Genomic DNA, 57671 nt, shown 5'->3' on the forward strand with positions numbered 1-57671 from the left:
TACGCTGGGGCATTCGGCCAGGCTGGCGGCTTTCACCTTACTGGCTGTGTGCGTGCAAGGGGCCTTTGGTGCCTGGACCGTCACTCACAAGCTGATGCCCATTATTGTCACCACTCACTTGCTGGGTGGCATGAGCGTACTGGCCTTGATGACCTGGCTGGCCGTGCGCGAAAACCCAGGACCGCCAGTCTCACCTGTAACCCGCCGTTGGCGACCCTGGCTGATCGGGGCCTTTATCCTGCTGACGATTCAGATTGGTCTGGGTGGCTGGGTCAGCACCAACTACGCGGCGCTGGCCTGCATGGACTTCCCGCAATGCCACGGTCAATGGATACCGGAGATGGATCTGCACGGCGGGTTCTCGCTGTTTCGCGCGTTGGGCGAGCTGCCTTCCGGTGAGATGATTTCCCAGGCCGCGCTGACCGCCATCCATTGGGTCCATCGCAATATGGCCTTTCTGGTGTTTCTGGTTCTGGGTTCCGTTGCGTGGAAATTACGCGCCGATCCCATCTTGCGTCGCCCCGCGACTTTGGTGCTTTTGCTGCTGCTGGCCCAGCTCATCACGGGGTTAACCACGATCTTTTTCCAATGGCCTCTTTTGATTGCCGTCCTGCATAATGGGGGAGCTGCCGGTCTCGTTTTATGCTGCGTCACCCTGTTGGTACGGCTTTCCCGCAAGTCGACTGTCCCCCAAGGAATACAGTATGACAAACACCGCTACCCTGGCTCCCGCCTCGCTCCTGCGCCAGTATCTGGTACTGACTAAACCCAGAGTCACCCAGCTGGCTGTTTTCTGTGCCGTTATCGGCATGTTTCTGGCTGCTCCCGGCCTGCCCGATCCGGGCACCGTGGTCGCGGGTACGCTGGGCATATGGATGCTGGCGGCTGCCGCCTTTGCCATCAACTGCCTGATCGAAAGCCAGATTGATGCCCGCATGTTGCGCACCGCTCGACGCGGTACGGCACGCGGCACCATTACCCCGCCGCAAGTGCTGGCCATGTCCGGTTTGTTGGGCGGCATGGGCATGCTGGTGCTGTATTACTGGGTGAACCCGCTGACCATGTGGCTGACCTTGGCCACCTTCATTGGTTATGCGGTGATCTATACCGTGATTCTCAAACCCCTGACCCCACAAAACATCGTCATCGGCGGTTTGTCCGGTGCCATGCCACCTGCTTTGGGCTGGGCCGCCATTGCCAACGCCGTACCGGCTGAGGCCTGGTTGCTGGTGCTGATCATCTTCATCTGGACGCCGCCGCACTTCTGGGCCCTGGCGCTCTACCGTCAACACGACTACCAGCGCTCCGGCCTGCCCATGCTACCCGTCACCCACGGCAAGACCTTTACGACGCTGCATGTGCTGCTCTACAGCTACATCCTGATGGCCTCCAGCCTGCTGCCCTTTATCATCCGCATGAGCGGGCCGTTGTACCTGGCTGCGGCGATCTTGCTGGGCGCACGCTTCATTCAATACGCCCACCAACTGCACCGCAACTACAGCGATGAACTGTCTCGCAAGCTGTTCCGCTTTTCCATTATTTATCTGGCGGTCTTGTTTGGGGCATTGCTGCTGGATCACTGGGTGCGCTTGATCTGATCACGCCCAATAAAAAAGCGAGCCGTGATCGGCTCGCTTTTTTTTATGCCTGTCCCTCGGGGGGCTGCGCCTGTCGTACCCAGTCCGGGGGTAAAGGCGGGCCGACAAAACTTTCTGCCTCGCTCAAGGCATGAGCCAAACCAAACAGCGGTGGCAGTTCCTCATGTTGGCGTTGGCCGGACTCGAACTCCTGCCACACTTGATACGCGCGTTGGCGCTGTCGCACCACGGCCTCGATCTTTTCACTGAAGATGGGATCTTTGCCGCGCAAGGTATCGAAATCACGCTCAGTCAGCATCAGCAAGCGGCTATAGCCCAGGGAGCGCACTTCACCAACGTGGTCGCTATGTTCCACGACATTGACTTCACCAATCGTTTGCCCTGTCCCCAGTTCCACCAGGCTACCATCAGGCAAAGTCAGCTCCAGCGCCCCGGACGCCACAAAGAACATGACACGCATGCCACCATAACGAAGATGAATTTTCTGGTCTGGCAGCGCCAGACGTGGGCGTAAACGTCGCGCCAGCTCCTTCTTGGCTTGCTCGGAAATGCCATCGAACATGGGTACCTGGGCAATCAGTTCCATGGCGCTCATGGTCATGTCCAGCGTGGGACGCTCGTCCAGATAACGCCAGCGTTGTGTGATCTGCTTGACCAGATCAGCGTACATCTCGCTGGTAATCAGAGAGTGGGACAACATGGTGCGGTAGTGGGCGCGTTCTTGCGAAGCGGCGACGCGCGCCAAATAGGACTCTTGCAGCCACTGCGCGAACACCGGGTATTGCAGCGTCAAGGAATGCAAAGCGTCTTCCAGTTGAGACAGACGCAACTTGTGAGCCTGCACAATCGTGCCCGTAGCCTGTTGTCCCAGTAAAGGAGCCAGCTCGGTTTCGGCAAAGCGTATCAGACGCTGGGCCACCGAGCGCTTGGCGATCAGGTTCGAGAAACGCTTGTCCAGTTCCCGCACCAGCCAGCCTTGCAGGCCAAACAGATAGTGCAAGCGCAAAGCAGACCGGAAACCTCGAGAATAGCGCAAATCATTGGCAATGGCGGCCTCGAAACCGGCCAAGCCAGCCAGACGCACCGTATCATTCATGCGTTCGGCGCGGCTCAACAAGGACTCGGCTGTCTTCCAATCCACAATCTGCGATTTCAGCAGTTCGTAAAACAGCTCCACCTCGCGGGCCGACAGAATCGCCATCCCCATTTTTACTTTCTGTGCTTCGGTCAGGCTTTGGATCTGGCCGGATGCCACACCGGCCTGACTGGCATCGAACACCGTACACAGGCGCTCGATGACCTGTGGCTTGATCTGCTCTTGCCGACCCAGTTCTTCGGTCTTGTCGCGCAGCTCTTCCAAGGCCAGACTCACCGCCTGATCGCGCAAGTGGCGCTCCAGCGGGGTCAGCTGATTCAGGCCTAAACGACGAATCAAGGGGCGTAAACTGATCCCGTTCACAAACAGGGTCAGCAACACAAAGCCCGTGGTGGCCACCCCAATGAACTGGCGCACATCATGCGGAATGGCGTGCTGTTCCGTAACCGCCAGGGCCAGTGCCAGGGAAACAGCGCCACGCAGGCCGCCCCACAGAATCACCACCCGATAGGGGCGACTGACTCGGGTGCCAAAGCGGGTGCGCCCCAGCAAGGGCAGAACGGCAAACACCATAACGGCCCGTGCCAGCAAGGTCACCACAAACAGCAAGGCCACCAGGCCGATCTGCATCCAGGTGATTTCAGCCATCAGGCGTGGAATCAGCATGGCGGCAAACAAGAAGATCAGGGAGTTGGCCAGAAAACCCATCTGAGTCCAGGAGCTGCTCAAAAGCTCGAAGGTCGCAGGCGACATGCGAGTGCGGCCTGTCGAGCCCACCACCAGGCCGGAAATGACCGTGGCGACCACACCGGATACGCCCAGATAGTGCTCGGACACAAAAAAGGCCAGGTACGCCAAGGCAATGGTCAGCGTGACTTCAGCAGCCGGCCAACCGCGCAAGAGCACGAACAGGCCGCTAGCCAGACGACCCATCAAGAAACCCGCGACACCACCGCCCAGAAAACTGAACAGGAAGCTGCCCAACACCTTGCTGCCACTTAATTCCCCACCCCCCGTCAGGACTGCCAACAGCACGGAGTACAAGGCAATGGAAGCCGCATCGTTAAACAGAGCCTCGCCTTCCACCAAGGTAGACAAGCGTTTGGGTGCGCCCACTTCACGGAAAATGCCCACCACGGCCACAGGGTCCGTCGTGGCCACAATCGCGCCCAACATCAAACAGACCACCAGACCATAAGACGAAGCCGCGTTCAAGGCGTAGCCAACGGCAAAGGTACAGACCACTACGGCCACGATGGCCATCATCAAGATGGCGCCGATATCGTCGAGCAGGCGGCGCAAGTTCATGGCCAGCGAAGTCTCGAACAGCAGGATGGGCAGGAAAGCGTAGAGAAAGGTCTCGGAGGAGATGTCAAAGGCCTGCAAGGTATCCAGGAAGTCGGACACCATCTTGGGCGCCCAGGCATGCAGGTGTAGCAAAATGCCCAGCGCAAAGCCGATCAAGGCCAGAAGTACGGAGTACGGCAGTCGCAAGCGTCCAGCCAAAGGCGGCATAAAGGCAACCAGCCCCAGCAGGCCTGCCAACCCAAAAACAAACTGCCCAATCTGCATCGCGACATCCTTTGTCATCGGCATTGAGTCGATCGGCATGTACATACGCATTCAGGCATGGGCAGGCCAGATCGGCACGGAAAATCCCCCCGCTTTCCGCATGAATCAGAATAGCGCCTTTTTCCGGACACACAGCCGCCGAATTATCTTTTTCTCGCAAAATTTACGTTTTTTGGCCTATGGACCCGCATTCAGAAACACAAATGGACGGTGATACGGCGGCAAGCCAAAATCTGCGCCAGCGCAAGTTCACGTCTGACATAACTCGTTATACTTTCGCATCATGAATTTCCCGCGCACCTTCCTCGCTGCGACTCACTGGCCCCATCGTCTGGGCCTGTGCTTGTTGTTGCTGACTGTGGTGCTGCGCGGCATGGTCCCTGCGGGCTATATGCCCAAGCAGACAGATCAGGGGTATGCGCTGGCCTTCTGTCTACCTTCAGGACAAAGCCTTCCCCCTGAAATGATTCAGCACTGGGCGGCCTTGTTAGGAGAGGACACCACGTCCCATTCGGACGAGGCTACCACCAGCGCCACCTGTCCGTTCTGCGTCATGCTGCAAGCCGCATTGACGCCCGCGCCGATTGCTATCGTCACGCCTTTGAGCCTGGGCCAGTTCCGGCCCTTGCTGCTTCCCCCTCTTAGCCCCGCTCTGGCGCAGGCCTTTATTCGTGGCCCGCCTGTGGGGCAACGCGCCCCACCCTCTCTTCTTCCTGCCTGATTCCCCGCGTTCGGCTCTGCCGCCACGCCTTTTCTCCTTTGTTGCCATCGCCCAAGCGGGTTTGCCGCTGGACGACGGCTGCTCTTCGGAATTTAGTCATGAAGAAATTAATAAACCCCGGCCTGATCAGCGCCGGTGTGCTGGCCTGCGTGCCTTCTATTGCCCTGGCCCAATCCACCGTTATTGAACAACTCAGCCCTATCGTAGTGACCGGAGTGGCTCCTGAATCCCCTTTGCAGTTCAGCACCAACCCCAAACTGCCCCGCCTGCCCTTGCCTGCCAGCGACGGCACGGACTACTTGAAAACCATTCCTGGCTTTGCGGCCATTCGTAATGGCGGCAGCAACGGGGACCCGGTGCTGCGCGGCATGTTTGGCTCGCGTCTGAATGTGCTGACCAATGGCAGCTCCATGCCCGGTGCCTGCCCGTCACGCATGGATGCGCCGACCTCCTACATTTCGCCCCAATCCTTTGATGAACTGACCATCATCAAGGGCCCTCAAAGCGTGCGCTGGGGCCCGGGTGCTTCTGCCGGAACGGTACGCTTCGAGCGCAAAGCGCCCGGCTTTACCGAGAACGACGCCACGCTGGACGCCAGTATTCTGGGCGGTTCGGCTGGCCGTCACGCAGGCAATGTGGACTTTGCGGCTGGCAATGCCTCTTACTATGCCCGCCTGACTGCCAATCAAGATCGCGCTCAGGACTACAAGGACGGTGATGGCGAACGTGTGCCCTCGCGCTGGAAGAAATGGAATACGGACGTCGCCATTGGCCTGACGCCGGATGCCGATACCTTGCTGGAGCTCAGTGCAGGCACAGGCGACGGCTATGCCCGCTATGCTGGTCGTGGCATGGATGGCACAAAATTCAAGCGTGAAACCTTGGGTCTGCGTTTCAAGAAGGATATGCACGAAGGCGTGCTGCGCAATGTAGAGGCCCAGCTCTACTACAACTACGCCGATCACGTGATGGACAACTACGGGCTGCGCACCTTCAAACCGGGAGGAGGCATGTCCATGCCTATGGCCTCCAATGTGGACCGCCTGACCTGGGGTGGCCGTCTAAGCATGGACTGGGCCTTGAGCGAGGACCTGACCTTGACCACAGGTGCCGATTTGATGCGCAGCCGCCATCGCAAACGCAGTGGCATGGGCATGCAGGACTACCGCGATCAGGATTGGGTGAAAGATGCCGAGTTCGACAATATTGGTCTGTTCACCGAAGCCCGTTGGGACCTGAACGACGCCAGCCGTTTGATTGGTGGCGCACGTCTGGATTGGGCCAGTGCCCGCGACCTGCGACCCAGCCTGGGTAGTGGCATGATGAGCAAGCCCAACCCCGGTGCGAACGAGCGCCGTAGAGAAACCCTGCCCAGTGCCTTCCTGCGTATCGAGCATGATCTGGATTCCCTGCCCTTGAGCCTGTACGCCGGTATTGGTCATGTGCAGCGCATGCCGGACTACTGGGAGCTGATTTCCCCGGCCAGCGGCCCGCAAGGCAGCGCCAGTGCCTTCCTGGGCATTCAGCCTGAAAAGACCACACAGCTGGATTTTGGTGCTCAGTACAAGGATGAAACGGTCTCGGCCTGGGCCTCTGCCTATATTGGCCAGATCCAGGATTACATCCTGTTCGACTACCTGCCCGGTGGCATGATGGGCATGAAAACCCAGGCCAGAAACGTCAAGGCCCGCATCATGGGTGGCGAATTGGGTGCGGACTGGAAAGCGACGCCCAACTGGACTTTGGGCGGCAGCCTGGCCTACGCCTGGGGCCGTAACAGTACGGATGGCCGAGCCCTGCCGCAAATGCCCCCGCTCGATCTGCGCCTGACAGCGGATTATGTGCAAGGCCCCTGGTCTGCCGGCGGTGTCTGGCGCATTGTAGCCAAGCAAAATCGCTATTCGCAGGGACAAGGGAATGTGGTGGGTTACGACTTCGGGCCTACAGGTGGTTTCAGTACCTTGTCGCTGTATGGCGGCTACAAGATCAACCGCAATCTGTCCCTGACTGCCGGTGTGGATAATGTGTTCGACAAGACTTACGGCGAACACCTGAATCTGGCCGGGAACAGTGGTTTTGGTTTTGGCGCAGCAAGCCGCTTTAATGATCCTGGCCGCACCGTCTGGCTGCGTGCCGCGTTGACCTTCTGATCGATTTTGCCTGCCGGGTCGGGCTGACTCGGCAGGCAAAACAGCTGAAAAATCAGGACAAAAAAAAGGGACACCTAGCTGGTGTCCCGTAAACATCCGCTTCAAAAGGGAGGGGAAGAGGAGAAGCCGAAGCGGATGCGCAAATGCCGAATTGCATAGGTGGCAAAAATCAGCAAATGTATTGTTTAGTCCGCGAAAATCAGCTTAAGTTCTTCGGATTCCCCCGAAAAGTTGTAACTCTTTAAAACGACTCAAGCCGCAGGCGCCAAGGCGACGCGCAGCTTCTTGAACGCCGCCACTTCGATCTGACGGATACGCTCTGCCGACACGCCGAATTCGGCGGCCAGATCGTGCAAGGTGGCACCGCCATCGTCCTGCAACCAGCGGGCGCGCACAATGCGCTGCGAACGCTCGTCCAGCGTGTCGATCGCTTCTTCCAGGCCGCTGCCTTCCAGCATATCCTGGGCACGACGCTCCAGCACGCGTGTGGGTTCCTCGTGTCCTTCATCGGACAGGTAGGAGATAGGCGCGAAATTGTCATCGTCGTCGTTGGCCGGGGCTTCCAGGGCCATATCGTGACCGGACAGACGCACTTCCATCTCGCTGACGTCCTGAGGACGCACATCGAGTTCACGTGCAATCGCGTCTACCTGGGCCGTATCCAGCGTTTGACCGTCCGGACGCATGCGGCGCAGATTGAAAAACAGTTTGCGTTGGGCCTTGGTGGTGGCCACTTTCACCATGCGCCAGTTGCGCACGACATATTCGTGGATCTCGGCCTTGATCCAGTGCACGGCAAAGGACACCAGACGTACACCGCGATCGGGGTCAAAGCGTTTGACGGCCTTCATCAGGCCCACGTTACCTTCCTGAATCAGGTCGGCATGCGGCAAGCCGTAACCCAGGTACTGGCGGGCAATGGAGACCACCAGACGCAGGTGCGACAAAATCAGTTCACGCGCAGCATCCAGGTCATCCTGGTCGCGCAGGCGCTGACCCAGCTCGGTTTCGCGTTCGGCGCTGAGCATGGGCAGGCGGTTAACAGCAGAAATATACGCTTCGATCGTCCCCAGTGCGCCTGGATTAGACACGGCGGCGACGAGTTCATTACCAGACGTCAGGGCCAAAGCGTTCGCTTGTTGTGTCATGGAAAATCCTTCAAAAGTCAGCCGGCGAGAGCACTAAACAAGGCTCTCAAACCGCAGAAAACGTATTTCAACAATCATTGAGTTTAGCACTCGATGGTCTGGAGTGCTAAAAATTTCGAGTACAGGAATAAGAGCGTCGCAGCAAGAAAAAGTTCACTACTTGAGGGAAAACTGCGGCAAATCGGTGGGCAGGACGTCACAAACAGGCAAAAAACCGTGGCTGCCTGAGAGTAACGCTTTAACGCCCACCTGAAAATAACAAAGTGCGACCTTGTTTATCCAGCGATCACAGTCGCTCGGCGTGGAAATTCAGATGGTCCTGAATGAAGGTCGAGATGAAATAGTAGCCGTGGTCATAGCCGTCGTGACGGCGCAGGGTCAAAGGCTGTTTGGCCTGCTCGCACGCCTGCTCGAATACTTCCGGATACAGTTGTTCGGCCAGAAAGGCATCGCTCAAGCCCTGGTCCACCAAGATACCGGCAGGATACGGCGTACTGGTCTTGGCCATCAGGGCACTGGCGTCGTGTTGTTCCCAAGCCTGGCGATCCTGACCCAAATAGGCACCAAAGGCCTTTTCGCCCCAAGGGCAGCGGGTCGGCGCCGCAATGGGCGCAAAGGCCGACACGGAGCGGTACTTGCCAGGGTGGCGCAAAGCCAGCGTCAAGGCACCGTGCCCGCCCATGGAGTGACCAAAGATACCGACACGGCGGGCGTCGCCGGGCAAGATGGTCGTGACCAGATCAAACAGCTCCTGGGTCACATAGCTTTCCATGCGGTAATTCTTGCTCCAGCCGGGCTCAGTGGCATCCAGATAGAAACCGGCACCGGTTCCCAGATCCCAGCCATCGTCCTCCCCGTCCACGCCAGCACCACGCGGGCTGGTATCAGGAGTGACCAGCATGATGCCGTGCTCGGCAGCGTAACGCTGGGCACCGGCCTTGATCATGAAGGTTTCTTCCGTGCAGGTCAGGCCGGCCAGAAAAAACAGCACAGGCACACGGCCTTGCCCGATAGCCTCTGCCAGGCTGGCAGCCCCTTTCTGAGCGCTGGCCTGTAGTTGCGGCGGCATGTACACAGAAAAACGCATGGGCAGGCCAATTGTCTGCGAAGCGTGTTGGTAGTAGCGCTGCCAACCATTAAAACAGCGGTGTTCGTTGAGCAGTTCCAGTGTCTGAGTCATAGCCCCCTCGTGTTCTCAATTGCAGATCCGGCCCAAAGCCCGTGGCACGCCCAAGGGCAGCATACGAGCTCTGAAACCGGGATAAAGAGTGCAGGCGACTGCCTGCGCCCTTCTCAAGCGACGTCTATCAGTACATCACCACCGAACGGATGGATTTACCGGCATTCATCAGGTCAAAGCCTTCGTTGATGCGCTCCAGCGGCAAGGTGTGGGTGATCAGATCGTCGATATTGATCTTGCCATCCATGTACCAGTCCACAATGGTCGGGACGTCGGTACGGCCACGAGCGCCACCAAAGGCAGAGCCCTTCCATTCGCGACCTGTGACCAGCTGGAACGGTCGGGTGGAGATTTCGGCACCGGCTTCGGCCACACCAATAATGATGGACTGGCCCCAGCCGCGGTGGCAGCACTCCAGTGCCTGACGCATCACCTTGGTGTTGCCGATACATTCGAAGGAGTAATCCGCGCCGCCGTCAGTCAGTTGAATAATGTGGTCGACCACGTTTTCAACCTCATTGGGGTTCACGAAATCGGTCATGCCAAACTGGCGAGCCATGGCTTCGCGCTCGGGGTTGATGTCCACTCCGATGATCTTGCCAGCGCCGACCATCTTGGCGCCCTGGATCACGTTCAGGCCAATACCGCCCAAACCGAACACCACCACGTTAGCGCCCGCTTCCACCTTGGCGGTGAACAGCACAGCGCCCAAACCGGTAGTCACGCCACAGCCGATGTAGCACACCTTGTCGAAAGGTGCGTCGTTACGAATCTTGGCCAAGGCAATTTCCGGCACCACGATGTGGTTAGCGAAAGTCGATGTGCCCATGTAGTGGTGCACTGGCTTGCCGCCAATGGAGAAACGCGAGGTGCCATCGGGCATCAGGCCCTTGCCCTGAGTCGAACGGATCGCGGTACACAGGTTGGTCTTGCGCGACAGGCAGGATTTGCACTGGCGGCACTCGGGCGTGTACAGAGGGATCACGTGATCGCCGGGACGCAGGCTAGTCACGCCAGCACCTACATCCAGCACCACGCCTGCACCTTCATGGCCCAGAATCGCTGGGAACAAACCTTCTGGATCAGCACCGGACAAGGTGTAGTAATCGGTATGGCAAATGCCCGTCGCCTTGATTTCGACCAGCACTTCGCCCGCTTTGGGACCTGCCAGATCGACCTCTTCAATCGTTAGCGGAGCGCCCGCTTTCCAGGCAACAGCTGCACGTGTTTTCATGTGGTCCACCCTCCGGGTAAAAGTAATTATGGTTACGGCAAACTCGGTCCTTCGGGACCAAACTCTTAAAGTATAGAGAGTATTTTATAAGGCGCTGCCCGGCTGGCGGCACCTTGTATGGGTAAAGACCCGTACAAATCACCTGGCAGGCATCAATACAAGGACGATTTACCCGTCAGCAACACGCCCAGGCGCAACATGCCATAAGCCAGATAATCGCCCAGTCGACTGAACAAACCCAGCCGCTGATACTGCTCCGGGTAGACGCGCGCTGCATTATGCTCGATCTCGTACTCCAGCTTGGCCTGCAGGTCCTGGGTGAAAGGCACATCCTGAATCAGCACATTAGCCTCGCGCGCCAACAGCAGACTGAACGGGTCCAGATTGGACGAGCCCACCATGGAGTAATCGTCGATAACGGCGACTTTAGCGTGTAAATAGCTGGCCTTGTACTCGTACAGTTCGATGCCATGATCCAGCAACTTCCCGTACATGAATCTACAGGCCCGATATTGCAGGAAGTATTCGGCATGGCCTTGCAGCAACAAACGCACCCGCACGCCTCGTTCCGCCGTCTGTTCGATACGGCGACGCAAGGTACGGCCCGGAAAGAAATAGGCATTGGCCAGCACCACCTGCTCCTGCGCTTTGCCGAGCAAGTACAGATACGCCTGCTCAATCTGCTGCCGATGGCGCACATTGTCCCGCAGCAGCAAGCAGGCCCGTACTCCTTCAAAAACCTGCCCGGCCTGCTCCGCCTTCTTGCGCGCCTGACGCCGCTTGCGCCATTCACGCCACAGGGTAAAGCGCTGGGTGAAGCTGTCCCAATCCTTGCGTCTGCGCCAGGCCATGCGCAGCCATAAAGCCTGCTGAGCACGCACCATATCGTCGACAATGGGCCCTTCGCAGCGTACAGCAAAATCAAAGCGCGGCCTGCCCTGTCCATTGATCAGGGGCACCTCATCAAAGTCGTCCAGAATATTGATGCCCCCCACAAATCCAATGCGCTCATCGACCACCAGCATTTTCCGGTGCAGTCTGCGCAAACGTCGCAAGGACAAGCGCGGTTCGCGCCACCCTTGGGGTTTGGGGCGATAGATCCGGTAGCGGGCACGCATGGCCTTCAACTGTTCGGCAATCTGCAAGGCATGCACATCACTGCCAAAGCCATCAATCACCACACGTACGCGTACACCCCGCTCACAGGCTCGTCGCAAGGCGTCCAGAACGCTGTGACCGCTGTCATCCAGGTTGAAGATATAGGTTTCCAGATGCAGACGCTTTTTCGCCTGATCGATAGCTTCGCAAATGGCCGGAAAGAACTCCTGGCCGTTTTGCAGCAAGGTGATTTGATTACCTTCGTGCCATAGTGGATCGCGCTTCAGACTCGGCATGCTTGCTAGGCCTATGCGTTAAGAAACCACTGAACGCCCCTTTACGGCAGCTCCAGCTCGGTCAGGATGGGGGCATGGTCGGACAACTGTTTCCAGGGGTCTCCCACCAGTACACGGGCATTACGCACTGCAAAACCACGCTGGTAGACGCGATCCAGACGTAGCCAGGGAAATGCCGCGGGGAAGGTACGAGGCGGTGGCGTCATGCGTGCGGCACCGTTCACGCCCAGCTGAATGCCTTGATCCGGCACGACCAGCCCGCTTTTGCGCATGGTACGCAGCCATTTGATGGGCTGACGCAGTCGGAAACGGTTATCGGCCTGACCACGAGGCGAGAACGAAAATACCTCGTACAGATTCAGCTGCTGCACAAAGATGGGTGCCAGGCGGTTATTCCAGTCGTTGAAGTCGCCTGCAATCAGCAAGGGCTCGTCCGCAGGGACAATGCGCTTGATGCGATCGAGCAAGGCCTGAACCTGACGAACTCGGCCGCTGTTGAACAATCCCAGGTGCACCACAATGCAATGCACCGGACGGCCATCGACATCAATGACGGCATGAAGCAAACCGCGCTGCTCCATACGATGGTCGGAAATGTCCTGGTTTTCGTACTGCAGAATGGGAAAGCGCGACAGCAAGGCGTTGCCGTGGTCCGTATGAGGGCGAACCACGTTGCAGCCGTAAGCCGTATTCATGCGCAAGGCAGCGGCCAGGGATTCGTGCTGGGCGTCCAGACTGCCTTGCAGCTGGTTACGCCCCTGCACTTCCTGCAAGAACAACAAGTCGGGAGACAGGCCGTAAAGTCCCAGGCGCAGATCCGCCAAAGACTCCCGTTTGCCCGAAGCCGAGCGGCCTTTGTGAATGTTGTAGCTAACTACCCGAATCACTGACACGCCGTCCCCCGTTCTGACTTACTTGTTTTCAACAGCCCGCAGACGAATATGCAACTCGCGCAGCTGCTGCTCGTCCACAGCCGATGGGGCCTGGGTGAGCAGACACTGAGCACGCTGTGTCTTGGGGAAAGCAATCACGTCACGGATCGAATCGGCACCGGCCATCAGGGTGACCAGACGATCCAGACCCATAGCCAGACCACCGTGTGGAGGTGCGCCGTATTGCAGCGCATCCAGCAGGAAGCCGAACTTCAGTTGTGCTTCTTCAGGGCCGATCTTCAAGGCATTGAACACTTTGCTTTGAACGTCAGCACGGTGGATACGGACCGAGCCGCCACCCACTTCCCAACCGTTCAGCACCATGTCGTAAGCCTTGGCAAAGGCCTTGCCGGGATCTGTTTCCAGCAGGTCTTCGTGGCCGTCTTTGGGGCTGGTGAAGGGGTGGTGAGCTGCAAAGTAGCGGTTTTCGCCCTCGTCGTATTCGAACATGGGGAAGTCCACCACCCACAGGGGTTTCCAACCTTCTTCAACCAGACCGTTCGCCTTACCGAATTCGCTGTGACCGATCTTGATACGCAGGGCACCAATCGCATCGTTCACGATCTTGGCCTTGTCAGCGCCAAAGAAGATCAGGTCGCCGTTCTGGGCGCCTGTGCGCTCCATCACCTGTTTCAGAACCTCAACATTGATGTTCTTGACGATAGGCGACTGCAGACCTTCAGGGATCGAGGTCACATCGTTGACCTTGATGTAAGCCAGCCCCTTGGCACCGTAGATGCCGACGAACTTGGTGTATGCGTCGATTTCGCTACGTGGCATGGCGCCACCACCAGGAATGCGCAGAGCAACCACGCGGCAGGAGGGGTCGTTGGCCGGTGCGGAGAAGACCTTGAAGTCCACTTCACGCATCAGGTCAGCCACGTCCACGAACTCCAGCTTGACGCGCAGGTCAGGCTTGTCCGAACCGTAGCGCTGCATGGCCTCAGTCCAGCTCATGGTGGGGAACTTGGGCAGTTCCACGTTTTGCACAGTGCGGAAAATGTGCGTGACCATGCCTTCAAAAATATCGCGAATCTGCTCTTCGTTCAGGAAAGAGGTTTCGCAGTCGATCTGGGTAAATTCAGGCTGGCGGTCAGCACGCAAGTCTTCGTCGCGGAAGCACTTGGTGATCTGGTAGTAACGGTCAAAGCCCGACACCATCAGCATCTGCTTGAACAGCTGGGGCGACTGGGGCAATGCAAAGAATTCGCCTGCGTTCACACGCGAGGGAACCAGGTAGTCGCGAGCGCCTTCAGGGGTGCTCTTGGTCAACATGGGGGTTTCAATATCAATGAAACCCAGGTCGTCCAGGTAGCGACGGGATTGCATGGCCACTTTGTAGCGCAGCATCAGGTTGTTCTGCATCTGCGGACGGCGCAAATCCAGCACACGGTGCGTCAGACGCGTGGTTTCGGACAGATTGTCATCATCCAGCTGGAAAGCAGGCGTGACCGAAGCGTTCAGGATTTCGATTTCGTCGCAAACGATTTCAATCTCGCCCGAACGCAGATCAGGATTGACCGTGCCTTCAGGACGAGCCTGAACGCGGCCGGTAATGCGCAGGCAGTACTCATTACGGATACGTTCGGCCACTTCAAAGGCCTGAACGTTGTCAGGGTTGACGACAACCTGCGCCAGACCCTCACGGTCGCGCAGATCAATGAAAATCACACCCCCGTGGTCGCGGCGACGATGTACCCAGCCAAACAAATTGACCGTCTGGCCCAGGTATTCTTTGGAAACCTCGCCGGTATAACACGTACGCATCTAGGATGACTCCGAAATAGTAAAAACTGCAAATTGGAAAATTCAGGTTCCAGCCAAGGGGGGTGTCCCTTTGGGACCCTCCGGCTGGTCAGAAACAGGGGGCAAAGCGATCGGCTCGGTAGGGCTGACCACTCCCATGGATACGATGTATTTAAGCGCCGCATCCACTGTCATGTCGAGCTTGTGTACATCCGCCCGAGGCATCATCAGGAAAAAACCGGAAGTCGGGTTGGGCGTGGTGGGCACGTAGACGCTGACAAAGTCCTCTCCCAGAATCTGCGCCACTTGTCCGCCCGGCGTGCCGGTCAAAAAGGCAATGGTCCAGGAACCGGCCCTGGGATACTGCACCAGAACGGCCTCGCGAAACGCCTGACCATCGGGTGCCAACACCGTATCACTGACTTGTTTGACGGAATTATAAATGGAACGCACCAAAGGAATACGCCCAAGTAGCAATTCCCAACGATCCACAACGGCACGGCCCAGGTAATTGGCCGCCAGCAAACCCGTACCAAACAAGACAGCCAGCACCAGCACAATTCTAAAGCCGGGAATCCGCAGGCCGAACAGGGCCTGCGAAGACAGAAACTCCGGCACTACGCTCTCCAGCGTTTCGATCAGCAAGGTCAGCACCCAGACGGTGATGACCAAGGGCACCCAGATGAGCAGGCCAGTGACGAAATAACGCTTGAAGGGGCGCATAAGAAATGGTGTTAGCTGGACGATGAGGAAGAAGGTGTCGTCGCAGGCGCGGGTGTGGACGTAGCGCCACTGTCCGCGGGCTTGCTGCCACCCTGGTTACGAAAATCCGTTACATACCAGCCCGTACCCTTGAGCTGGAATCCGGCCGCCGTTACCTGTTTGGTAAAGGTAGGCTGGTTACATTCTGGACAAACCTCCAAAACGGGGTCCGACATTTTTTGCAGCACATCTTTTTCGTATTGGCACGAGCTGCATTTATACGCATAGATAGGCACGACTCACCCTAACAAAAAGCCGAAACAAACTTCGAGATACAAATAAGTAGGGTCGAAACCAGCAAATTCAAGCCGGAGACCCGCTCAATCAGCAACCGCAAAGGGTTCCCAGGGGCGCTTCTGCCGTGATTTTAGCCCTTTTGGCGTTCAATCGCACTGAACTTCGCCCCGGCCAGACAGGCCGCCCCTGGCGGCCATCCGGTTCAGATCAAAAACAGGCAGGCTGCGACCAGGGTTGGCACCATGGCACTGAGCAGCAAACGCAGAGGCGAGATCGCACCATCCGGGAAGCTGCCTTTCAGAATGGAGAAGCCGGCGGGGTTGGGCGCGTTGGCAATCACGGTCAGACCACCGCCCGTAACCGCACCGGCCACCAGCATATAGCGCCAGATATCCGAGGTGCCTTCCACCAGAGAGCCCAGATAGGTCAGTGCCGCGTTATCCGTTACTGCCGTCAAGGCCGTCGCCCCCCAGAACAGCACGGTGGGCGACAAGCCGCCCAGCAGATCCTGCAGCCACCACTTCTGCAGACCGCCCAGGACCACCAGACCGGCCAGGAAGAAACCGACCATCAGGCCTTCACGCACCAGCAAGGGGTTCTGGTAATGCTTGTAGGAGTGGGCATAGCCAATAAACAGCATCAGCAGAGCCATGAACACAATGGGGTGATGCGCGCCCAGCACAATCGCCACCAGGAAAGCCACGTGAATGGCCATGACGGTAATGGGCACCGGGCGCTGCGCTTGTTTTGTTTCAGGCATACCCTGCCCCATTTCCATCAAGGCTTTACGGCAAACCAGGGTGACCAGGGTGGCATTGATCAGGACGGCCATCACAGCACGCCAACCAAAATGCGTCGCCATAAAGGCGGTGTCCCAGCCAAAGGTACTGGCCACCATCAAGACCGGAGGGGCTGCATAGGCAGTCAGCACGCCACCAATAGAGACGTTCACAAACAGCACGCCCACGGTCAAATACTTGAAACCGGCATGGCCTTGATGACGGAAATAGGCTTTGTGCAACAGCAGCGCCGCCAACGTCATGGCAGCGGGCTCGGTAATCAGGGAACCGGCCAGAGGCACTACCGACATAGTGATGAAGTAGGTGGAGATCTTGTCAGACACGGGCACAGCACGCGCCAGCACCGCCACCGTCTTGTTCACCAGTTCCAGAATCGGGCGGCTGGCGGCAACCACCATGATCGCGAACACGAACATGGGTTCGGTGAAGTTGCGGGTTTCCAGATACTCGATAGCGGACTGCAAATCCACAAAAACGGCCATATAGGCCACCAGCACACAGGCCCAGACGCCAAACACGGCCTCGACCTCGGACAACATGTGCCACAGCCCTGAGTGGCTGCCGCCTTTATTGGCCAGGCGGGCAAATACCGGAACCGAGAAGGTGTGGACGATGGCAATGGCAAATAGCGCCGTTGCGACATACTCAAGAGGAGAGGCCATTCTTCAAACCTTTAAAGCTTTACGTAAATTGCTTGAACACGGATCAAGCCAGGCTGATCGTGCCAGCCAAAGCGGCCACCACCAGCAACACACCAACCCAGATGTTGGCACGGAAAAGGCGCAGGCCTCGTTCGGGATAGCGCACGTCAAACTGCCGCATCTGCCACAGCAGATGAATGCCGATGACGGCCATCACCATGTAATACAAAATCCGCTCGTTCAGCAGAAAACCGCCCACCAGCCAGCAGGCCATGGCGGCGATGTAAAAACCGCTGATCCAGGTTTTGCCTGCCTCGCGGAAACGCAGAGCCGTGGAGTGCAGGCCCAGCTTGGTATCGTCAGCCATGTCGATATAGGCATAGATGGAGTCGTAGCCCACCTGCCACAAAATCGCGCCCACCCACATCAGGATGGCGCCAAAAGGCACCATGTTCTGCGTATCGGACCAGGCCATCAACATGCCCCAGTTAAAGCAGATACCCAGAACCACTTGCGGCCAGTAGGTAAAGCGCTTGCACAGGGGGTAAATCATCACGATCGGGAACAGGGCCAGTGCCAGCCAACGGCTGTACTCATTGATAGCCAGCAGCAGCAAGGCACACACGGCCATCTGCGCCAGCACGAAGATCACCGCCTGACGCATGGTGATCTGGCCGCTGGTCAAGGGCCGGAAACGGGTACGTTCAACCTGATGGTCGAAGTTACGGTCCGCCATATCGTTAAAGCAGCAGCCAATACCGCGCATCAACAAGGCGCCCAGAGAAAAGATCACCAAACGCCACAGGGTAGGAATACCGTCCGCTGCCTGCACCAGAGCGGCCAGAGCGGGCAAGAGGGTCAGCCAGGTGCCCACAGGCCGATCCAGCCTACACAAACGGGCATACGGCCCCCAGGATGCTGGCAAATAGCGAGCCACCCAGTCATTGTTGGGGCGCATATCGGACAGATCAGGACGCGGGGAAGATTCCGAAGCGGATGGAGATGTCATAGAGGTAAAACCTAAATCCAGGCCTCAAGCCATAGACTGAAAACAGGCATACCCTCTGGCAGAGGGTATGCGGTGGATTCCAGGAATCTGTTCATGCTCTGGGAGCAAGCAAAACGCAATGGCCGGCGCTGAAAACCACAGCGCTGGCCGGGCCAGCGCATGAAAAGACGCAGACCCATCAGTCTGCGTCCCTTGCCTGCCAAACGGCGATCAGGCTTCCTTGATGAGTTTACCCAAGATGGCGATGCCTTCGCGAATTTTTTCCTCGGGCACGGTGGCAAAGCTCAGGCGCAGGGTGTTGCGTTTGACGTCCTTGCCGGCGTAGAAAGGTTCGCCCGGAACAAAGGCCACCAGGTTCTCAATGGCCTTTTGCAGCAGGGCCGTCGCATCCACGTGCTCGGGCAAGGTCACCCAAATGAACATGCCGCCTTCGGGACGGGTCCATTGGGCCGTCGTCGGGAAGTTCTTGTCCATGGCGTCCAGCATGATGGCACACTGCTTCTGGTAAATATCGCGCACTTTGGGCAGGTGCTTTTCCAGGAAACCGTTATGTACGGCTTCGTAAACAGCCATTTGCGTCAGTGTGGAGGTGTGCAAGTCCGTGGCCTGCTTGATCTGCACCAGTTTGTCGATGATCTTGGCGGGAGCCACGATGTAGCCCAGACGCAAACCAGGAGCCAGCACTTTGGAGAAGGTACCCAGGCGTATCACGGTAGCACCGGCTTTGCGGCCCAAGGACAGCAGGCTGGGCAGACGCTCGCCGGCGTAACGCAGTTCACCGTAGGGATCGTCCTCGACGATCGGGATATGCGCAGCCGCACATCGCTCCACCAGGTCCTGACGACGCTCCAGAGGCAGGCGCAGGCCGGTGGGGTTCTGGAAGTTGGGCAATGCGTACAGCAAACGGGCGCCCATGGCTTCAGGAGCCGACACGTACTCGGGGATCATGCCCTGGCCATCGGTAGGAATAGCCACGAAAGAAGGGTTGTACACAGACAGAGCCTGCAAAGCGCCCAGATAAGTAGGCGACTCCACCAGCACCTTGCTGCCTTCATCAATGAACAGCTTGCCCAGCATGTCCAGGGCTTGCTGCGAACCGTTCACCAGCAGGATTTCGTCGGCGTCCACAGGGGCGCCTTCGGCGCTCATTTGCTCTGCCAGCCATTGGCGCAGGGGCAGATAGCCTTCCGTCGTGGTGTATTGCAGTGCCACACGGCCCTGCTCGCTCAGTACCTTGTTGAACGCGCTTTGCATTTCCTCGACAGGAAAGCCGACTGGAGTGGGCAGACCGCCCGCAAAGGAAATAATCTCGGGACGCGCAGTGACCTTGAGAATTTCACGAATTGCGGAGCCACTCAGTTTCTGGGCACGTTGGGAAAAGGTAAAAGACTGCGAGAGGGTATCCATGATTCGGGGAAGTCCTGAAGAAGAACGATTAAATACTTCATATGCAAACTTTCCAGCTTGCAATAAATAACGCAGGATGCCGAAAAAACCAGGCATCCTGCACCTTTGAATGAATTATGACTCGGGTTTATTAGCGTATACCTTGCCACCAAGCGGCTTGCAGCGCAAGTAGCTCAAGGGTTTGTGCTCGGGATTTACCCTGAAAAAACAGCCTGCCCCTCCAGACGATCGTCGCGCTTTGTCTATACTCAGCTATTGTATATACAATTAAAAATCCGTCCGGAGCCATGCCACCATGAGCCAGCCCCACCCTGCCACTTTGCTTCGCTTGCTAAACATCAGCAGCCTGCCCGCGCAGCCCTGGAAAAACGGTGGCGGCACCACGCGCGAGGTGCTTTGCCATCCCGAACATGCCGGCTATGAGCACTTTGACTGGCGCATCAGCCTGGCCCAGGTCCAGACCTCCGGCGATTTTTCCCGCTTTCCCGGCATAGACCGACACATCATGTTGATCGAGGGCGACAACATGCAGCTGATTCACGAGCAAGATATCCATGTGCTGCATCCATTCCAGCCCTACGCCTTCGCTGGCGAGGACAAGATGGCCTGTTTGTTACCACTCGGTCCGACACAGGACTTGAACCTGATGCTGCGTCGGGGCCGAGCCCAAGGCAGCTTGCACGCATGGCAAGGACGAAACGACTCCATGAAATTGGCCGCTGGTACGCATTTTCTGTACGCACCGCAAGGCGGCTACCAACTCCGGGCCGACACACACAGCTGGACCCTGGGCGCCGGGCAAGCCCTGACAGGCAGCACACCCGCCCCCTTGTCCCTGCAACTGCAGGCCGACCCTGCTGATGCCCCGCTGGTCTACGCCTATATCGCTCCCACGGAATGAAATGATGAGCTACACACTTTGGACCGATTTACGCTTGGCCCCCACAGCCGATCCCGAGTACGTCATCGAAGATGCCTGCCTGGTTGTACAGGCGGACCGTATCGCCTGGATGGGCCCACGTCATGACCTGCCTGCGCAGTGGCAAGACGCCACTCAAGAACACAAGCTGGGAAACCGCTGGGTCACCCCCGGGCTGATCGACTGCCACACCCATCTGGTCTACGGCGACAACCGCGCCCAGGAATTTGCCTTGCGGCTGGCAGGGGCCTCCTATGAAGAAATCGCCCGTCAGGGTGGCGGCATTGTGTCCTCCGTCAAAGCGACGCGCTCCCTGAGCGAGGACCAACTGCTGGCCCAAGCCCTGCGCCGACTGGATGCCTTGCTGGACGAAGGCGTCACCGCGATTGAAATCAAATCCGGCTACGGTCTGAATCTGGAGAGCGAGCGCAAAATGCTGCGTATCGCCCGCCGTCTGGGCGAGCTGCGCCCGGTCACGGTGCGCACCACCTTTTTAGGTGCCCATGCCCTGCCCCCTGAATTTGCCGGGCAAACCGATGCCTATCTGGATTTGGTCTGCGATCAAATGCTGCCCACTCTGGCACAAGAAGGACTGATCGACGCGGTTGACGTCTTTTGCGAGCGTATTGCCTTCGACCTGAAGCAGTCCGAACGTGTTTTGAAAGCGGCCCAAGCACTGGGCCTGCCCGTCAAGATGCACGCCGAGCAGCTCTCCAATCTGGGCGGCACGGAAATGGCGACCCGCTACCAGGCCCTGTCCACCGACCATCTGGAATACCTGGATGAAGCAGGCGTCATCGCCATGAAAAAAGCGGGAACCGTGGCCGTGCTACTGCCCGGAGCCTACTACTTTCTGCGCGAAACCCAGTTACCCCCGATTGAACTGCTGCGCAAACACGGCGTGCCGATGGCCCTGTCCACTGACAGCAACCCCGGCACGTCCCCCTGTGCATCCCTATTACTGATGCTGAACATGGGCAGCACGCTTTTCAGGCTGACTGTCCCCGAAGCCCTGGCAGGAGTCACCCGCCATGCTGCTCAGGCCTTGGGTGCCCCTGACATCAGTGGTGAACTCAGCATCGGATCCCGCGCCGACTTTGTCGCCTGGGACATAGACTCCCTGCCCGAACTGGCCTACTGGCTGGGCCTGCCACGCTGCGCCCTGGTCGTATACCAAGGCACAATCAGCCGTGACCTGCGTAAGGAATCGCCATGAGCATCCCCCGAAAACATGAAGCGCTCTGGGCCCCTTGGGCCTATCTGGACGGCCAGTGGCAAGCGAATGTACTGCTGCGCTGGGACCAGGACGGCACACTGACAGACGTTCTGCCCGAAGCCAGTCAGCAGGCTATAGACGCGGCGGGCTTCGTCCACACAGCGCAAGGTGCCGTACTGCCGGGCATGCCCAATCTGCATTCACATGCTTTTCAAAGTGCCATGGCCGGGCTGACTGAATTCCGGGGGCAAGGCCAGGACAGCTTCTGGAGCTGGCGCGACCTGATGTACCGCTTCGCTGCCCGTCTGGAGCCCGAGCACATGCAGGCCATTGCCCAATGGCTCTATATACAGATGTTGAAAGCGGGCTACACCAGCGTGTGCGAGTTCCATTACCTGCATCACCAGCGCGACGGCCAGAATTACGCACCCATAGGCCTGCTGGCCCAAGGCGTCATGGAAGCGGCCAGCGCCAGCGGTCTGGCCATTACCATGCTGCCCGTGCTGTACCAGTACAGCGATTTCGGCAGCAAGGCGCCGCGTCAGGATCAACAGCGCTTTCTGAATAGCCCTACACAGTTGCTGTACCTGCTGGAATCCTTGCACAACAGCCACCCCTTGAATGCTGACCGGCGTTACGGTGTTGCGCCCCACTCCCTGCGCGCTGCCAACGTTGGTTCTATCAGTACCTTAATCGACGGCCTGCACAGCCTGCCCTCACGCCACCCGATTCACATTCACATTGCCGAACAGATGGCCGAAGTACTGGCCTGCCGAGACATCAAAGGCAGCAGTCCGGTGGCCTATCTCTATGACAACTTCAATGTGGACGAACGCTGGTGCCTGGTCCACGCCACTCATATTGACGAGCAGGAGCGCAAGCAAATTGCCCGCAGCGGTGCCGTAGCAGGTTTGTGTCCAAGCACCGAGGCGAATCTGGGTGATGGCCTGTTCCCTGCCGCCGCCTTTCTGGCGGAGCAAGGACGAATGGGCATAGGTTCAGACAGCCACATCTGCGTAGACTGGCGCGCCGAACTGCGCTTGCTGGAATATGGTCAACGATTGATCAGCCAGCAACGCAATGTGCTGACTTCGTCCCAACAACCTTTCGTCGCGGACTACTTGTTTGGCACCTGCGCACGTGGTGGCGCACAGGCGTCCGGGCGAGCCAGCGGGCAATTAAGCCCCGGTCATCAGGCAGATTTAATGGTGATTGACCTGGAGCACCCCAGTCTGGCGGGGCTGGATAAGCAGCATTGGCTGTCGGCTCTGGTCTTTTCCGAACGCGCCCACGCCAACCCGATTCGTGATGTATTCGTCAGTGGTAAGGCCTGTGTGACAGAGGGCCATCATCCTCAGGAAGAGGCGGCATTTGCGGCTTATAAAAAAACATTGAGCAGTCTACTGAACAAGGCTTAGGTACAAAAAAATCAAATGATGGCCTGTAAGCCCTTGTCAGCAATGATATTCAGCAGCTTGAGTGCCGGGCCAGTGGGATGGGTTTCACCTTGCTCCCACTTGCGTATGGTCGATGCCGTAGTATGCAAATAAAGCGCAAATATCGGCTGGCTGAACTTCAAGCCTTCTCGCAGCCGCTTGATGTCGGCCGCATCGAACTCCCGAACTGGCGGTGGACAAATTGCGTCAAACTCGCGCATCGTCACCTTGCCGATCGCTCCTGCCTCCTGGAGCGCCTCCAGGTCGCCGCGTAGCGATTCGATGATCTTGCTCACAATGCACCTCCAATAACACGTCAGCCTGCAATGCATTCAACAAGGCTTCAGGCGACAAGCCCAGGAACACCTTCCCTACAAATTGCAGCGCTTTCTTCTCATCCGGCGTGATGTTCCCCTTGTCGCTCTTGGAGAACCCATGCAGGAACACATAACGGCTACCTATTCTGGCCGAAAGCAAGCTGCGATAGCCGCCGCTTTTGCCACCACCAGGGCGAGCTACCCGCTTCTTGTATAAGGCGCCACCCAAGTCCACATCGATCAGACCGCTTTCCATCTCCTGAACTGCCTTGCACAAGGCAATATCAGGCAGCTTCTCGGCCGCCTGCCATCGCGCAAAGTCTTTGCGCTTGAGAACGCGCGTCATATCGACCTCCAAACTATACCCGTATCGGGCACACTTATCAATCTCTCGTCGTGGAGCAGCCAATTCGCCATCCGCTCGCCCATCCCACGCGGGCTTATCCTCCTTGTGAACATAGCGCATGCACATCGCCACAGCCATGTGACTTGTGAGCTTTATATCCATCTTGATTGGCACGCCTCAGTTGGCAATACAGGCCGTCGCTCGATAACAGATACCGTGCCTGCCTACGTAGGGGACGCAGCAGCCGTCGTGTTCACCGTGGACTTATGTCAGCAGGGCGTAGTCCAGAGAAATGCAATGCTGGGTCGCCGTGAAGCAAAAAAATCCCTGGCGTGGGGACCCATGCCAGGGACAAGTTCGTGGAGACAAAAACAATCAGCAGTACTTCATGAAAACTAGAAAAGATCAGCCGCCGTCGCCGCCAGGCTCTCATCCAGCACCAAGGCTTTCAGGGCCTCGATATCGGGAGCCAAGTAACGGTCCTGATCGTAAAAAGGCACGGCCTGACGAATCGCATCCTGCACCTTCTTCAAGCGCTCGGAAGTCAGCAAAGGCGCATGAAAATCAATGCCTTGTGCCGCGCACAGCAATTCAATTGCCACAATCGCGGCCGTGTTCTGTGCCATGTCTTCCAGACGGCGCGCTGCAAAGGTTGCCATGCTGACGTGGTCTTCCTGATTAGCCGAAGTAGGCAGACTATCCACACTGGCAGGATGTGCCAGCGACTTGTTTTCCGAAGCCAGGGCCGCTGCGGTCACATGGGCAATCATGAAGCCCGAATTCAAACCCGCAGAAGGCACCAGGAACGGTGGCAAACCAGAGATGCTGGCATCAATCAACAAAGCGACTCGACGCTCTGCCAAGGCACCAATTTCAGCAATAGCCAGAGCCAAGCCATCGGCAGCAAACGCCACCGGCTCGGCGTGGAAATTACCTCCGGAAATCACCTGATCCGGCTCGCCATTCTTGCCGGGAAACACCAGCGGGTTATCCGTGACAGCATTGGCTTCCGTCAACAGGCTGCGTTCGTTCTGTGTGATCAGATCCTGAATCGCACCCATGACCTGGGGCTGACAGCGCAAGCTGTAGGGGTCCTGCACCTTGTTGTCATTGTCGCGATGCGACTGACGAATCTGGCTGCCAGCCAGCAGCTCCCGGTACAGGCGAGCCGCATAAATTTGCCCCGGCTGTCCACGGACCTCATGGATGCGCGCATCAAAAGGCGCGTCACTGCCTTTGGCGGCGTCCACGCTCAAGGCACCGGCCAGAATCGCATTGCGGAACAAGGTCTGGGTGCGGAACAGGCCGTTCAGGGCCAGGGCCGTAGATACTTGCGTACCATTGATCAGCGCCAGCCCTTCCTTGGCAGCCAGCACAATGGGAGTGATACCCGCCTTGGCCAAAGCCTGCTGGGCTGGCATCCATTCGCCCTGCCACTTGGCCTGCCCTTCCCCGATCAGCGTCAAGGTCATGTGCGACAAGGGCGCCAGATCACCCGATGCCCCCACCGAACCCTTGGACGGGATGAAAGGCACCACGCCCGCATTCAGAATATCCAGCAAGGTCGTAACCACATGCGAACGTATGCCCGAAAAGCCGCGCGCCAAGCTGGCAATTTTCATGGCCATGATCAAGCGGGCCACTGCATCGGACACCGGCTCGCCCACCCCCACGGAGTGCGACAGAATCAGGTTCTTTTGCAGTTGCTCCAGATCATGGTCGGGAATGCGTTGCTGGGCCAGCTTGCCAAAGCCGGTATTGATGCCATAAGCCGGAGTACCTTCCCGGATGATCTTGGCCACAATGGCCGAGGACGCATCCATGGCCCCGATCGCCTCTGGTGGCAGAGTCAGAACAGTCGGTTCCTGCCAGATTTGGCGCAGTTGTGCCAAAGTCAGTGCGCCGGGAGAAAGCTCGATACTCTTGCTCATTTATCTGTCCTGTTTTTCTTACTTGATCATGGGCAATGTCAGCCCGAAATTCTTGGCCGTTTGAATCGCCAGCTCGTAGCCGGCATCCGCATGACGCATCACACCACTGGCGCAATCGTTAATCAAGACCCGCTCCAGACGGGCCGCAGCCTGCTCACTACCGTCAGCCACAATCACCATGCCAGCATGCTGGCTGTAGCCCATGCCCACCCCGCCCCCGTGGTGCAGCGAAACCCAGCTGGCCCCGCCGGCGGTATTCAACAAGGCATTCAACAAAGGCCAGTCCGACACGGCATCCGTGCCATCACGCATGCTTTCAGTTTCGCGGTTGGGGCTGGCCACCGAGCCTGTATCCAAGTGGTCGCGGCCAATCACAATGGGCGCTTTCAGCTCGCCCTTACGCACCATTTCGTTAAAGGCCAGACCAGCGCGGTGACGCTCGCCCAGTCCCAGCCAGCAAATGCGTGCCGGCAAGCCCTGGAAAGCAATGCGTTCCTGCGCCATGTCCAGCCAGCGATGCACGTGCTGATTGTCGGGGAACAGCTCTTTGATTTTTTGATCGGTTTTGTAGATGTCCTCCGGGTCGCCTGACAAGGCCACCCAACGGAACGGGCCTTTGCCCTCGCAAAACAAGGGGCGAATGTAGGCAGGCACAAAGCCAGGGAAATCGAAGGCATTGGCCACGCCTTCATCAAACGCAACTTGGCGAATGTTATTGCCGTAGTCCACAACCGGAATACCCATTTTCTGGAAATCCAGCATGGCTTGTACATGAACTGTGCAAGACTTGGCAGCCGCTTGTTGAATGCGGACGTGTTGGGCCGGATCTTTCTGCGCCGCCTGCCACTGTTCCACCGTCCAGCCTGACGGCAAATAGCCATTGAGCAGATCGTGGGCAGAGGTCTGGTCCGTCACCAGATCAGGTTTCAAACCACCCGCTTGGGCACGTCGCACCAGTTCGGGCAGTACATCGGCAGCATTACCCAGCAAGCCAATCGACACCGCTTCCTTGGCGACCGTGTGTTGGGCAATCAACTCCAGCGCATGATCCAGATCCCGCGCCTGTTTATCCAGATAACGGGTCTGCAAACGGAAGTCGATACTGCTTTGCTTGCATTCAATCGTCAGCGATACAGCCCCGGCAAAGGTCGCCGCCAAAGGCTGTGCGCCGCCCATGCCGCCCAGACCAGCAGTCAGAATCCAGCGCCCGGCCAGCGAACCACCAAAATGCTGACGACCTGCTTCAGCAAAAGTCTCGTACGTGCCTTGCACAATGCCCTGGCTACCAATGTAGATCCAGCTACCCGCCGTCATCTGCCCATACATGAACAAACCGGCCTGATCCAGCTCGTGAAACTTCTCCCAGGTAGCCCATTTGGGCACCAGATTCGAGTTGGCCAGCAGCACACGCGGCGCATCGCTATGAGTACGGAATACACCCACCGGCTTGCCGGACTGAATCAGCAAGGTCTGGTCATCCTCCAACTGGCGCAAGCTGGCCAGAATCTGGTCATAGCACTCCCAGTTCCGGGCTGCACGCCCGATGCCGCCGTACACCACCAGATGCTGGGGGTTCTCGGCCACAGCCGGGTCCAGATTGTTCTGAATCATGCGGTACGCAGCTTCCGCCACCCAGTTCTTGCAGCTGAGCTGGGTACCCGTAGGGGCATGAATCTGTCGCTCAGGATCGAAACGGGGATCGTGGCTGGCCGCCAAAGTGTGATGATCAGGCATGGTGATGTCCTCCATCTGAGGTGTCTCTGGATACGCGCTGGTTCTATCTGGCAGGCTGTTTCCACACCCGAAGGGCAGGTTCTGGCGCCGACAAAACAACGGTTTTCTTGTAAGCTCATGCCAATGTATAGTCATTTTTCCAAGTTGTCTATACATATAAAAAAGAGCCTTGCATAAGCCCGTGAATGCGAGCATGGGAAGGCATCACTCGCGGCCTGGTGCACGACCTCAGATCTGGCCTGCGCGAGACTCTTTTGAGTGTGAACACGTCCTACAGGAAAGCATAAAAATGGATGTCCCCCAGACGAGTCATTCGTCAACTGAACCAAGCATGCCCGCCTACCTGCAAATCAAGAATTTTGTGCTGGAGAAAATCCAGTCCGGCCAATGGCGTGAAGGTGATCTGATCCCCACTGAACTGGCTTTATGCGAACAATTTGGCGTGTCGCGCATGACGGTCAACCGCGCGCTGCGGGAGTTGACGAATGATGAGCTGCTGGTCCGCATCAAAGGCTCGGGCACCTACGTCGCGCAGCCCAAATTCCAGTCCACCCTGATCGAGATACGCAGCATCGCGCAAGACATACGGGAGCGCGGCCACCAACACAGTTGCCAAGTGCTGAGCATGGAGCGGCTGCAGGCCAGCCCGGCTCAAGCGCGGCTATATGACATTGCACCGGGCGCAGCGCTGTTTCATTCCATTATTGTTCATGCCGAAAACGGCTTGCCTATCCAGTACGAAGATCGTCTGGTGGACGCGCAAATGGCGCCGGATTACATGGAGCAGGACTGGAGCCAGATCACGCCTAATGAGTACTTGGTGCGCGTTGCCCCCTTGCCAACCGGCTTTTACAGCATTGAAGTGCTGGTGCCGCCCGCCGGAATCGCGCAGGCCCTGCACATGAAAGAGCAGCAACCCTGTCTGGTGATGGACCGCCGCACTTTTTCCAGCGAGCAGTTCACAACGCACGCCAGACTGTGGCATCCAGGGGATCGCTACAAATTCACCGGCAAGATGTAGGCCGTAAATCTGCTCTGCCTAGAGTTTGACTCCCAAACGCATCGATCAGGCGCACAGGCTTCTGGCCTCCTGAGTCATACACCATCGCCATTTTCTTGTCGCATTGACCTGGCACGACCAACCCTTGAGCTGATCACTTGCCAACCACACCGGAACGAGCCTGCTCATGCTGGCGATAGCGGGTCAACGACAAGCCTGTATGGCGCTTGAAGTACCGGCACAGATAAGAGGGATCCTCAAAATTCAGCTGATCAGCAATCTGCCCGATCGCCAGCTGGCTGTAGGAAAGCAACGCCTTGATCTCCAGAACCACTTGCCTGTCGATCAAGGCCTTGGGACTGTCGTTAAAAAACTGTTTGCTCAGCTGGGACAGATAAAACGGGGTGATGTTGAGCGCATCGGCATAAAACTTCACCTCTCTGTGCTGCCGGCATTGCTGGCCAACCAGTTCCCAAAACCGCCAGCTGATCATTTCCTGGCGGCTGAACGGCTGGCCGCCCTGATACTCGGACGGAATCTGCTCGGCAATATGTAGAAAGAAATTCTGCAGCTGATTACGCAGCATGATGTACTGATACAGCGTGCTGGTCTGCACAATCTCGTGCAGTTGCAGCAACCAGGCCGCCAGTAAAGCTCGATCTTTCTGTGGAGGCACACACAGCGGATTGTCGTGCAGGAACACGAACAAGGAATTAGGCAGCTGATAAGCCACTTCTGACGCCAGGTTCTTGGGCATCAGCAGAAAAAACACCTTGAAACCGCGTGAGCGCCGTCTCAGCAAGGTAATCGTATCTTCGGCCAGCACCAGCACATCATGGGCCCGTACGACCTGATCCTTGAAATTCAAGCTGACCAAAGCACGCCCCGACAGGCAGATCATCAAGGCCATATAGGCATGACCGAAAGACAAAGGCATTCCCACGCCTTCGGCCAGCGTGGTCTGGCCTGTCAGCCAGCTATCTTTGGCGCTGAATAGTTGTGGAATCTGATGCATGGTGTTCCTCTGCCCTTCATGGCCCGGCAACCGACAGGACTTGCTAAAAGTACCGAAACTACCAAGGTCCTGCTCTGTTCGCCAAACCAGCCAGCTTCTATTCTGTTTTCTGCTGAATGGTGAGTAAAGAACATGACACTTCAAACAGAAAGACTTATTTTACGCCCCTGGCAGGACACCGATGCCAAGGACTTGTACGAATACGCCAAAGACGAGCGAGTTGGCCCGATTGCAGGTTGGCCGGTGCATACCAGCGTTGAGGAAAGTGCCGAAATTATCCGCACAGTTTTCAATATGCCCGAAGTGTATGCCGTCGAGCACAAAGTTAATGGCCGAGCTGTCGGTTGCATCGGCGTCCTGATCGGCAAGAACAGCAACTTCGAGATCGGCGAAGAAGAAGGCGAAATTGCCTATTGGATTGGCGTGCCCTACTGGGGCCAGGGCTTGATCCCCGAGGCCATGCGCGAAGTGATGCGACACGCTTTTGAAACGCTGAAGCTGAAAGCACTTTGGTGCGGCTACTTTGCCAACAATGCCCAATCGCAGATTGCGCAAAGCAAGTGTGGCTTTCGCCATCATCACACCGAGGAAAACAGGTACAACCCGTTCCTGCAGGACTACCGGACTGAGCACATCAGCCGCATTACTGCTGAAGAATGGTTGTCCTTGCCCAAACAACAGGCCTGAACACCCGTCGTAACCCACACCCACGCCGCCGCTCTGGGTGTAGAACGGCCCCCAAAACCTGGATACCTGTCCCAGGCGTTTGGGGCCCGTTCACCTTGGGCATCGCGTGCAGCGCACGCGGTGTCTTCTAGGCCGTTTGCAAAGCGTGCTTGGGCTGTCGCAACAAGACAAAGAGCAGACCGGCAATCAAGGCCGCCAGGCCTGCCAGTGCATGCAGCACCGTCAAAAATGAAGCGGCATAACTGGCAGTCAATTGCGCTTCCAAACCAGGCAGCTGTTGCGCGGCCAACTGCAATTCACCCAAAGCCGCCCGACTGGCCGCTTCCAGAACCGCTGCTTGTGTAAAAGCAGTGCTGTCCACACTCAGGTGATGCTGAATCAAGGTAGCCAGCAGCACGCTGACCACGGCAATGGCCACACCATCCGCAGAGATTCGCACCGTATTGAAGATACCCGTCGCCATTCCGACCCGATCCGGGCTGACCACACTGACCGCCATCCCGTCCATCAAGCCCCAGGGCAAACCGATACCCACGCCGATCAGCAATAAAGGCAGATGCAGGGCTGGACCGCCACCTGCCTCAAAGCCTTCAGCCAGAGTCCACAAACCCACGGCCACCAGAAGCAAACCCAGGCTGGACAAGGTGCCTGCCGATAGCCAGCGAGTCAGCAAGGCCGCCACAAAAGGCACGATCAACAAGGGCGCAGCCAGCCAAACCATCATCTGCCCGGCCTCCAATGCACCGTAACCATCAATACCCATAAAGCGACCGGGCAACAACACAATCAGCACGATGAACAGGAATGCAGGGGCTGCAGCCAAAGCCTGCACACCCACAAAGCCGGGGTCACGAAAGAAACTCAAATCAATCATGGGCTGCGCAACGCGGCGCTCTATGCAGACAAAGCCCACAAAGGCGACAACAGAGGCCAGCAGGGTGGACAGCACCCAGCTATCGGACCAGCCCCGTTCCGGGATCAGCAACATGCCATAAGTAAACAGGCCCAAAGCCAGCGTAAAGCTGATGGCACCCGGCCAGTCCAATGTACCCTGCGAGCCGCCCTGACTGGGCTTGGTACTGATCAGAACCAGCAACAAACCGACCACGCCAATAGCCCCGGTCGCGTAGAACACGCCTTGCCATTGCAGCGCCTCCACAATCCAGCCGAAAAACCAGGGACCAAAAGACAGCCCCAGCCCGAAAGACGTGCCTAACAAGCTGAACGCCCGCGCCCGTGCACGCCCTTCAAACAAGGGAGCCAGGGAGGACATGGCAGCGGCAAAAGCGGCGGCACCGCCCAGGCCCTGCATCATACGCAAAATATCAACCCAGAAAACGGAGGGCATGAAAGGAATGGCAATGGTAAAGGCGCAAAACCACAGCATGCCAATCAGCCAGATGCGGCGCTGGCCGTAAATGTCCGTCAGGCTGCCTGACACCATCATGGCACCGCCGTAACTCAGGATGTACGCGTTCATGATCCAGCTCAGCTGGGCGGCACTACCACCTAACTCTGCACTGATGGCCGACAGCACCACTGCCGGGCCGGTGAAGCACAAGGGGATCAATAAAGCCGTTAAACAGGCTGACAATAATTGCAGCCGACGCATGGCCGGCGATGAAGAAGAGGAAAGCATGGTTCTCATTGACTGCTAAAGCGTGCGTGCCCAACAGAAATGGACACGGCGTGAAATACCCGCATGATCGGGGTCGATTTCAGGAGCTTAAGCGTCACCCCATCAAAGAAAAATACACTACAGTTATTAATACTTAGGAAATAAATTCTTAAATAGAGTCGGCACCATGATGGAAAACCTGAGCAATATCGGCCTGTTCGTACGCGTGGCGGAACGCCTGAGCTTTTCGGCCGTGGCCCGCGAATCCGGCCTGTCGCCCTCCACAGTAGGTAAGTCCATCGCCCGTCTGGAAGAACGGCTGAAAGTGCGTCTGTTTCACCGCAGCACCCGCACTCTGGCCCTGACTGCCGACGGCAAGGTTTTTCTGGAGCGCTGCAGACGCATATTGAGTGAAATCGAAGCAGCAGAACTGGAAATGTCCCAAGCCAGTGAAATGCCGCGTGGCACCTTGCGAATCAGCTTGCCGCGCTACAGCGGCCTGTTTCAGCAGGCCATCAGCCACTTCATGCAGCGTTATCCGGCCGTGGAACTGGATCTGGACTTTTCTGACCGTCTGGTCGATGTGATTGGCGAAGGTTTTGATGCTGCCATCCGTGCCAGCGCCTTGAGTGATTCAGGCCTGATGCGCCGCCGTCTGTGCACGTTCCGTCGTGTCCTGGCTGCCTCCCCCGAATATCTACAAGAGCATGGTCGCCCCTTGCACGCCAAAGATCTGCAACACCATGCCTGCCTGCACTACCGCTTCCCCAATACCGGGCGGCTGGAACAATGGCCAATTTCCGAAACTCAGGACGTACCCGAGCTGCCCCGCACACTGGTTTGCAATAGCGTGGAAATGCGGGTGCATCTGAGCTTGCAAGGGCAAGGCATCGCTTGCCTGCCAGATTTCACCGTGGGCGAGCATTTAAGCAGCGGACGGCTGCAAACCATTCTGGATGAATGCACCCATAACACCGTGCCACTGTGGATTGTCTGGCCTGCCAGCCGCAACCTGTCGCCCAAGCTGCGCGCCTTTATTGATTGCATGAGCGAGGCGGTTTTCCAGGCCTAGCCAAACACATACTGCTAGTGCCTCCTGCTCAGTCCCCGGTCAGCTCGGAAGCGGCATCCTGGGACTGGCTGACGCACAAAAAGAGTAGGCCACCCATGACAGAGGCCCCAACAAATGACATCTCCTTAAGCCACCTGCTTGATCAGCAAGGCCGCAAGGTACATGCCCAAACCAAAAACCGCGTGTGTCAGCACGCTGCGCAAGCGGTTGGTCCAAGGCGTGGGGGTACGCGAGGCCGCCACTCCGGCTCCCATGGCGGGCTGCATGACAAAAAAGGGCATCAAGACCGTAGCCATGCCCACCATGACAGCGGGCAACCAGCGGGGATCTTGCAACCACTCAGTGCCGTAAACCGCAAGCAACAAAAAGGCGAAAACAATGCCCACAGCATAGTGAATGAACCAGCCACAGGCAGACTCTCCCGCAATCGGCTCAGCCTTGCCGATACTGCTGTGTGCGATCTGGCCACGCAGCAAATGCCCGGCCCAGCGCCCCACCATGGCGTAGTTCAGCGTGGCAACGCCCATCGCCCTTTGAATCAGGCCCCAGATATCCATGAAAATAGTGGCTCCGACTCCGATCAGAATCACATGCACCCATTCATTGATCGACAACATTGGCAATCCTTTCCGTTGATAAGCACCTTGTTTTTGAGTAATCATAGAAGTTGAAGTCAACTTCAAGTCAACAGGTACAAGATGGATATTTCAGAAGTTGCCAAGCAAACCGGCTTACCCTCCTCCACCGTGCGTTACTATGAGAAAGAAGGCCTGATCCGTGCAGTCAGCGCCCCCGGAGAACGGCGTCGTTTTACGCCCCAAGTGCTGGATCAACTGGCCTTGATTGCCTTGGGGCAAGCGGGCGGTTTGTCGCTGGAAGAAATACGGGCCATGCTGCCTCCCGATGGTTCTGCGCAGGTGGACAGGCAATTGCTGCTATCCAAGGCCGATCAACTGGATGCCACCATCAAGCGCCTGAAAGCCATGAGCGAAGGTTTGCGCCACGCCGCGCACTGCTCTGCCGCCAACCATACGCAGTGCCCGACATTCCAGCGTTTGCTGAAAGCCGCCGCCATCCGGGTGAAGAAGAACAAGACCAGCGGCTCCAGAGAAGCGATGTCGCGTCTTGCCAAAACGATGTCGGGCATAAAAACAACCACCACAAGCTGACGCTTCAAGGCTGTAAGAACCTCCCCCTATAATGAGCAGTTGTCGCAGCCAGGCCAGGCCAGCCGCCACCTTAAAGTATCCAATCCGCGACACACCAACAAACGATTATGAGAGGAGCCGTCTGCATGACGAGCACTAAGTCAGCAACTGAGTAAGCCGCAACAAGCTCTGGTCTTGTTGCGGCGTTCTGTACTTCCAATCCCGCTGATTGATAACAAACAGACGCCGCCCGATTTCTTTTTCGAGTGGTAATTTTGTTATGTCTTCCTCACGCTCTTCCTGGGCTTATACGCTGCCGGCTGCCCTGCTGCTGATGGCGCCCTTTGACATCCTCGCCTCCCTGGGGATGGATATTTACCTGCCCGTCGTCCCGGCCATGCCGGGACTTCTAGGTACGACCCCAGCCATCATCCAGCTGACCCTTAGCCTTTACATGCTGCTATTGGGTGCGGGGCAACTGATCTTTGGCCCCCTTTCGGATCGCATAGGCCGACGACCTGTTTTGCTGACAGGGGCCGCCCTGTTCGTGTTGGCCTCAACCGCCGCTGCCTTGTCCAGTTCCGCCTGGGCTTTTGTTGGTTTTCGGGTGCTGCAGGCACTGGGGGCTTCGGCCACCCTTGTGGCCCTGTTTGCCACAGTGCGCGATGTGTATGCAGACCGCCCCGAAGGGGTAGTGATCTATAGCCTGTTCAGCTCCATCCTGGCATTCGTACCCGCCTTGGGGCCTATTGCAGGTGCTCTGATTGCCCGCATGGGAGGATGGCAAGCCATCTTCCTGAGTTTGGCAGCGATGGGGCTCATAGCCTGGATCCATGCGCTGTGCAGATGGCAGGAGACCCGACCTCCCAAACCGCTGCATTCCCAGCAGCGCGCACTGGCCGTCTTCAAGAGTCCGGCCTTCTGGGTCTATACCCTGGGCTTCTCCACCGGGATGGGGACATTTTTTGTTTACTTCTCGACCGCGCCCCGAGTCTTGATCGGACAAGCTGGCTATTCAGAAGTGAATTTCAGCCTGGCCTTTGCCAGTGTTGCCCTGGTGATGATTGCCACCACCCGCCTGTCCAAAACCTTTGTGGCTCGCTGGGGAACGGCCGGGAGCCTGAGACGCGGTATGGGTTTGATCGCCCTAGCCGCCCTGTTGCTGGCAGCAGGACAACTCCTGCTGGAACCCTCCTTTAGCAGCTTTATCCTGCCCATGTGGCTAGCCGCCATGGGCATTGTGATGACGGTATCCGTCACCGCCAATGGCGCCTTGGCCCAGTTCAATGATGTAGCCGGTTCCGCCGTGGCGATCTACTTTTGCGTAGAAAGCCTGATTGTTAGCGTGTTCGGTACCGTAGCTGTGACCTTGCTGGGCGGGGATACGGCATGGCCACTGGTGGTCTTTGGGCTGGGAATGAGCAGTGTGGTTTTGCTTGCATTGATGTTGCTGGAGGCAAGGCCCAAACGCGAGGTTTAAGGTTAAAAAAGGAAGGCTTTCGATAAGCCTTCCCTTCATTTAGATCACCCGTCGTCACTGTTCATGAATAATGTCAGGAGCGAGCTACGGCGGACGACAATGCAATCAGACGTACTCAATTCTGTGTGTCGCCAGCCATCCCCAAACTCAAGTCATACGTCACCCACGCTGTTGCCTGAGTCAAACCATCGTATAGCCTGCGCGCCTATACATTGTCCTGCGCCGTAATCCAGCGCAGGAACGGCCAGCCCGCTTTGCCTACTCCCTGGTGACCTTGCCCGATGCGACACAAAAAGCAGAGGTCCGTGCCTTTAGTGATTGGATAAGCGAGCAAGCCCAGCTATAGCAAGGTAACCAGCCTATGTAGGACCACCACTTCAACAGTCCTCATGTCCACACCCCCTGCTCCAGACATCGACAATTCGCCTGACTTCCAACAAGGAAGCATATGATTTTTTTGAAAAAAAACCCCGTCCCAAAAGGACGGGGCAAACCTCAACAAGCAATTGAAAAACTCTTAAGGTAATTCCACGGCCACCGGTCCACGGGGACGGGAACAGCACAACAAGACTTTGCCCTCTGGCACAGGGTCCAGCGGCTCTTCAAAATAGTCGACCTCGCCCGATACCAGAGTGCACATGCAGGTATTGCACAGACCCGCCCGGCAATTGAAGTCCGGACTCAAGCCCGTTTCTTCCGCCAGATCCAGCAAGGAGGGGCAGTCCTCATGCCATTGGGCCTGGCGGCCATCGGGCAGGAATGTCACCGTCTGCGCCGCATCTTCCGCTGCTGTCGCGGCTCCCCTTACTGCTTCTACAGGCGAATCCAGCTCCAACACATTCGCATCGACACGACTGGAGGGGGCAGGCTGGACCTGATCCTGAACCGCACTGGCTGCAACATCATCCGCCAAGGTGTTTTCCAGCACCGTCGCCGGGCCAAAAAACTCGTAGTGAATGCGCTCACGTGCCACACCCAAACTACGCAGCACACCATAATTGCTCTGCATGAAGGCACTGGGCCCACACAGGTAAAACTCGTAATCATCCAGTGGCAGCCAACGCTGCAACTGCTCACGTGTAATCAGTCCCGCCACATGGTGCAAACCGGCTTGCTCATCATGTTCAGTCGGGTTGCGATAGCAGAAGTAAAGCTGCACGCCTTCGCGTTGTGCCACCAGCTCACGCATCTCATCGGCAAAGGCATGCACCGCGCTGTTATCGCATGCATGAATCACATACACCTTACGCTGGCTGCGTTTAAGTAGACGATGCAGCATGGCCAGCAAAGGGGTCTGGCCCACGCCACCGCTTAGCAACACCACAGGCCGCTGGCTGCTCTCGTCCAGCACGAACTCGCCCATAGGGCCGGCCGCATTCAACACATCACCTGGCTGCACGTGTTGATGCAGCCAGGTGGAAGCCACACCATCGGCCACGTTCAAGCCTGCCGGAGCCTGCTCGTGTTTGACGGAGATACGCAAACGATCCGTGCAGTCTGGGTCCCCCGACACGCTGTAATTACGCAGCACAGTTTGCCCGTCAATCTCCAGACGGAACACCAGATACTGGCCTGGCTGATAAGGTGGCACAACACCGTCCACTGGCTCCAGCACAAACGAAGTAATCACGTCGCTTTCGCGCAGCTTTTCCAGTACCCGATAGTCCCGAAAACGTCGGTTGGCTGCGGCTTCGGTGGGCACAGGTGATGCAGTCGTATTCATCGCACTCAAGCCGTTGTTGTCTCGCTGGCGACAGCTTGTTCAGCCTGGATCATCTGGCTGATCTTGCGACGGAAGCGCAAGGGACCAGAATCCAAGGGCAAGTCCAAAGCGGCAGGACGCTCTTTCAGGGCTTTATGCACTTCTTCCAGAACCACTTTGTCTTCCAGGAAAGCGTGGCGCACGTCTTCGTTGAAAATCTTGGAGATGGCCTCGTCATCCGGGCTGAAATTGCGCAGCTGGAACCAGAAGTAGCGGGTGTGTTCTTCGTCGATAGGCGTCAGGAAGTTATAGGAGTCCATCAGGAAAACGTCCTGGTGGTACTCGCTGGGCTCCTCGGTAGCCGCACCGGCGGGCAGGAAGATGGCCTTGATCACGGCCAGCGACGGGAAACGCACTTCGTATTGCTGCTTGCGGTCGCAATTGCCTTCAAATTTCACAAACTGCTTGTAAAACGGCGCAACTTCCACATTTTTGGACCAGCGCGAGACCGTCACGCCATTGTCCTCAACCTTCACCGTCAAGGGCAGGCCGATGATGTCGGGGCTACCAAACGAGCTTTGGTGTACCCAGGACACGTGCGAAGGGTCCAGCAAATTGTCCGTGACGTACAGGTAATTGCAGTCCAGTTCCATGGCGTCGCCACGGTTCACACCCCATTCGGGATTCTCCCACTCTGGGATGTCGATCAGTTTGGACGGATCAGCCAACTCAGGATCACCCATCCAGACCCAGACCAGGCCAAAACGCTCCGTACAGGGGTAGCTGCGCACCACCGCGCTTCTAGGGATTTGCGCCACACCGGGTGCCTTGGTACAGGAGCCGCTGCAATCAAACGTCAGGCCGTGGTAGCCACATTCCACCTGGTCGCCAATCAAGCGGCCTTTGGACAAAGGCAGGCGACGGTGTGGACAGGAATCTTCCAAGGCCACGGGCTGGCCGTCTTCGCGGCGATACAGCACCAGGTTTTCGCTAAGCATACGCACAGGCTGCAAGCTGCGACCGAGCTGTGTAGCCAATGCGCCTACATACCAGGCATTGCGTACAAACATGATTTACCCCCAACTCTAAATGCGGTGCATGATGGCTGAACGAGCCCATTCATGTTCTCTTGTTTGTCATGATAGTCGCAATCAAATTCAGCCTACTATCCATATCGTTTAGAATTTCTAAAGTTAAATTACTTTTCTGGACGGGGTCTGATCATCATGGATACCTTGCCTCCCTTACGTGCATTGCAAGTCTTTGAGACGCTGGGCCATAGCCAAAGCCTGCAAGAAGCCGCCCGTCGTCTGAAAATTACTCCCGGTGCCATCAGCCAGCAATTACGTTTGCTGGAAGACTCGCTGGGCTGCAGCCTGACTTACAAAGAAGGCAAACGCTTGCGACTGACAGCGGCGGGGGTGCGCTTTCATGAAATCTGTACACAGGCATTTGAGCTATTGCGCGACGGCCAGCAAGAAATGGAGCGGTCGCGCAACACCAGCCTGCTTTCGATCAGCGCTTTGCCGTCCATGCTTAAAACCTGGATGGCTCCGCTGGCATTTCAATGGCAGGAGCAGTACGACCCGGAGCTGACACTGCATCTGAAAGGCAGCCATGCCGAGCCGGATCTGGAAGCCGAGCAAATCGACTTTCGGATTACCTACGGTCAGGCCGCCGCCCGCCCCCGCAGCTTTACCGAGCTTTATACAGACCGTGTCGTGCCCGCTTGCAGCCCGGCCCTGCTCCAGGGGCAAGCCGCCTTGCGACATCCTCGTGATCTATTGAACTATCCCTTGCTGTCCTCGGACTGGCAGCCACGCTTTACCTCGCCGCCATCCTGGCGCGACTGGTTTGAGTCTTTGGATATAGACATAGGCGATACGCCCCTGGACCGCTTCCGGGTTTTTTCCCTGTCGCACATGGCGCTGGAGTCTGCAGTGGCCGGTCAGGGTTTTGTATTGGCGCAATGCTCGATGATAGAAAAGGAAGTACGCAGCGGGCAGCTAATCCTGCCCTTCTCCCATTCCTTGCCTCTGCCCTGGCCCTATGTGCTGACCCGACGGGCGGGTGCATTTGAGTCACCTCATAGCCAGGATTTCCATCGCTATTTGTTGAACCGGGCGCGGCAGCAGGAGCAGATCAATCAGGAACTGCTGCTGCAAGCATTAGCCTGAGCAATGTCGCAGCACGACGAAACACGGCTGGATTGCCGATAGACCTTGCTCGCCTGGCCGTGGCTAAGCACTAAACCATTGAGTGCTTCAGCTATATAAGCGCAGGGCTGTTCGATGGCTTAGCTCTACACCGTTCCACTTTTCAGTTCAGGCTCAAGCACCCAGCCAGGTGAGCAAAACAAGTCGAGCGCCTGGATCAGACAAGTACGCATAAGCGCTTTCTACCACGCAATCCACGCAGTTGCGGATGCATTTCCAGCATCAACAAAAAAGTGTGTTTACCGCCCCAGAAGGGGCCATAAACACGCTCTTTAATCCTGCTGGAAAGACGTCAGTGTCTTAGGCCACCACAGCAGCCAGCGACTCCGCGAAGTAATCCACGTTGGACTGGTTCAGACCTGGCACGCTGATGCGGCCCGACTCCAGCACGTACACGCCAAAATCGTCACGCAGTTTCTGGATCTGCTCTTTGGTCAGGCCGGTGTAGCAGAACATGCCTTGCTGTTTGACGAAGTAGCTGCTGTCGTATTGGGGAGCCAGCTCTTTCAGACGATCGTGCACACGCTGACGCATGGCAGCGATACGCTGACGCATGGTTTCCACATCTGCCGTCCACTCGGCCAGCAAGGACTCATCGGACAAGATGGTGGCAATGGCCTGACCACCGTGCGATGGCGGGTTGGAGTAGATGCGACGCACCACGACCTTGAGCTGACCCAGAACACGATCGGCTTCATCCGCGCTCTGGCACACCACCGACAAGCCACCGCAGCGCTCGGAGTAGTAGGAGAAGTTTTTGGAGAAGGAGTTGGCCAGCAAGAACGTCAGGCCAGCATCGACCATGGCGCGCACGGCGAAAGCGTCTTCGTCCAGGCTACGGCCAAAACCCTGGTAAGCCATGTCCAGGAAAGGGATCAGCTTGCGCTGTTGCAGCACAGGGATCAGTTGCAGCCACTGCTCGTCGCTCAGATCAGCCCCGGTGGGGTTATGACAGCAGGGGTGCAGCAAGACAATGCTGTGCTCGGGCAGGACGGAAATGTCTTCCATCAGGCCGGTGAAATCCAGACCGCGCGTGGCTGGATCGTAATAACGGTAGGTGTGGGTAGGAATGCCCGATCCACGGAAGATGGAGTGGTGATTATCCCAGGCTGGATCGCTGATCCACATTTCACTATTGGGGTAGGCTTCGTGCAGGAAGTCGCCACCCACTTTCAAGGCCCCCGAACCGCCCAATGTCTGAATGGTCGCAACACGACCTTCTTGCAGCACTTTGCTGTCGGCGCCAAAAACCAGTTTTTGCACGGCGCTGCGGTAGGAAGCCAAACCTTCAATAGGCAGATAGCCACGGGGCTGGCCCTTGGCCGCCCATTGTTCTTCAGCCCGGCGAGCCACATCCAGCAAAGGCAGACGGCCTTGGTCGTCGTAATACAAACCAATGGTCAGGTTGACCTTGCGATCGCGCGGATCGGCGTGAAATGCCTCGTTCAAACGGAAAATCGGATCGCCACCATAGGCCTGCAAATGCTCAAACATGCTTGTTCCTTGAAAAATTACGGTTGTGGGCCGCCCGGGCTGATCGCCGGTCTATTCAAATAACCATTGACCTTATACCTTGGGCCTACTTTAGCCAATATCCTGGGGCTCTTTTTGCAGCACATGAGCACGCGAGCGATGCGTGAATGCGTCATCAGACTTGTCCCCCCTTGGCTCGGCACGGCACCTGTTCTTGTCTAGTCGGTGCAGGCTGTCAAACGCCAGCGTCACCTTGAAGTCTGTTCACATTTTCAGCAAACCGAAGCCTCAAGAACGTGAACGCGGTGTACCAGCCTGTCTGCCTGGGCCTTGCCAGCAAAGAATATACATGGCTTTCTGAGGATACAGAACCGTGCACTTGCATTCATTGTGCTTTCGGTCCTCCCGCACTCCCCAGCTGTCACCGCATTGTCATATGCAGATCCCGTTCAAGACCGTTAACATGGGACTTTCACCGTTTCAACAGGAGTCCGCCGTGTCCGTATCGCCGCTGCCCAGTTCCCTATCCTGCCCTTTAGAAGGGGCCAGCAACTTCCGTGATATTGGCGGCTATGCCACAGACTCCGGCTCCTTTCGTAAAGGTCGCGTCTACCGTTCGGACCATTTGGCGGATTTAAGCAGCCAGGACCTGGACACCCTGCAAGAGCTGGGTATTGCCTGCTCACTGGATTTCCGGGGTGCACATGAGCGCAAACGCTCTCCCTACCAGTACAGTTTTCTGACCAGTCATGCGCTGACCGTCGAACCCACCGTATTGCCTGATTTTCTGGACATGCTTGCCAAAGGCGAAGTGGACGTCAAAGCTGCCTACGGCACCATGAACAAGACCTACACGGAATTCGTGACTGGTCATGCCGCTACGTTTGGACGGGTCTTTGACCAGTTGCTGGAAACCGATACCCCTGTCGTCATGCACTGCACGGCGGGGAAAGATCGCACCGGCTTTGCCGTCGCCCTACTGCACCGCGCCACTGGCGTACACCCTGATGATGTGATGCACGACTATCTGCTGACCAATCAGTTCTTCCGCCGCCCCAATCTGCCCGATAACCGTGGCATCAGCGAGGAAGTGCTGGATATTCTCTGGGGCGTCCAGCCCGAGTTTCTGGAAACCGCCTTCAAGACGATTGATGAAACGCATGGCAATCTGGAGAACTTCCTCCAGAACGCCTTGAAGCTCAGCCCCGCTCGACGCGAAGCCTTGCTGGAACGCTACACCGCTTAAACCACGCCTACGGAGGTCGCTGGTAGTTCCCAGTGACCTTCCAGGCTCAGGGCCGGTCCCATCACATTGCGCCAGGTCGGCAAATCATGCATTTGCGTGAACAAAGGCATGCAATAGCGTGGCTGCACCATGTCCACCAGCCAGCGTAAATCCGTCAAACGCGGATGCACATTCCAGCACAAGGTATGCGTGCCACGTGGTGCATGGGGAGCCACATAGCCGGTATGAATCAACAAGCGCTCGCCAGACTGGGCATTGGGGTCCGCAACCCGCGCCTGGTGCTCGCGAATCAACTCCCCTGCCTTGCCCTGACAGCCGTCCGGCTCACCGGCCAGCAGCAGGTGCGCTTGCGGATCAAACGTAGCCGCACGCGGCATCAACTCACGCAAGGATTGCTGCACACCCGGCAACAACAAGTCACTGCTTTGGCTGATCATGCGGGTCAGGTTTTCGTAGCAGGACGCGTCCATGCTCCAGTCCTCAAAACCTTGCTGCTGGCGCCACAAGGCAATCTCTATCGCCCGACCTGACGGCGGCACGGGCAACAAGGCAGGATGCGACTCCAGCAAAGACTCCAGAATGCTCCAGGCCACGTGATGAGACTGATCGTACAAACCGTAAGATGCATCCAGCAAAGCCAGATACGCAGGTGGTGGCAAATCGAAGGGGAACAACAGGGATTCGCAGGAAAAGTCCCCGCTATAAAACAGGCCGCCGCCCACATCCAGATGCAACCAGACACCACCCAAAGCATGGCCGGACAAGCCGGTACGCACGGCAATATCGCCGATATAGGTCGTGCCACGGGTTGGCAGCTCACGCCAGATCCGCCCAGCAGGCAGGCTGCGCGCCGTAGAGGCCGTGGCATATATAGGTATGTGTTCAGGCAGCTTGGACAAGGAGCCAATATGATCCTGATGATCGTGCGTCACCAGAATGGCGTCTACCTCCAGCCCTTGATACCAGTCGCACACCTGTCCAGGATACAGAGGCCCGCCGGCATCCAGCAGCAATCGCAAGCCACATGCCTGCACTAGAATGGCGGCTGGCGCTTTGCCACCATAGCCGCTTAACACCGTCACCAGGGTCTGGTTCATGCTCCGTCCCCTACAAGGCATTCAGGCCAGTACATCGCCAAGCCACACCCGGCATCCTGCTTTGCGGCACGGCACAACACCGGGCACAAAAGCAAAGCATCAATAAGCGCAATGGGCCGCAGCGCACGCTGCCGGACAGAAAAAGGCATCAACTTAAAGAACCAGAGTCACCGAAGTGCCCTGCCTTAAAAAGACTACGACAGGCTCAGGTTAAACAAGTGTTCTTTCAGCCCTGTTACAGTTTTATGGCAGTTCGATGGCAGTCACCACGCCTGGAGAAAACAGACAAAATAAAAAAAGAGCGCCAACATCAGCGCTCCTAAAGTGGGGGAACTACAAACAGGAACTCAGACAATCAAAGGCGTGAGAAACACAGCCAGTACCACTGCCGTCAACAAGCGCATCACAATGCCCAGAACGGCGGCCAGCATGACTTCTTTTTCATTCAGATCCGAGCATTCAGCCCAGACCACCGGAATCTGTCCAAAGACAGCCGATAAGGGCAAACCGGACGACGCCAGTACAAATGAACCCACTACCAGAGATGGATCCAGTGTGGAAGCCATCGCCTGCAACTTGCCCATTGCCAAAGTGGGGCTGACCAGCATCGCCAGCACGCCCGTTTCAGGGTGAATATTCAGCGCAAGCAAACCGCGCTCAAGCACATCACTGATAGGTGCCCAAATGCCGATATGTTCAAGCAAACCAATGACACAGAACACCAGGGCCACAGCCGGGATCAGGACCAGTAGCAACAATTCCACCCCTTCGCGGGCGGCCTTGAACAGCATGGGCGCAAAATCGATATTCGGTGTGAAACGGGGGGCTGCCAACAGATCCACCGAGCGAACATTGCGGTAAACCAGCCGCGACAGCAATAAGGGAGACAGCAACAAGGGGCCGAAGATCGCAATCAGCACCACGGCAAAAACATTCACTCCGGCAAAGGTCAAAGCCATCATGCCCAGCATGAATGTCGAGAACGACTGCTGAGACTGCACCATCGTGGCTACCGCAATCTTTTGCTCGTCCTTGGTTGCACCAGCCTGCCGCAACAAAGGCCCCGAAATACGACCAGCGGCGTTGATATCGCCAAAAATGTTGTACACGCTGGGAATAATGACGGCCGGATTGATTCCAATGGCCCGCATCGCCGGCATGAACACTCGCATCATGGCATCGGTAAAACCCAAACGCTCCAGCAAGCGTCCAATGATGACGCTGATAATGACAGCCACCCCAACCTGCCCGGTCAAAAATACATCCACCACCACGGGCTTGACCTTGTTGAGCACCGTATCAAACGCGCCCGACAAGGTAGCGGGAAAGAAAAACAGCGTCAGCATGGCGAGCAGCAGCAAGCCCAGGCCCACCGCCTCGATACGCTCCATGGGCCGACGGCCCGCAGGCGCTACATGCACTACTTTGTCTATTTCTATTGTTTTGTTATCCATGTCTCTCTCCGTTCAGGAAGCTGGACCTACTGGAAGCTCAACACGTTCTTGCCCATCAAATGAGCCGTCGAAAAATGCTGGGCGTATTCACGCAGGCGGGCCCCGCCCACCTGGTGCACAGGCGTGGACGTCACCCGATCACGGAACATGACCACCTCGACGCCATCGAGCAAGGCACTCAAGGCATAGGCCAAGGGCAGGCCATTCTCCAGGATCTCCAGCACGTGGCTATTGCCCACCAGGAAATTCAGACCCAATTCACGAGCACATTCGATAAGCGCATGACCGTCGTAGACCCGGCTGATAGAGGCCAGCACCGTGTCAACGCCCGGGTTCTCGGCCACCGCCTGACGCAGATGGTCGGGGCTGAATCCCGTATGCGGAAAAATGTGCAAAATACGACCGACGCGACTGTTGCGCTCCCCTAGCCGAATCGCACCACGCGTCAAGGTGCTGGTCTCCAGAATGTGTTCATTGCCCTTGATGCGGCGTTCGGCCTGCAAGACCTGATCCTCCAGATCCAGCCCCATGAAGCCGTCAAGCCGATCCAGCATGTCGCCCAAAGTGCTCACCCCATCCAATGGTTCGCCCACGAACATCACATTGCCATGAATGCCTCCATAGGCAATATCGCTTTTCGCTACTTTGTGGCCATGCAGATACGCGATGCCCGGATGCAGACCATGAAACGCCTCATGACATTCCAGGGCAGCCACCCCATACAGGTCCAGGTAATCCTTCAGGGTCACGCCCCCGCAACTGGCGGCATCGGCAATCGGATGATGCGCAACAATGGCGTCCACCCCGGTTGCGCCCGCCAGCTCAATGCTCAATTCGGACATGGTCATGCACACCGCCACCTTGCGCACTTCCTTGTTAGGGTCCCCATGAATCAGCCCTGGAATTTCCAGTACTTCCTTGCCGTAAATTCCAGAGGACTTCCAGATCACGAAGGGATGGTGGCCGCATTTGACCTCATCCATACAGGACACCATGCGTCCCCCCGTAATTACGTTCAATGCATCCAGCAAATCGGCTACATAGGCCATGATTTTGTCTCCAAATAAAAAGCCGGCCTCGGGCCCTGGGAAATCCCAGAGTCCGAGGCCGGCGGTATGCGAGCACTTCCTGTCGGCAACTTCCCCAAGCGGACCTGTCAGGGCCTGAGCTTGGCTCCAAAGCAAATTGCACATCCGGCAATCCACTCCGGACGGAAGGACAACAAGACTGTCTACCAGTCAGCTTCTTTTTATCGGTTCGGAATTCAGGGCAACGGTTCTCACCAATGCCACTGCATTCACACTCCTTTTTGCAACAACACCATGGTGGAAGACAATTGCGCCGCGGCGTCGTAGTCCTTGAATATGGCCACCACATCCAGGCCATACTCATCCACCAAAACCTGCTTCATCTCCTTTTTGAAGGCCTTGATCAGATACAGATCCGCCAGATCAGCAATATGTGTATTTTCACGGCTCAACGTCTGCAAGGCAGGCTGGCGTTTATGAACCGCCAACATGCTGATCCGATCCTCCAGCACATCAATCTTCAGCGTCACGACACCTGATGCAAAAATACTGCTGTTGATGCGGTTGTAGTCCCGGGTCAGTGCCTGCTTGAATTCGCCTAAAGAAGAAAAGCCTGCCATCCCCATTGCCTACCCCCAACATGCTTGAATTATTGTCGTTTTCAGTGTGCAGCAAGCGCCTCCTGCGCTGTCTTGCCAAGCTGATGGCGGCGATACGCCAACCCAGCGACGGCAATATCTTCAATCGCCACACCCACTGATTTATACACGCAAATTCCCTGTGCGTCGTAGCCTTGTCCCCGGTCTAATTGCAACCAATCGCTTAACTCGCACAACTTGTCCGAAACGCCGCAATCGGACGCGGCCAGAATCAGGTCCCCCGCCTCCGCAAGAGTCTGCTCACCCCACTCCACCACAATCTTGCCTGCCCGCTGCAGGCAGGCATCATCCAATTCCCGCGCTGTTGGCAAACTGGAGCCAACGGCGGCGACAAAGCAGCCTGGCTTCAGGCTGCGTCCATCAAACAGGGGGTCGCGACTGCGGCTGGCCGTGACCAGAATATCCGCCTGTGCGGCGATCTCTTCCGCTCGGGCGGCTCGCACAGGCACACCACACTCCAGCTCCAGCTGGTGGCAGCGCTTCTCATCGACATTCGGGCTCCACACCAGCACACGTTGCAAATCAAAGGTCTGGCAAAACTGCAGGGCATGCGCCATCCCCTGGGCACCCAGACCCAGCACTCCCAAGGTTTGCGAATGGGGATTGGCGCCACGCTGTGCTGCCAGTACCGAGCAGGCTGCAGTACGCCACTGCGTGATGGCGCCAGCATCCAAGGTGGCCAAAGCCTGTCCGCTCAGTGCATCAAACAGCACAATGACAAAATTGAATGCGCCATGCACGGTCGTATAAATCTTGGCACCCGCCACTTGCTGGCCTGGGATGACCGCGCCCAAGGTCGACAAACGGGTATCGCCCACCTGCGTGCGTACACGACGCTGCTGGGCCGCCTGGCCCTGCCCAAACTCGATGAAAGCCTGCTCCAGCACCTCCTGTACGGCAGGCGCATCAAGCAGCTCGTGTAGTTGCTGATCGGTCAAATGCAGCATGGCCGCTCCTTTTACCAGCTCACCGTAACATCACCACGAACAAAGGTCTGGCACGCCATACGAAAACCCTCTGCCAGATCCTGCTCGGACAAATGCTTGTGTTCCTTGGCCTTGACCTCATCCGTATTGCTCAGCCCTTCCGTAATTCGGCATTTGCAGGTGCCGCAGATCCCGCCCCCGCACTTGAACGGGATGCCACCGCGCTCACGGATGGAAACCCGCAGCAAGTTACTGTTCTCGGCGGCAGACACCACCAAATCATTATTCGACGCAAATGTAATCTGAACCATATTCTGCTACCTCAGGATTGCTGCTGTGCCGGGGTCTGTGCCCCTGCCTGGTGTCCGTCAAGCTCACACTGACGCAATTCGGCTTGTATGCTGCCAAAGTGCGTCAATCCGGCCAGTTCTTCATAAGCCTGTTCGACTGTTGCAAACTTTTCCATTTGCCGGGTAGGGATGTCATTGACCGTGCCATTTGGCGTCTCTTCCACAATGCGAACGCGCGAGCCTTCCTGAATACGCGCAATGACAAACACCGCCTTGAAACGACCCTGAAAATGGTATTCATAGGCCGCCACCATCTCCACGCCCACGCCCGGTTCCGTGCGGTATTCCCCTGGCTTGCTGGTCAGCACCACATACATCACTGCACCTCCTGTGTTTCAGCTTGCTCCAGAACGATGTCCTGATTAATCCATAGCTGACAGGCCAGCCGCCAGCCCTGATCCAGTCGCTCGCCCAATTGTTTTTTCTCTTTCCAGTTGGCCGCTGGCAAATGCTCGCCCCCCTCCAGAACACGGCAGGCACACTTAGCGCACTTGCCCATGCCACAACCGTAGGTCAAATGCGGAAAGGGAAATTGCTTGATACCCGCCCGGACCACCAGATTGGTGTTCTCCTGCACCTCACCCACATGCGTCTGGCCGTTTTTATGAAAAGTAATGGTTGGCATGAAACCTCCTGCTGGCTGCCGATAATGCGACCGGATTGCGAGCCCTGACCGCCTGAAAAAACCAAGAACGGTATACCAAGATAAAAACCGCAACCTTCAAGCAACAGTTTTTCTTGTTTTTAGACACAAATATCCGTCAATTTGAGTAGAAACCCCTATTGCGGTATACTTAATTCAATTCAAACCCATTAACGAGATCATCATGAAAACCCCCGTCGAACTTCGCTATCTGCAGCGTCCCGTCGGCGAGCAGTTGCTGCCACACTTGGCCCAGCGCAAGCATCTGCGCCGTCGTATCCCTCTCATCAATCTGCCTTCGCTGACTGAACTGTTTGGCGGCCGCAAGAAGCGCGACCCCGAAGCCGGTCAGGACCAACTCCCACACCGAGCCTAGACAAGAGAAGGCTCTGCCGAGCTGGGATCAGACTGAAAGTTGAAGGCGTCGGCATACATGAACTGCTCATTGGCGCCATGCTCCTTGAACAAACCACGGGCCTGCTCAATCATCACGGGCGAGCCACACAAGTAAATGGCATGCTCTGACAGGTCAGGTTCATCCCGGCACACCTGTTGCTGCACATAGCCGCGCGCGCCTTGCCAACTCTCGTCAGCATGGGAGAGCACAGGGACAAAACGGAACTCGCACAAGCGCTCAGCCCAAGATTCAATCTCCTGGGCCAGATACAGGTCTTCGGGCCGATTCATTCCCCAATACAGGCTGACAGGCGGGCAATCATCCTTGTCCAGCAAGGACTCCAGAATCGCCTTGATGGGGGCAATGCCAGTTCCGGTTGCCACCATGACCATGGGTCGCCAGTCGCGCTCACGCCAATAGAACACGCCCAAGGGCAGTTCCAGCAGCAGCTCGTCGCCGGCTTTCAGGGTCGGCAAACATACCTGGGTGAAACGCCCACCCTCCACTTCCCGCACATGCAATTCAATGCGCCCCTGTGCGGCATCGGCATTGGCCATGGAAAAACTGCGTGCATGCCCGTCCTCGAACAAGATGTTCAGATACTGACCTGGACGGAACGACACTTGCACGTCCTGCGGCAACTGTAAAATCAGACGCCAGATCCCCTGACATGCCCTTTCCACGCTGTGAACCTGCGCCCGGACTTGCCGGGTTTCAGGCAAGTCATCTCGATGTGCGGCCAGACTGATCTCAATATCGGCATCGAGCCGTGCCTGGCAGGCGGCGGCATGGCCCTGCTCGTGTTCCTCGTCGGCAATGCTCATGGGCAGGCAGTCATCCTCATAACAAACCTTCCCACGGGTGACCTGAATGCGGCAGGTCCCGCAGCCACCAAACTCGCAGTCGCTATAAATGCGCACGCCTTGGCGCTGGGCGGCCTGCAAGATGGTCTCTTGCGGTTCTACCCAAAACTGCTCGCCGGTTTCCTTGATATCGACACGATGGGCCATGACCCGTCCTCCTGATGCCACTATTTCTTGATGTCCGCCTGAACCAGCACGTCCAGACCCTCTGCCTTCAAGGCCTCGGCCAAGGCCTGCAAGCCAGCAACACCGGCTGCCGTATCCTGCTCGCCGTTACCACCGCTCAGGCCTATGCCACCAATGACTTCGCCGTTGACCACGATGGGGTAGCCGCCTACAAAAGCAGCAAAGCGACCTTCAAAGCTCAACTGAATCCCGAAGGCTTCGTTACCCGGCAAGGCGGGGCCATTAGGCGGCGTGGTGAACAAATGGGTGGAGCGCTTGTGGCCTGCAGCGGTAAACGCCTTGTTCCAGGCAATCTGGGCGCCGGTAATACGTGCCCCATCCATGCGCTCCATCACGATGGGGTAGCCCCCTTCGTCAACCACGCAAACGGTCTCCAGCACGCCAATCTCCTTGGATTTGGCAATCGCCGCGTCCACCATCAAGCGCGCTTCGCGCTGTTCGAGACGTAGGATCTTTTTCATATGTCTTCTCAGTATTTCGGGTTAATAAAATTCAGATACCGCGATACACGGTCTTGATCTGGGTATAGAACTCCAGGCCCGCCCGGCCCGACTCGCGGAAGGTGGAGGTGCTGGACTGTTTCAGTCCACCAAAGGGAGCATTGATCAAGTTGCCGGTTGTGGTGCGATTGATCTTGACTGTCCCGGCTTCAATGTCGTTGGCAAAGCGATGCGCATAGTCGGCACTGCGCGTCACAATGGCGGCCGACAAGCCGTATTCGGTGTCATTGGCCATGGCCAGCGCCTGCTCGTAGGAATCGATTTCCAGCAAGGCAATCACCGGGCCAAAAATCTCTTCGCGGGCAATACGCATCTGCTGGGTCACGTCTGTGAACAAAGCCGGACGCATGAACAGGCCCCGTGCGTAGTCACCGTCAGTCAAACGTTCGCCGCCCAGTAAATGGGTGGCTTCCTGCTTGCCGATGGCCACATATTCCAGAATGCTTTCCAACTGGCTTTCGGTGGCAATCGGGCCCAGATCGGGGTTGCCATTCAAGCCATTACCCACGCTCAAAGCGCTGACTTTCTCTACCAGGCGCCGCGTGAATTCTTCTTTGACCTGACGATGCACCAGCACGCGGCTGGTTCCTGTGCAGGCCTGGCCGCTCAAGGAGAATCCGCCTTGAACCACCAGTTTGACGGCCAGATCCAGATCAGCGTCTTCCATGACAATCAAGGGATTTTTGCCACCCAGCTCCATTTGAGTCCGGGTGCTCATGCGTGCCTGACGACAAATGTCTTCACCCGCCTGGGTCGAACCAGTAAACGAAATAGCGCGTACCTGAGGAGATTGCACCAGCGTGGGCCCCACTTCACTGGCCCTGCCATGCACCAGATTCAGCACACCCGCCGGAATCCCGGCTTGCGCAAAGGCTTCGCACAGGTAATAGCCCGTCAAAGGTGTGTCGGATGAAGGCTTGAACACGACGGTATTACCGGTGATCAAGGCGGGGGCAATTTTGCGTGCCGGGATGGAGATAGGGAAATTCCAGGGTGCAATCACGGACACCACGCCCAATGGTTCACGCTGGGTGTACACCAGTTGCTGCGCATCATCCTGGGGGAAGGTCTCGCCGGTATAGGTCTGGCCTTCAACCGCATAAAAACGCAAGGTCTGGGCCGAGCGCCCGACTTCCATCTTGCTTTGCGCCAGCGTTTTGCCCTCTTCTCGCGTCAGGCCCTGAGCGATACGGTCCACATTGGCATCAAGCCAGGCTGCCGCCGCATTCAGCACACGAGCTCGAGCGGAGATAGGCGTGGCTCGCCATCCTGCAAAGGCAGCCTGAGCAGCTGCAACAGCCGCCTTTGCGTCCTCAGCCGTGGACAATGGGAAAGCCCCCACTACATCATCACGATCGGCCGGATTCAGATTGGGCTGCGTACGCCCGCTCTGGCTGGGCAGCCACTGCCCATCAATGTAATTGTCGAAAACGACGTCCTTGAGATTGTCCACCGCTGTACTTCCTTGTTTCTAGGTCGGCGGGCAGCCCATCTGCCCGCTCGGCTGTCTGGCTCAGGCTGCTTCCAGCTGAAGTTCTTGCAGGCTGATTTCGTCTTTGACGTAATCGTTGTACAAGGAGGTGGTATACAGTAGACGCATCTCGGCGCCAATTTCGCAGATGCGCAGGCAACGCTGTTGCAGCTCTACGGTATTGGCGTGCTCAAGAACGATCTGGTAGCCGCGCTCGCCATGGATCTCGTCGGACACGATATGCAGATCGAAAAACTCCACTTCTTCATCGGTGAAGCCGTATTTTTCACGCAGGGTCGGTGTCTGCTTGCGGTAAATGGAGGGCACCTGAGACTCCAGGCCCACGACTAGCCCTGCAACGGCAACAACGGGGTCTTCACGCATGGCAATGGCGTAACACCAGGCCTGCAAGGCGCGGGTGGTGGCATTCATATTGTCAGGATCTTCGATCCGAGCCCGTGTCGTGCCACACGCTTCGCCAAAGCGGATCAGCAAGTCTGTGTGACGGTCGCCCCCAATTTCCTCTTCATACATATTGGCCAGCAAGAAGTCTTTGGCTTCTACGTATTCGGCGGGGGTGCGGGCATACAGATAGCCCAGGTAGTCAGCAAAAGGGCCGACATAGTGGTAGTGGTTTTCAGCCCAGCGAGCCAGATGCTCACGGCTTAATTTGCCGCTGGCCCAGGCAATGCTGAAAGGGGAAGTATTGGCACTTTTCCCTTTAATGGCGGTTTCCAATGCGGTGCGAAATTCATCGCGATTCAGCAGTTTTTCCATGACTGTTTCCTTGTTGAAAGACGTCGCCCTGACAGCAGCCGACGAAAGATGAGGTTTGGACTATTTAAGTATATTGTATACCGTCTACTATTTTAAAAAGTAGGGAATAACCCTGCCCGATTATCAATCCAGCGCCACGCACCCATCTTTGCGTGGGTCAGAAACAGCCTGCAAACGACCGTCCACCAAGCGCTCGACGGCCTGAGCGCCGCCAAAATCGCTGCGACCAGCCAGCTCGCCTACGCCTTTATCGGGTGACACATACCCGTATTCACGCAGGAAGGCCGCCCGACTTGCATCAAAGCCGTCTTCCAGGGCCAACCGCCCCGCCCCCTCCAAACGCCAGCGCGGTGCAAACAAGGCTTTCTCCAAAGGCCAGCCATCACGCAGAACACGAGTCCATATCTGTATCTGGCCTTGGGGTTGCATCAAACCACCCACCACACCCAACCCCATATGGAACTGACCCGACTTCAAGGCCAAAGACGGAACAACCGTGTGATAAGGGCGTTTTCCCGGCCCAGGGCCATTCACATGCCCAGGCTCGGAGAAACCGAAACCCCGGTTTTGCAGCACAAATCCACAGCCGGGTACGGCATACGCAGAGCCGAATCGTTTAAAAATGCTGGACATGAACGTAACCGCCAACCCGTCTGCATCGACCACAACCGTGCAGACCGTATTGCCTGCCGGATCACACACGACCCGTGAAGCCTGAGCCATCGCCGCTTCGGTCGCCTTGACCAGTTCCAGCTCCGCCGCATCCTGGTCAACCGGGCGTTTCCAGGCGCGTTGTACGGCGTCCAGGACTGCCACCCCATGCGTGTTGGGGGGACATTCATAAAGACTGAACTCTCCCAGCGATGCACTGACAGGCTCGCAAAAGAACCCTTTATGGCGGCGAAAGTCCTCAGCCCTCAACAGCCCCTGTACCTGCTCCATTGCCTGCTCTGCCTGCTGCGCGGGACGCCCCAGATAGAAGGCATCGGGGCCTTGCGTGGCGATGTCCTGCAAGACAGCTGCCAGTTCAGGGTTCAGGTATTGCTCCCCCGCCATGGGAGGCTTGCCCGCCCTATACAGGGCGGCACACACGGGATCGCGGTGCAGTACAAAATCAAAAATTTGCCATTCACGTGCTGCCACCGGCGCTACCGCAAAACCTTCCCGCGCTGCCTGAATGGCAGGCTGAAACAAGCAGGCCCAGTCCAGACGGCCATAGCGCTGGTGCATATCCCACCACCCTCGCACCAGGCCAGGCGTGGTAATGGACAACACATGGCGCTCCGGAATCCGTCCCCCAGATAAAGCCTGAACCTGCTCAGCCTTCAACAGCAGGGGCGCCGCTCCGCTGCCGTTATAAGCCACTGGCATACTGTCGGGCGATGCAATCATGGCCAACAGATCGCCACCAATGCCTGTCGCCATAGGTTCGACAACCCCCATGACAGCATCGGCAGCAATAGCCGCATCCACTGCACTACCCTTGAGTTCCAGCATGGCCTGCGCGGCCCGCACCGCCAAGGGGTGCCCGGCAGCAACGGCCCAATGTTTCCCCAAGCCCTGTTTTTCACCGGCGCAATAGGCTGTCGTACTCATATCGCTCATCCGAACACCAGCACAGCGCAAATTGTTGACAGGGCCATCCCCGCCAGCACAGGAACCGTCAGGGCTCGCACCAGATCCAGCACATGCACTCGGGCAAAGCCCGCCACGGCAATCAATGAAGACCAGGCAATCAAAGTGCCACCGCCAGTCCAGATAGCACCGATCTGTCCTACCGCAGCCAAGGTTTCAACCTCCAGCCCGGATACCGGGCTCAAGGCCGAGGCCAGGGTTCCTGTCAATGGCAGGCCCGAGAAGCCCGAGCCATCAATGCCCGAGATCATGCCTACCAACAGAACACCAAAAGCCACCAGAAAATGATTGTCCGGAATCAGATGCTGCCCCGCCGAGATCAGCTCGAACAGCAGACTGGGTGTTTGTTCCAGTGGGGTGCCCAAAATGGCAGACGTTGCTTCACTGGCGCCCAGGAAGAAGAAACCGGCGATGGGCAGCACCGAACCCATGGCGCGAAAGGCGAATACAAAACCATCGGTCATATGATCCGGGCAGGTGTCCAGCATGCGACGCGGCCCTTCTGCCATACAGGTGGCAATCATCATCAACACAAAGGCCACGCCCCCTACCAAACCGGCGGCGTCGCCACCCCGCAGGACAGGCAAGGACGGGATAAAGCGGGGCAACAGCATGATGCCAATCACCGCCAGAAACGCCAGTGGCGTAATCCAGGCCAGAATGCGCGAATAGCGCTCTTCCTTGGGGCTCAGGCCGGGATGCACCGTGTGTTCATTACCCGCCGTGCCACGAGCAATCTCAGCCTTGTCATACGTCCCTTGGGATTCCACTTCATCCAGGGTGCTATCCGGCGCCTGGCGCATCCAGGCATCCAGCAAACGGCTATCTGCCGGTTTGAAATAGCGGCGCATCAACAAAAATGTCAACGTCAACGCAACGCCACCGGTAATCCAGGAAAGCACCAGCGCACGATCCGCCAGCACGGCAACATCGGCTCCGACACCGGCTGCCTTGGCGCTGATGCCAGGAGCAACGCCAATGATGTAGTCGGACGACAGCGCCATGCCCTGTCCACAGATGGCGATAGCCATCGCACCGACCAGGGGAGGCAAGCCAGCCGCAATCGCCGCCGGCAGCAAAATGGCCGACACCAGAGGTACAGCGGGTGTGGGCCAGAAGAACAGGGAAATAAAGTAGGTAGCCGCCGCAATCATCAGAAAGGACGAGGCACTATTGACCATGACCTTGCGGAAGGGGGCCACCATCTTCACATCGGCCTCCAGCCTCTTTAACGAGTTCAGCAGGGCAGTCATGAACGTGATTACCAGGAAAATATTGAACAGTTCCTGGGCCGCCACAAAGCTGGCTGAAAAAATACTGATGAAGCCTTGGATAGGGCTGCCAGTCATGGCGGTGACGACCGCCAAGGTGCCAATCACCGATGGCACCACCACATTGGCCCGGAAAATCATCGTAATGATGATGACCAGAACGCTGATCAAATAAGCCCAGTGCGCCGCACTGAGCACCACGTCGCTTTGCATGTATCCCCCTTCCTTCTCTTTTTTCTGAATATCGAGCACATCTGAAACGGTATACTATCTTCAATTGTGATTTCGAATCAGAAAAAACTATCAAAAACTGGGGAAAACTCTAAGAGTTTTATGCTTGAAACACTTAGATTGAATATCTTATACAAATGAAGAGGAAACTATGGCGGCTTTGATTGATCTGGTGGACCCGCTCTCCTGGCTGCTCATGGCTTTGCTGGTTGTGTTGGCCGCCTTTTTGCAAGGCGTTGGCGGAGTTGGGTTTGCAATGCTGGTCGCGCCGATTGCCGCCTTGATATTTCCGCAGTTGGTTCCAGGCCCTCTACTGGCCTTGGGTGGCAGCGTCTCTTTGCTGGCGGCCTTGCGAGAGCGTCAACATATCGTGCCCGATGTGGTTGTCTGTGCACTGGGTGGCCGTGCCACCGGATCGATCATTGCCATACTGGCCATGACACAACTACCCATAGAGGCGGTGAATCTGGGTTTTGCCCTTGCCATTCTGGCCGCAGTCGCACTGAGTGCCTGGGGCTTGCGCATCCTGCCTTCCAAACGAAACATGATCCTGGCGGGCATTGCCTCGGGCATCATGGGAACCCTGACCTCGGTAGGCGCTCCCGCTCTGGCAATTGCCATGCAAAACCTGGCTCCTGCACAGCTACGCGCCTCATTGGGTCTTATTCTGTTTTTAGGGGCAAGCCTGTCCTTGATCCTGCTTATAGTGGCTGGCCTGTTCTCCTGGCAACAGGCAATGCTCAGCATTGTGCTCTACCCCTTCATGCTGCTGGGCTTCGCCTTATCAGGACGATGGCGTCATAAAGTCAGCATGCCGCTAATGCGTAGACTGCTATTGGGGATTTGTTCGCTAAGCGCCGTGGTCTTGATCGCCCGCAGCGTGTGATGAGGATGCTTAGGCCGCAAACTGTATACCATATTCAGAAAAATGCGCTCACACCGTATAATCGTGGCTGGCCCTTTTGCCCAATTGCACAGGTCGCACCATGAATATCCCCAGTTTCAGCCTTCCCAACACCCTTTCCGGCGCGGAAAGCCGTCGCTTGGGCGATCAACATGCGTCATTGTTTGCGGTTATCCGTGACCAATTGCGCGAGCGCATCTTGAGCGGAGAATTTCATCCGGGGGATCGCCTTGTAGAAGGTAAATTGGCTAGCGAACTGGGCGTCTCGCGTATTCCGGTACGGGAAGCCCTGCGCGAGCTGGCCTCAGAAGGTCTGGTCACGATCGAACCACGACGTGGGGCCTCAGTGGCTATCCTGTCGACCGAGATTGCCTACAACATGGCTGAAGTGCGCGCCACGCTCGAAGGATTGAATGCAAAACTGGCCGCCCAACGCCGGGACCCAGCCAATATCGAAAAGCTGCAAACCATTCTGAGCCAGGGCCATGAAGCCATGGATGCCGGCAATCTGGATTTGCTCAAATCCCTGAACCGCCAGTTTCATGAAACCCTGGCCACCATGTCGGGCAATATTGTTCTGACCGAGCTCATGCGCTCCCTGCGTGACCGCACCGCCCTGTTATTTGCGCCCAGCAATTTGCAGCGCATCCGCCAAAACTGGGAAGATCACTCCCAGATCCTCAATGCGGTTGTGGCCGGTAATGGTGATCTGGCCAACCTGCTGGCCACCCAACACGTGCACAATGCAGCCAAAGCCTATCAGGACGCCCAGAACGGCGAGAAAACCTGATCAGGCCGGGCGGCCTGCTCTCAAGGCCGCCTCAAATACCCTCCAGACCGATGCCAGACGCCGCTGGTATTTGTGCGCACCACCAAACAGAAGCTCGCTTTGCAGACTGTCGATCAAGGCCATGTACGTCATGGCCAGGGTCTCCACGCTCAAACCTGTTTCCGATTTGGCCAAAGCGGACTGTGCCAAGGCTTGATGGATGATGCGTTCCAGATCGTCCATGAACACATGCATGGGCTGCATCACCACATCGTACAAATGCACAGGCGGCGCAAACAAGGTGCGAATCCAGAAACGCACTTGATG

General features: G+C 57.2%; 53 protein-coding genes and 1 pseudogene (2 of these 54 cut by a window edge). 17 read left to right on the plus strand and 37 right to left on the minus strand.

Annotated features, from left to right (window positions below):
- Together N879_RS19525 and cyoE are read left to right on the plus strand one after the other, a co-directional pair.
- Positions 1 to 766, plus strand: the 3' portion of a protein-coding gene (locus tag N879_RS19525; RefSeq protein WP_022983661.1) for a COX15/CtaA family protein. It extends 308 nt beyond the left edge of the window; the window shows 766 of its 1074 coding nt (coding positions 309–1074); the start codon falls outside the window, past its left edge; the stop codon is at positions 764 to 766.
- Positions 705 to 1598 (plus strand): heme o synthase, encoded by an 894-nt coding sequence (gene cyoE / locus N879_RS19530; protein ID WP_022983662.1) that lies wholly within the window; start codon positions 705 to 707, stop codon positions 1596 to 1598. The genes N879_RS19525 and cyoE overlap by 62 nt, the downstream gene beginning before the upstream one ends.
- A gap of 43 nt (positions 1599 to 1641) precedes the next feature.
- Here the strand turns inward: cyoE and N879_RS19535 are convergent, their stop codons facing one another.
- Positions 1642 to 4266 (minus strand): cation:proton antiporter, encoded by a 2625-nt coding sequence (locus N879_RS19535; protein WP_022983663.1) that lies wholly within the window; start codon positions 4264 to 4266, stop codon positions 1642 to 1644.
- Positions 4267 to 4549: 283 nt separating this feature from the next.
- Between N879_RS19535 and N879_RS19540 the strand changes: the two genes are divergently transcribed.
- Positions 4550 to 4987, plus strand: a complete 438-nt coding sequence (locus N879_RS19540; RefSeq protein ID WP_009457476.1) for a DUF2946 family protein — start codon at positions 4550 to 4552, stop codon at positions 4985 to 4987.
- A 98-nt stretch (positions 4988 to 5085) separates the two neighbouring features.
- Positions 5086 to 7137: a TonB-dependent copper receptor gene (locus N879_RS19545; protein WP_009457474.1), complete on the plus strand. Its 2052-nt coding sequence runs from the start codon at positions 5086 to 5088 to the stop codon at positions 7135 to 7137.
- Positions 7138 to 7388: 251 nt separating this feature from the next.
- Here N879_RS19545 and rpoH read toward each other — a convergent pair whose 3' ends face one another.
- From rpoH to N879_RS19595, 11 genes are all read right to left on the minus strand, one after another.
- Entirely contained in the window at positions 7389 to 8285 is an 897-nt protein-coding gene (rpoH, locus tag N879_RS19550; RefSeq protein ID WP_009457472.1) for an RNA polymerase sigma factor RpoH, read from the minus strand.
- Positions 8286 to 8571: 286 nt separating this feature from the next.
- Complete coding sequence (gene fghA, locus N879_RS19555) at positions 8572 to 9465, minus strand: S-formylglutathione hydrolase (RefSeq protein ID WP_009457471.1); 894 nt, start codon at positions 9463 to 9465, stop codon at positions 8572 to 8574.
- Between the two features lie 127 nt (positions 9466 to 9592).
- Positions 9593 to 10699 (minus strand): S-(hydroxymethyl)glutathione dehydrogenase/class III alcohol dehydrogenase, encoded by a 1107-nt coding sequence (locus N879_RS19560; protein ID WP_022983664.1) that lies wholly within the window; start codon positions 10697 to 10699, stop codon positions 9593 to 9595.
- 152 nt (positions 10700 to 10851) lie between these two features.
- Positions 10852 to 12093: a cardiolipin synthase ClsB gene (clsB, locus tag N879_RS19565; RefSeq protein ID WP_009457468.1), complete on the minus strand. Its 1242-nt coding sequence runs from the start codon at positions 12091 to 12093 to the stop codon at positions 10852 to 10854.
- 41 nt (positions 12094 to 12134) lie between these two features.
- Positions 12135 to 12986, minus strand: a complete 852-nt coding sequence (locus tag N879_RS19570) for an endonuclease/exonuclease/phosphatase family protein (protein WP_009457467.1) — start codon at positions 12984 to 12986, stop codon at positions 12135 to 12137.
- 18 nt (positions 12987 to 13004) lie between these two features.
- A complete protein-coding gene (aspS, locus tag N879_RS19575) occupies positions 13005 to 14792 on the minus strand; it encodes an aspartate--tRNA ligase (RefSeq protein WP_009457464.1) in 1788 nt (595 codons plus the stop codon).
- 42 nt (positions 14793 to 14834) lie between these two features.
- Positions 14835 to 15494, minus strand: a complete 660-nt coding sequence (locus N879_RS19580) for a DUF502 domain-containing protein (RefSeq protein ID WP_009457462.1) — start codon at positions 15492 to 15494, stop codon at positions 14835 to 14837.
- Positions 15495 to 15505: 11 nt separating this feature from the next.
- Positions 15506 to 15709 (minus strand): FmdB family zinc ribbon protein, encoded by a 204-nt coding sequence (locus N879_RS20240; RefSeq protein WP_371478382.1) that lies wholly within the window; start codon positions 15707 to 15709, stop codon positions 15506 to 15508.
- A 263-nt stretch (positions 15710 to 15972) separates the two neighbouring features.
- On the minus strand, positions 15973 to 17232 hold the full coding sequence (locus N879_RS19585) for a putative Na+/H+ antiporter (protein ID WP_009457459.1): 1260 nt from the start codon (positions 17230 to 17232) through the stop codon (positions 15973 to 15975).
- A 43-nt stretch (positions 17233 to 17275) separates the two neighbouring features.
- Positions 17276 to 18220 (minus strand): 4-hydroxybenzoate octaprenyltransferase, encoded by a 945-nt coding sequence (ubiA, locus tag N879_RS19590; RefSeq protein WP_009457445.1) that lies wholly within the window; start codon positions 18218 to 18220, stop codon positions 17276 to 17278.
- Positions 18221 to 18430: 210 nt separating this feature from the next.
- Entirely contained in the window at positions 18431 to 19627 is a 1197-nt protein-coding gene (locus N879_RS19595; protein ID WP_009457443.1) for an aminotransferase-like domain-containing protein, read from the minus strand.
- Positions 19628 to 19922: 295 nt separating this feature from the next.
- Here N879_RS19595 and N879_RS19600 point away from each other — a divergent pair, with 295 nt between their 5' ends.
- From N879_RS19600 to N879_RS19610, 3 genes are read left to right on the plus strand one after another with little or no spacing between them, the layout of a single operon-like run.
- Positions 19923 to 20528, plus strand: a complete 606-nt coding sequence (locus tag N879_RS19600; RefSeq protein ID WP_009457441.1) for a HutD/Ves family protein — start codon at positions 19923 to 19925, stop codon at positions 20526 to 20528.
- A gap of 4 nt (positions 20529 to 20532) precedes the next feature.
- Positions 20533 to 21762 (plus strand): imidazolonepropionase, encoded by a 1230-nt coding sequence (hutI, locus tag N879_RS19605; protein WP_009457440.1) that lies wholly within the window; start codon positions 20533 to 20535, stop codon positions 21760 to 21762.
- On the plus strand, positions 21759 to 23180 hold the full coding sequence (locus tag N879_RS19610) for a formimidoylglutamate deiminase (protein WP_009457439.1): 1422 nt from the start codon (positions 21759 to 21761) through the stop codon (positions 23178 to 23180). The genes hutI and N879_RS19610 overlap by 4 nt, the downstream gene beginning before the upstream one ends.
- Positions 23181 to 23191: 11 nt before the next feature.
- On the opposite strand, the gene N879_RS19615 is transcribed toward N879_RS19610, so the two are convergent.
- The 4 genes and pseudogenes from N879_RS19615 to hutU form a co-directional block, all read right to left on the minus strand.
- Complete coding sequence (locus N879_RS19615) at positions 23192 to 23494, minus strand: helix-turn-helix domain-containing protein (protein WP_031233072.1); 303 nt, start codon at positions 23492 to 23494, stop codon at positions 23192 to 23194.
- A pseudogene (locus tag N879_RS19620) lies at positions 23481 to 23861 on the minus strand (type II toxin-antitoxin system RelE/ParE family toxin); the annotation flags it as partial. The pseudogene N879_RS19620 and the gene N879_RS19615, both read right to left, overlap by 14 nt.
- A 395-nt stretch (positions 23862 to 24256) precedes the next feature.
- Positions 24257 to 25792, minus strand: a complete 1536-nt coding sequence (hutH, locus tag N879_RS19625) for a histidine ammonia-lyase (RefSeq protein ID WP_009457427.1) — start codon at positions 25790 to 25792, stop codon at positions 24257 to 24259.
- A gap of 18 nt (positions 25793 to 25810) precedes the next feature.
- Positions 25811 to 27541, minus strand: a complete 1731-nt coding sequence (gene hutU / locus N879_RS19630) for a urocanate hydratase (protein WP_009457426.1) — start codon at positions 27539 to 27541, stop codon at positions 25811 to 25813.
- A gap of 316 nt (positions 27542 to 27857) precedes the next feature.
- On the opposite strand from hutU, the gene hutC reads away from it, so the two are divergent.
- Positions 27858 to 28547, plus strand: a complete 690-nt coding sequence (gene hutC, locus N879_RS19635; protein WP_009457425.1) for a histidine utilization repressor — start codon at positions 27858 to 27860, stop codon at positions 28545 to 28547.
- Between the two features lie 133 nt (positions 28548 to 28680).
- Here the strand turns inward: hutC and N879_RS19640 are convergent, their stop codons facing one another.
- Positions 28681 to 29541 (minus strand): helix-turn-helix domain-containing protein, encoded by an 861-nt coding sequence (locus N879_RS19640; RefSeq protein ID WP_009457424.1) that lies wholly within the window; start codon positions 29539 to 29541, stop codon positions 28681 to 28683.
- Positions 29542 to 29673: 132 nt separating this feature from the next.
- On the opposite strand from N879_RS19640, the gene N879_RS19645 reads away from it, so the two are divergent.
- Positions 29674 to 30228: a GNAT family N-acetyltransferase gene (locus N879_RS19645; RefSeq protein ID WP_009457416.1), complete on the plus strand. Its 555-nt coding sequence runs from the start codon at positions 29674 to 29676 to the stop codon at positions 30226 to 30228.
- 127 nt (positions 30229 to 30355) lie between these two features.
- On the opposite strand, the gene N879_RS19650 is transcribed toward N879_RS19645, so the two are convergent.
- Entirely contained in the window at positions 30356 to 31867 is a 1512-nt protein-coding gene (locus N879_RS19650) for an MFS transporter (protein ID WP_031233083.1), read from the minus strand.
- Positions 31868 to 32036: 169 nt separating this feature from the next.
- Here N879_RS19650 and N879_RS19655 point away from each other — a divergent pair, with 169 nt between their 5' ends.
- Positions 32037 to 32918, plus strand: a complete 882-nt coding sequence (locus tag N879_RS19655; protein WP_031233084.1) for a LysR family transcriptional regulator — start codon at positions 32037 to 32039, stop codon at positions 32916 to 32918.
- Positions 32919 to 33043: 125 nt separating this feature from the next.
- Here the strand turns inward: N879_RS19655 and N879_RS19660 are convergent, their stop codons facing one another.
- The gene (locus N879_RS19660) at positions 33044 to 33535 is read right to left on the minus strand and encodes a DUF2938 domain-containing protein (protein ID WP_009457406.1); all 492 of its coding nucleotides are present in this window, start codon (positions 33533 to 33535) and stop codon (positions 33044 to 33046) included.
- Positions 33536 to 33616: 81 nt separating this feature from the next.
- Here N879_RS19660 and N879_RS19665 point away from each other — a divergent pair, with 81 nt between their 5' ends.
- Positions 33617 to 34087: a helix-turn-helix domain-containing protein gene (locus tag N879_RS19665; RefSeq protein WP_009457405.1), complete on the plus strand. Its 471-nt coding sequence runs from the start codon at positions 33617 to 33619 to the stop codon at positions 34085 to 34087.
- A gap of 259 nt (positions 34088 to 34346) precedes the next feature.
- On the plus strand, positions 34347 to 35546 hold the full coding sequence (cml, locus tag N879_RS19670) for a CmlA/FloR family chloramphenicol efflux MFS transporter (protein WP_022983669.1): 1200 nt from the start codon (positions 34347 to 34349) through the stop codon (positions 35544 to 35546).
- A gap of 517 nt (positions 35547 to 36063) precedes the next feature.
- Here cml and N879_RS19675 read toward each other — a convergent pair.
- Together N879_RS19675 and N879_RS19680 are read right to left on the minus strand one after the other, a co-directional pair.
- Positions 36064 to 37269 carry a 2Fe-2S iron-sulfur cluster-binding protein gene (locus N879_RS19675; RefSeq protein ID WP_009457397.1) on the minus strand — a complete coding sequence of 402 codons (1206 nt, stop codon included), beginning with the start codon at positions 37267 to 37269 and terminating at the stop codon, positions 36064 to 36066.
- Positions 37270 to 37274: 5 nt separating this feature from the next.
- Positions 37275 to 38318: an aromatic ring-hydroxylating dioxygenase subunit alpha gene (locus N879_RS19680; protein WP_009457395.1), complete on the minus strand. Its 1044-nt coding sequence runs from the start codon at positions 38316 to 38318 to the stop codon at positions 37275 to 37277.
- A 156-nt stretch (positions 38319 to 38474) separates the two neighbouring features.
- Between N879_RS19680 and N879_RS19685 the strand changes: the two genes are divergently transcribed.
- On the plus strand, positions 38475 to 39425 hold the full coding sequence (locus tag N879_RS19685) for a LysR substrate-binding domain-containing protein (RefSeq protein WP_009457392.1): 951 nt from the start codon (positions 38475 to 38477) through the stop codon (positions 39423 to 39425).
- A gap of 339 nt (positions 39426 to 39764) precedes the next feature.
- Here N879_RS19685 and N879_RS19690 read toward each other — a convergent pair whose 3' ends face one another.
- Positions 39765 to 40958 (minus strand): amino acid aminotransferase, encoded by a 1194-nt coding sequence (locus N879_RS19690; RefSeq protein WP_022983670.1) that lies wholly within the window; start codon positions 40956 to 40958, stop codon positions 39765 to 39767.
- A 475-nt stretch (positions 40959 to 41433) separates the two neighbouring features.
- On the opposite strand from N879_RS19690, the gene N879_RS19695 reads away from it, so the two are divergent.
- Entirely contained in the window at positions 41434 to 42183 is a 750-nt protein-coding gene (locus tag N879_RS19695) for a tyrosine-protein phosphatase (protein WP_022983671.1), read from the plus strand.
- Here the strand turns inward: N879_RS19695 and N879_RS19700 are convergent.
- From N879_RS19700 to N879_RS19735, 8 genes are all read right to left on the minus strand, one after another.
- Positions 42180 to 43280 carry an MBL fold metallo-hydrolase gene (locus N879_RS19700; RefSeq protein ID WP_009457382.1) on the minus strand — a complete coding sequence of 367 codons (1101 nt, stop codon included), beginning with the start codon at positions 43278 to 43280 and terminating at the stop codon, positions 42180 to 42182. The genes N879_RS19695 and N879_RS19700 overlap by 4 nt on opposite strands.
- Positions 43281 to 43627: 347 nt before the next feature.
- Positions 43628 to 44734, minus strand: coding sequence for a hypothetical protein (locus N879_RS19705; RefSeq protein ID WP_022983672.1), 1107 nt, complete (start codon positions 44732 to 44734; stop codon positions 43628 to 43630).
- 26 nt (positions 44735 to 44760) lie between these two features.
- Positions 44761 to 45783: a Nif3-like dinuclear metal center hexameric protein gene (locus N879_RS19710; protein ID WP_009457381.1), complete on the minus strand. Its 1023-nt coding sequence runs from the start codon at positions 45781 to 45783 to the stop codon at positions 44761 to 44763.
- A 248-nt stretch (positions 45784 to 46031) separates the two neighbouring features.
- A complete protein-coding gene (locus N879_RS19715) occupies positions 46032 to 46382 on the minus strand; it encodes a hypothetical protein (protein ID WP_009457380.1) in 351 nt (116 codons plus the stop codon).
- 41 nt (positions 46383 to 46423) lie between these two features.
- A complete protein-coding gene (locus N879_RS19720; RefSeq protein ID WP_009457379.1) occupies positions 46424 to 47368 on the minus strand; it encodes an ornithine cyclodeaminase family protein in 945 nt (314 codons plus the stop codon).
- 11 nt (positions 47369 to 47379) lie between these two features.
- Positions 47380 to 47658, minus strand: coding sequence for a 2Fe-2S iron-sulfur cluster-binding protein (locus N879_RS19725; protein ID WP_009457378.1), 279 nt, complete (start codon positions 47656 to 47658; stop codon positions 47380 to 47382).
- An 11-nt stretch (positions 47659 to 47669) separates the two neighbouring features.
- The gene (locus N879_RS19730) at positions 47670 to 48014 is read right to left on the minus strand and encodes a hypothetical protein (protein WP_009457377.1); all 345 of its coding nucleotides are present in this window, start codon (positions 48012 to 48014) and stop codon (positions 47670 to 47672) included.
- The gene (locus N879_RS19735) at positions 48014 to 48322 is read right to left on the minus strand and encodes a 2Fe-2S iron-sulfur cluster-binding protein (protein WP_009457376.1); all 309 of its coding nucleotides are present in this window, start codon (positions 48320 to 48322) and stop codon (positions 48014 to 48016) included. Before N879_RS19735 ends, N879_RS19730 begins: the two co-directional genes overlap by 1 nt.
- Before the next feature lie 202 nt (positions 48323 to 48524).
- Here N879_RS19735 and N879_RS19740 point away from each other — a divergent pair, with 202 nt between their 5' ends.
- The gene (locus N879_RS19740; RefSeq protein WP_009457375.1) at positions 48525 to 48716 is read left to right on the plus strand and encodes a hypothetical protein; all 192 of its coding nucleotides are present in this window, start codon (positions 48525 to 48527) and stop codon (positions 48714 to 48716) included.
- Here N879_RS19740 and N879_RS19745 read toward each other — a convergent pair.
- From N879_RS19745 to N879_RS19770, 6 genes are all read right to left on the minus strand, one after another.
- The gene (locus N879_RS19745; protein ID WP_009457374.1) at positions 48713 to 49747 is read right to left on the minus strand and encodes a 2Fe-2S iron-sulfur cluster-binding protein; all 1035 of its coding nucleotides are present in this window, start codon (positions 49745 to 49747) and stop codon (positions 48713 to 48715) included. The genes N879_RS19740 and N879_RS19745 overlap by 4 nt on opposite strands.
- 20 nt (positions 49748 to 49767) lie before the next feature.
- Positions 49768 to 50247, minus strand: coding sequence for a GlcG/HbpS family heme-binding protein (locus tag N879_RS19750; RefSeq protein ID WP_022983673.1), 480 nt, complete (start codon positions 50245 to 50247; stop codon positions 49768 to 49770).
- A gap of 31 nt (positions 50248 to 50278) precedes the next feature.
- Positions 50279 to 51739: an aldehyde dehydrogenase family protein gene (locus tag N879_RS19755; RefSeq protein ID WP_009457372.1), complete on the minus strand. Its 1461-nt coding sequence runs from the start codon at positions 51737 to 51739 to the stop codon at positions 50279 to 50281.
- Positions 51740 to 51799: 60 nt separating this feature from the next.
- The gene (locus tag N879_RS19760) at positions 51800 to 52534 is read right to left on the minus strand and encodes a TenA family transcriptional regulator (protein ID WP_022983674.1); all 735 of its coding nucleotides are present in this window, start codon (positions 52532 to 52534) and stop codon (positions 51800 to 51802) included.
- Positions 52535 to 52657: 123 nt separating this feature from the next.
- Positions 52658 to 54130, minus strand: coding sequence for a gamma-glutamyltransferase family protein (locus tag N879_RS19765; RefSeq protein ID WP_051359162.1), 1473 nt, complete (start codon positions 54128 to 54130; stop codon positions 52658 to 52660).
- A gap of 5 nt (positions 54131 to 54135) precedes the next feature.
- Complete coding sequence (locus N879_RS19770) at positions 54136 to 55653, minus strand: hypothetical protein (RefSeq protein WP_009461936.1); 1518 nt, start codon at positions 55651 to 55653, stop codon at positions 54136 to 54138.
- A gap of 169 nt (positions 55654 to 55822) precedes the next feature.
- Here N879_RS19770 and N879_RS19775 point away from each other — a divergent pair, with 169 nt between their 5' ends.
- On the plus strand, positions 55823 to 56557 hold the full coding sequence (locus N879_RS19775; protein ID WP_009461946.1) for a sulfite exporter TauE/SafE family protein: 735 nt from the start codon (positions 55823 to 55825) through the stop codon (positions 56555 to 56557).
- 100 nt (positions 56558 to 56657) lie between these two features.
- Positions 56658 to 57365: a GntR family transcriptional regulator gene (locus tag N879_RS19780; protein WP_009461948.1), complete on the plus strand. Its 708-nt coding sequence runs from the start codon at positions 56658 to 56660 to the stop codon at positions 57363 to 57365.
- Here the strand turns inward: N879_RS19780 and N879_RS19785 are convergent, their stop codons facing one another.
- Positions 57366 to 57671, minus strand: the 3' portion of a protein-coding gene (locus N879_RS19785) for a TetR/AcrR family transcriptional regulator (RefSeq protein WP_009461950.1). It continues 285 nt past the right edge of the window; the window shows 306 of its 591 coding nt (coding positions 286–591); its start codon lies beyond the right edge, outside the window; the stop codon is at positions 57366 to 57368. It lies immediately after the preceding gene.

Origin of the sequence: Alcaligenes sp. EGD-AK7 (assembly GCF_000465875.3) — a bacterium.
Taxonomy (GTDB): Bacteria; Pseudomonadota; Gammaproteobacteria; order Burkholderiales; family Burkholderiaceae_B; genus Alcaligenes; species Alcaligenes phenolicus.

What these genes read in the sequence shown, in the direction of transcription:
- N879_RS19535 (WP_022983663.1), bottom strand. Translation starts at nt 4,266, where the DNA reads ATGCAGATTGGGCAGTTTGTTTTTGGGTTGGCAGGCCTGCTGGGGCTG.
- N879_RS19740 (WP_009457375.1), top strand. Translation starts at nt 48,525, where the DNA reads ATGAAAACCCCCGTCGAACTTCGCTATCTGCAGCGTCCCGTCGGCGAG.
- hutI (WP_009457440.1), top strand. Translation starts at nt 20,533, where the DNA reads ATGAGCTACACACTTTGGACCGATTTACGCTTGGCCCCCACAGCCGAT.
- N879_RS19765 (WP_051359162.1), bottom strand. Translation starts at nt 54,130, where the DNA reads ATGAGTACGACAGCCTATTGCGCCGGTGAAAAACAGGGCTTGGGGAAA.
- N879_RS19545 (WP_009457474.1), top strand. Translation starts at nt 5,086, where the DNA reads ATGAAGAAATTAATAAACCCCGGCCTGATCAGCGCCGGTGTGCTGGCC.
- N879_RS19650 (WP_031233083.1), bottom strand. Translation starts at nt 31,867, where the DNA reads ATGCTTTCCTCTTCTTCATCGCCGGCCATGCGTCGGCTGCAATTATTG.
- N879_RS19540 (WP_009457476.1), top strand. Translation starts at nt 4,550, where the DNA reads ATGAATTTCCCGCGCACCTTCCTCGCTGCGACTCACTGGCCCCATCGT.
- N879_RS19705 (WP_022983672.1), bottom strand. Translation starts at nt 44,734, where the DNA reads ATGGATAACAAAACAATAGAAATAGACAAAGTAGTGCATGTAGCGCCT.
- N879_RS19735 (WP_009457376.1), bottom strand. Translation starts at nt 48,322, where the DNA reads ATGCCAACCATTACTTTTCATAAAAACGGCCAGACGCATGTGGGTGAG.
- N879_RS19730 (WP_009457377.1), bottom strand. Translation starts at nt 48,014, where the DNA reads ATGTATGTGGTGCTGACCAGCAAGCCAGGGGAATACCGCACGGAACCG.
- N879_RS20240 (WP_371478382.1), bottom strand. Translation starts at nt 15,709, where the DNA reads ATGTCGGACCCCGTTTTGGAGGTTTGTCCAGAATGTAACCAGCCTACC.
- N879_RS19560 (WP_022983664.1), bottom strand. Translation starts at nt 10,699, where the DNA reads ATGAAAACACGTGCAGCTGTTGCCTGGAAAGCGGGCGCTCCGCTAACG.
- N879_RS19640 (WP_009457424.1), bottom strand. Translation starts at nt 29,541, where the DNA reads ATGCATCAGATTCCACAACTATTCAGCGCCAAAGATAGCTGGCTGACA.
- cyoE (WP_022983662.1), top strand. Translation starts at nt 705, where the DNA reads ATGACAAACACCGCTACCCTGGCTCCCGCCTCGCTCCTGCGCCAGTAT.
- N879_RS19585 (WP_009457459.1), bottom strand. Translation starts at nt 17,232, where the DNA reads ATGGCCTCTCCTCTTGAGTATGTCGCAACGGCGCTATTTGCCATTGCC.
- N879_RS19665 (WP_009457405.1), top strand. Translation starts at nt 33,617, where the DNA reads ATGGATATTTCAGAAGTTGCCAAGCAAACCGGCTTACCCTCCTCCACC.
- fghA (WP_009457471.1), bottom strand. Translation starts at nt 9,465, where the DNA reads ATGACTCAGACACTGGAACTGCTCAACGAACACCGCTGTTTTAATGGT.
- N879_RS19600 (WP_009457441.1), top strand. Translation starts at nt 19,923, where the DNA reads ATGAGCCAGCCCCACCCTGCCACTTTGCTTCGCTTGCTAAACATCAGC.
- N879_RS19675 (WP_009457397.1), bottom strand. Translation starts at nt 37,269, where the DNA reads ATGAATACGACTGCATCACCTGTGCCCACCGAAGCCGCAGCCAACCGA.
- hutC (WP_009457425.1), top strand. Translation starts at nt 27,858, where the DNA reads ATGCCCGCCTACCTGCAAATCAAGAATTTTGTGCTGGAGAAAATCCAG.
- rpoH (WP_009457472.1), bottom strand. Translation starts at nt 8,285, where the DNA reads ATGACACAACAAGCGAACGCTTTGGCCCTGACGTCTGGTAATGAACTC.
- N879_RS19760 (WP_022983674.1), bottom strand. Translation starts at nt 52,534, where the DNA reads ATGGAAAAACTGCTGAATCGCGATGAATTTCGCACCGCATTGGAAACC.
- N879_RS19715 (WP_009457380.1), bottom strand. Translation starts at nt 46,382, where the DNA reads ATGGCAGGCTTTTCTTCTTTAGGCGAATTCAAGCAGGCACTGACCCGG.
- hutH (WP_009457427.1), bottom strand. Translation starts at nt 25,792, where the DNA reads ATGAGCAAGAGTATCGAGCTTTCTCCCGGCGCACTGACTTTGGCACAA.
- N879_RS19660 (WP_009457406.1), bottom strand. Translation starts at nt 33,535, where the DNA reads ATGTTGTCGATCAATGAATGGGTGCATGTGATTCTGATCGGAGTCGGA.
- N879_RS19710 (WP_009457381.1), bottom strand. Translation starts at nt 45,783, where the DNA reads ATGGCCTATGTAGCCGATTTGCTGGATGCATTGAACGTAATTACGGGG.
- N879_RS19725 (WP_009457378.1), bottom strand. Translation starts at nt 47,658, where the DNA reads ATGGTTCAGATTACATTTGCGTCGAATAATGATTTGGTGGTGTCTGCC.
- ubiA (WP_009457445.1), bottom strand. Translation starts at nt 18,220, where the DNA reads ATGACATCTCCATCCGCTTCGGAATCTTCCCCGCGTCCTGATCTGTCC.
- N879_RS19680 (WP_009457395.1), bottom strand. Translation starts at nt 38,318, where the DNA reads ATGTTTGTACGCAATGCCTGGTATGTAGGCGCATTGGCTACACAGCTC.
- N879_RS19655 (WP_031233084.1), top strand. Translation starts at nt 32,037, where the DNA reads ATGGAAAACCTGAGCAATATCGGCCTGTTCGTACGCGTGGCGGAACGC.
- aspS (WP_009457464.1), bottom strand. Translation starts at nt 14,792, where the DNA reads ATGCGTACGTGTTATACCGGCGAGGTTTCCAAAGAATACCTGGGCCAG.
- N879_RS19690 (WP_022983670.1), bottom strand. Translation starts at nt 40,958, where the DNA reads ATGTTTGAGCATTTGCAGGCCTATGGTGGCGATCCGATTTTCCGTTTG.
- N879_RS19775 (WP_009461946.1), top strand. Translation starts at nt 55,823, where the DNA reads ATGGCGGCTTTGATTGATCTGGTGGACCCGCTCTCCTGGCTGCTCATG.
- N879_RS19645 (WP_009457416.1), top strand. Translation starts at nt 29,674, where the DNA reads ATGACACTTCAAACAGAAAGACTTATTTTACGCCCCTGGCAGGACACC.
- hutU (WP_009457426.1), bottom strand. Translation starts at nt 27,541, where the DNA reads ATGGAGGACATCACCATGCCTGATCATCACACTTTGGCGGCCAGCCAC.
- N879_RS19750 (WP_022983673.1), bottom strand. Translation starts at nt 50,247, where the DNA reads ATGAAAAAGATCCTACGTCTCGAACAGCGCGAAGCGCGCTTGATGGTG.
- cml (WP_022983669.1), top strand. Translation starts at nt 34,347, where the DNA reads ATGTCTTCCTCACGCTCTTCCTGGGCTTATACGCTGCCGGCTGCCCTG.
- N879_RS19610 (WP_009457439.1), top strand. Translation starts at nt 21,759, where the DNA reads ATGAGCATCCCCCGAAAACATGAAGCGCTCTGGGCCCCTTGGGCCTAT.
- N879_RS19700 (WP_009457382.1), bottom strand. Translation starts at nt 43,280, where the DNA reads ATGAACCAGACCCTGGTGACGGTGTTAAGCGGCTATGGTGGCAAAGCG.
- N879_RS19580 (WP_009457462.1), bottom strand. Translation starts at nt 15,494, where the DNA reads ATGCGCCCCTTCAAGCGTTATTTCGTCACTGGCCTGCTCATCTGGGTG.
- N879_RS19745 (WP_009457374.1), bottom strand. Translation starts at nt 49,747, where the DNA reads ATGGCCCATCGTGTCGATATCAAGGAAACCGGCGAGCAGTTTTGGGTA.
- N879_RS19685 (WP_009457392.1), top strand. Translation starts at nt 38,475, where the DNA reads ATGGATACCTTGCCTCCCTTACGTGCATTGCAAGTCTTTGAGACGCTG.
- N879_RS19780 (WP_009461948.1), top strand. Translation starts at nt 56,658, where the DNA reads ATGAATATCCCCAGTTTCAGCCTTCCCAACACCCTTTCCGGCGCGGAA.
- N879_RS19720 (WP_009457379.1), bottom strand. Translation starts at nt 47,368, where the DNA reads ATGCTGCATTTGACCGATCAGCAACTACACGAGCTGCTTGATGCGCCT.
- clsB (WP_009457468.1), bottom strand. Translation starts at nt 12,093, where the DNA reads ATGCCGAGTCTGAAGCGCGATCCACTATGGCACGAAGGTAATCAAATC.
- N879_RS19595 (WP_009457443.1), bottom strand. Translation starts at nt 19,627, where the DNA reads ATGGATACCCTCTCGCAGTCTTTTACCTTTTCCCAACGTGCCCAGAAA.
- N879_RS19770 (WP_009461936.1), bottom strand. Translation starts at nt 55,653, where the DNA reads ATGCAAAGCGACGTGGTGCTCAGTGCGGCGCACTGGGCTTATTTGATC.